The sequence below is a fragment of the Azospirillum sp. TSH20 genome, from assembly GCF_003115935.1.
In the GTDB taxonomy this organism is placed as follows: Bacteria; Pseudomonadota; Alphaproteobacteria; order Azospirillales; family Azospirillaceae; genus Azospirillum.
Genome location: NZ_LGQU01000042.1, coordinates 110,251 through 165,308, shown reverse-complemented (window position 1 = coordinate 165,308; position 55,058 = coordinate 110,251). Strand labels below are relative to the sequence as shown.

Here is a 55,058-nt window from a genome sequence, read left to right as displayed (position 1 = left end):
TCGCCATGGCGAAGGGGTCGTAGCCGGTCCGCCGCAGGGTCTCGACGCCGAGCTGGTCGGCCTCCAGCTCCTGCTCGCGGGAATAGCTGGCGACCACGGCGGTGCCGCCCAGCCCGGCCAGTTGCGCCAGCGTGTCGTTGCCGAACACCATCCCGACCCCGGCGGCGAGAATGCCGGCGATGGTCTGCCGGGTCTGGCGCTGGGCCGAATGATGGGCGGTGACATGACCGATTTCGTGCGACAGCACCCCGGCCACCTCCGCCTCGTCCTCCGCCAGCGCCAGCAGGCCGCGGGTGACGTAGACATAGCCGCCGGGCAGGGCGAAGGCGTTGGCCACGTCGCTGTCCAGCACGGTGAAGGTCCAGGGCTCGCGCGCCAGCGCGGTGGTGGCGGCAAGCTTGCGGCCGAGCTGGTCGATATAGCCCTGCAGCTTCGCATCCTTCACCGCCCCGCCGAACTGGGCCAGGATCTTCGGATGCTCCTGCGCGCCGAGCGCCGCCTCGTCGCCGCCGGACAGGACGTTGTCGAGCAGCCCGGCCCGGGCCGGTGTGTCCAGGACGGGGATGGCGGCCAGCCAGAGCGCGGCCAGCGCTGGCGCCAGCTTGCGGAACGGCTTGCGGAAGGAGACGTGGGTCGGCATACCGGTCAGAACCCCGCCCGACGGTGGATGTTCCGCAACGACGGAATTCCCGATGCGACGTGTCCCGCTTCCGCTTGTGCCCTTGGCCCTCCTGCTGCTGTGCGGACTGCTTCTGGCCGGTGTCGCTTCTGCGGAGCCGCTGCGGGTCACCGCCGTACTGGACGGCGACACGCTGGAGCTGGAGGACGGCCGGCAGGTCCGGCTGGCGGGGATCGAGGCGGCCAAGCCGCCACGCAACGCCGGCTCCGCGGCCAACCCGGCCGACGGGCGCATCTGGCCGCTGGCGGAGGCGGCGACCAGGGCGCTGAGCGATCTGGCGCTGGACCGCCGCGTCCTGCTGCATGGGCCGGCGCCGGTCGACCGCCATGGCCGGCTGCTCGCCCATCTGGTGCGGGAGGATGGCCTGTGGCTGCAATCGGCGCTGCTGGTCCGCGGGATGGCGCGGGTCCACACCCGGCCCGACGTCCGCGCCTATGCCGCCGAGATGCTGGCCGGCGAGGATGCCGCGCGCAATGCCGGGCGCGGGCTGTGGCGCAGCCGGGTCTATGCCGTGCGCGAGGCCGCCGACGCGGACGAGCTTACCCGCGACCGCGACAGCTATCAGCTGGTGGAGGGGGTGGTGCTGGCGGTGTCCAAGGGCGGCGGCGAGACCTGGCTGGATTTCGGCGCCGACTGGCGCAACGATGTCACCGTCCATATCGGCCGCGCCGCGATGCGCGAGGTCACCCGCGCCGGCATCGATCCACTGTCCTACGAGGGGCGCCGCGTGCGCGTGCGCGGCTGGATCACGCTGCGCAATGGGCCGATGATCGAGATCACCCACCCCGAGCAGATCGAACGGCTGGAGCGGGAACCGGCCTCCGCCGCCTTGCTAAGCGCCAAGCCGGACGGTGAAGACCCTTGGGATGAGGACGAAGCGGAGGACGACCCGGAATGATGAAGCCGTCGATTGCGCGTATGGGCGGGCGCCTGCTCGCCGCCTTGATTCTTCTGCTTGCCGCCTTGCCTGCGCATAGGGCGCTGGCCGGCGGGCCGACATTGACGATCGCCGTCGCCGGGGCCGAGCGGGTGTTCGACCGCGACGCCCTGCTGGCCCGGCCCGACGCGGTGACCGTCGACATTCCCGCCGACATCTCCTATGGCCGGCCGACGCGCTATCGCGCCGTGCCGCTCGCCAGCCTGATCGGCATTGGCGATTTTCCGCCCGACACCGTGCTGGAGGGGGTGGCGTCGGACGGCTTCACCGCGCAGCTGCCGCCGGAGCTGTGCCTGCGCACCGGTGCTGACGGCGCCGTCGCTTTCCTGGCGGTGGAGCCGGCCGACCGGCCCTGGCCCAACCTGCCGGGCAAGGAGGTCTCCGCCGGTCCCTTCTATCTGGTGTGGGTGCGGCCGGAGGCGTCGGGGGTGCGCAGCGAACAATGGCCCTACCAACTGGCCCGCATCGTCGCCTCGGACGATCCGTTGCGGCGCTGGCCGCAGCTGGCGGTCGAGCCGGGGCTGGCCGCCGACTCGCCGATCCGCGCCGGTCAGGCGGTGTTCATCACCCAATGCATGGCCTGCCACACCCTGAACGGCGCCGGCAGCGCCACGATGGGGCCGGACCTGAACCGGCCGATGAACCCGACCGAATATCTCACCCCCGCCGGACTGAAGAGGCTGGTCCGCGATCCCCGCTCCGTCCGGACATGGCCCAACCAGCAGATGCCGGGCTTCGATCCGGCGATGCTGAGCGATGCCGATCTGGACCGCGTCGTCGCCTATCTGGGCCACATGGCGGGACGCAAGGCACCCTGAGAAAAGGTGCCCTGAGAAAAGATGCCCTGAGAGGCGGCGTCACAGGATCGCGTTGAAGTCGTCCAGCAGCGTGGCGATGCGGCCGCTGTCGCTCTGGTCCATGATGACGCGGGCGCGGCGGCTCGCCTCCATCAGGTCGAGCGAGCGGATGCGCTTCTTCACCGCCGGCACCGACAGCGGCGCCATCGACAGCTCGCGCACGCCCAGCCCCAGCAGCAGCGCGCAATAGCGCGGGTCGCCGGCGATCTCGCCGCAGACCGACACCGGGATGCGGGCGCGCAGGGCGGCCTCCACCGTGAACTGGATCAGCCGCAGCACGGCCGGATGCAATGGGTCGTAGAGGGTGGCGACCTGTTCGTCGGCGCGGTCGATGGCCAGCGTGTACTGCGTCAGGTCGTTGGTGCCGATGGAGAAGAAGTCGGCGGCATAGGCCAGCGCGTCGGCCGCCAGCGCCGCGCCCGGCACCTCCACCATCACCCCGACCGGCGGCAGCGGATCGGCGATGGCGACGCCGCGGCGGCGCAGACGGCGGGCGACCTGCCCCATCATCTCCCGCACCTTCTGCACCTCGGCGACCGAGGCGATCATCGGCAGCAGGATGCGCAGCGGCCCATGGGCGCCGGCCCGCAGCATGGCGGCGAGCTGGGTCTCCAGCAGCTTCGGTTCGCGCAAGCCCAGCCGGATGGCGCGCAGGCCCAGCGCCGGGTTGGCCGGCTCGCCATAGCGCCCCGCCATCCAGCCGGCCAGCTTCTCGCCGCCCAGATCCATGGTGCGGGCGGTGACGGTGCGGCCGCCCATCCCCTCGATCATGGTGCGCAGCACGGTGTACTGCTCATCCTCGTCGGGCAGATGGTCGCGGTTCATGAACATGAACTCGGTCCGCAGCAGGCCGATCCCCTGGGCGCCATGTTCCAGCGCCTGATCCAGGTCGCGGGGCAGCTCCAGGTTCGCCATCAGCGTCACGGCGGTGCCGTCGCGGGTGACGGCGGGCAGCTTGCGCAAGCTCTTCAATCCCTGGCGCTCGCGTTCGCGGGCGGCCCGGCGTTCGCCGTAGTCGTCCAGCACGTCGGCCGGCGGGTCGATCAGCACGCGGCCCTGCATCCCGTCGACGATCACCGTCACGCCGTTTCGCACGCCGGCGAGCAGGCCGGGCGCGCCCAGCACCGCCGGCAGGCCGAGCGAGCGGGCGAGGATCGCCGTGTGCCCCTCCGCCCCGCCCAGCACGGTGGCAAAGCCGCCGACGACGGCGGGGTCGAGCAGGGCGGTGTCGGCCGGGGTCAGCTCCTCCGCCAGGATGATGCTGCCGGGGGCCAGGGTGCTGAAGGCCCGGTATTCCTGCTTCATGAGGTTGCGGGTCAGCCGCCGCCCGACCTCGCGGATGTCGTCGATTCGGCCGGCCAGATAGGCGTCGTCCATGCCGGCGAAGGTGGCGGCGATGGCGGCGATTTCAGCCTGGATGGCGGCCTCGGCGTTGACGCGGTCCTGCTTGATGCGATGTTCCACTCCGCGGGTCAGGCGCGAGTTGGTGACCATCGACAGGTGCGCGTCCAGCAGGAAGCCGATCTCCTCCGACGCCGAGTCGGGCAGGACCAGCGCCTTGCTCTTCAGCTTCTTGATCTGGCGGCGCGCCTTGGTCGCCGCCTCGTTGAAGCGGGCGACCTCCGCCTCGACCGCGTCGGGCTCGATCACATATTCGGGAATGGCGACGGCGCCGCTTTCCACCACATGGGCCGGGCCGATGGCGATGCCGGGCGACACGCCGAGGCCGCGCAGGGCGCGCCCGGAACCGCCGGCAGACGTGCTCCAGGACTCGAGCGAGGGCGTTCCGCCGGAACCGCCGCGGTCGGGGCTGGCCACCGGGCCACCGGCGGGGATGGCGGCCGGAACGGTGGAGGGCAGGTCACTCTTCATCGAACTTGCGGTTGATCAGGTCCAGGAGGGCGTCCATCGCCGCGTCGGCCTGGGCGCCGCTGGCGCGCAGTTCCACGCAGGTCCCCGGACCGGCGGCCAGCATCATCAGCCCCATGATCGATTCGCCGGACACCACGGAATCGCCGCGGCGCACCGAGATCTCGGCATCGAAGGTGGCGACCAGCTTGACGAACTTGGCCGAGGCGCGCGCGTGCAGGCCGCGCTGATTGGTGATGGTGGCGGTGCGGCGGATCTCGCCGTCGGTCGGCGCCATGTCGTCGGGGTGGCTCATCGCGGGCGGTTCAGTCCGACAGGAGGGTGGAGGCGACGTTGATGTATTTCTGCCCGGCGTCGCGGGCGGCGATCACCGACTTGTCGAGCGGCTCGGTCTTGCGCACGCTGGCGAGCTTGATCAGCATCGGCAGGTTGACGCCGGCGATCACCTCCACCTTCGCCTTGTCCATGATGGAGATGGCGAGGTTGGAGGGCGTGCCGCCGAACATGTCGGTCAGCACCACGACACCCGATCCGTCATCGACCTCCGCCACCGAATTCAGAATGTCCTGGCGGCGCTGTTCCATGTCGTCGTCCGGCCCGATGCACACGGCGCGCACCTGCTGCTGTTCGCCCACGACGTGGAACAGCGCGGCGATGAACTCCTCGGCCAGCCGCCCGTGGGTGACAAGAACCATACCGATCATGGGACATCCTTCAAGGTTGGGTCCTCCCCGGAGACCTGCGCGAGGGCCGGTGCCGCAAGGCGCCTGCCCTCATCGCATCTGGATCGTTGGTTGGACGTATGGTCGTCAAGGCGCAATTTGCATCATCCCTGATGAGGGGCCGAGTGGGGGGCCTGATTGCCGCCCTGGGCGTTGGCGGCCCCGGCCGCGGCCCCGGTGCGCAGGCCCTGCCGGTCCAGTTCGCGATGGCTCAGGTTGACCCGCAGCCCCTGCTCCTTCAGCCATGCCGCCAGCCGTTCGGCGACGAAGACCGAGCGATGCTTGCCGCCGGTGCAGCCGATGGCGATGGTCAGGTAGCTCTTGCCTTCCTGGTTGTAGCGCGGCAGCAGCGGGCGCAGCAGTTCGGTCAGGTTCCGGAAGAAGGCCGGGTAGTCGGCGTCGCCCTCCACCCGCGCGGCGACGGCCGGATGCAGGCCGGTCAGCGGCCGAAGCTCCGGATCGTAATGCGGATTGGTCAGGAACCGCACGTCGAAGACCAGATCGGCTTCGCGCGGAAGTCCCTGGCGGAACGAGAAGGAGGTCACGAACACCTGCAGGGCTGCCTGGGCGTCACGCCGGAAATGTCCGGACAGGATGCGCCGCAAATCGTGAATGGACAGTTGCGTGGTGTCGATGGTGACGTCGGCCTCCTCCTTCAGCGGGAACAGCAGGGCGCGTTCGCGCTGGATGCCGTCGGGCACCGTGCGGTCCTCCGCCAACGGGTGGCGGCGGCGGGTTTCGGTGAAGCGGCGCTGCAGCACCTCGTCGCCGCAATCCAGGAAGACCAGACTGACGTCGAGGTCGTCGTCGCCCCGCAACTCCTCCAGCTCGTCCAGGAAGTTCTGCGCGGAAAAGTCGCGGGTGCGGCTGTCGATCACCAGGGCCAGCGGCCGGCGTTTCGGGTCGGCCTGCCGGATCAGGGCGGGGACCAGCGACAGACGTAGATTGTCCACCGCCTCGTAGCCCAGATCCTCCAGCGCCTTCAGCGCCACCGACATGCCGGCGCCCGACAGGCCGGTGACCAGCACGACGCGCCCGCGGGACGCAATGGTGGTGGCGGAATCGCCCAGCCCTTCGGAAGACGGCACGTCGGGAGATGTCATGATGTGACCGGGCTCGGCTGGGCGGACAGGCTGGCGGGCACCCGGTCCAGCCGGCCGCCGCACAGGCTGGCGGCGGCAAGGCGGATCTTGGCGGGGGTCGAGGCGTCGAAGGCGCAGAGCCCGAGGCGGGGCAGGGCGACACCCAGCAGCGTCTCTGTCTCCGCCTCCGGCAGGCGCTCCACCTCCGGACGGGAAACCAGATCGACGACGAGACCGACGGGAGCGGACGGGGTCGAGGGAACGGGCAGGATGCCGACGCCCCGCACCTCCAGCAGCCCGGCCAGCGTGGGCGGGGAAGAGGCGGTCAGGCGGCCGGGCTCGCTCTGCAGCACCACCCGGTCATCCGCGACCAGCAAGGCGCCGCCATCGATCAGTCGCAAGGCCAAATCCGATTTTCCCCGTCCGGACTCTCCACGCAGCAGCACGCCGATTCCGGAGAGCAAGACGCAGGTGCCGTGAATCGTCACCATAGTCTGGCGAAGGTGAGACGTGGCGCCGATTCTGTCAATGGAAACGGAACGGTGGCTCATGATGTCAGGCGGGGAAACCTGTCCGGGCTCCCCCATCCGCTTCCGACCGTTCTTTCGGTCTGATTGATAAGGCGGTCTGATTGATAAGGCGGCGTGATGGATCGGGCGGTGGGGTTCCTCAGGCGCCGGCTGCGCCGCGGGGGGTGCGGCGGATCGCCTCCAGTTCCATGGCCAGCGCGTCGCGGCGCCGGATCATCTCGTCCAGATCGTCCAGCTCGGCCGCCTCCTGGCAGGCGTCGCGGAAGTCCTTTTCCCGCTTCAGCCGCACCAGCAGGACCTTGTAGTTGTCGGCGATGCTGGCGAGGTGGCGTTGCGCACCCTGCAGCGCTTCCGCCAGCTGCGTCCGCTCCTGCGCGGAATCCCGCATCAGCTTCGCCAGCTCGCCCTGCTGCCGGCCGGCATCGCGGATCAGGCGGGCCAGACGGTAACGGCGCAGATCGACGACCTCCGCCGAAGCGGCGTCGATGCCGAAGGAGCGGCGGCCGGGGCTGCGCGGAAACTGCACGGGGGAATCGGGTGGAGCGGACTCAGGCATGGCAACCCCACATCCTTGTTCCGGGCTGTGGCCACCCTCTTCCGGGCGTAGGAGGCAAAGGCAAACAACCGAACCGATATGGTCCGAGCGCCTCGGCAGCCGGCAGGAGAGAACGACCCAAGCCATGATCGGTGCTTACAGGCGGCTTGTCTAGCCGAGAGTGCAAAGGATGTATGAAATTCCGCAGAGCTTCTTACAGCAGAGGCAGGGTCACGACGAAGTCGGCACCATCGATGCTCCCATCCGATATCTTCCTATTTTGCGCAAATACTGAACCGTTGTGCGCACCGACTATCTGCTTCACGATCGATAGTCCGAGACCGGAGTGGGTGCCGAACTTTTCGCCCGCCGGCCTTTCTGTATAGAAGCGGTCGAAGATCGCCTCCTCCTTCCCCTCCGGGATGCCCGGTCCCTGGTCCGACACCACCACCGTGACGCTGCGGCCGCTGCGCCGGGCGGTCAGCCGCACCAGACCGCCGGGTGGCGAGAAGGACAGGGCGTTGTCGATCAGGTTCTGGAACAGCTGGGTCAGCCGGCCCTCCAGCCCCGGCACCACCAGCCGCTCGCCCGCCGGCACGTCCACGACGACGCGCGGCGGCGCGGCGGCGGCCTCTCCCGTCCCGCCGGACGACACAGGCTCATCGACGGTTTCGGCAACCGTCTGGCGCAGTTCGGCCAGCATGGTCAGCAGCATGCCGATGTCCACCGGCTCCGGTTCCGCCCGCGACAGTTCGGCATCCAGGCGGGAGGCGTTGGAGATGTCGCTGATCAGCCGGTCCAGCCGCTGCACGTCGTCGGCGATGATCGCCATCAGCCGGTCGCGGTGGCGCGGATCGCTGACGCGGCCCGCCGTCTCCACCGCGCTGCGCAGCGAGGTCAGCGGGTTCTTGATCTCGTGGGCGACGTCGGCGGCGAAGCGTTCGATGGCGTCCATCCGCGTCCACAGCGCGTCGGTCATCTCGCGCAGCACGCCGGACAGCTCGCCGATCTCGTCGCCGCGGCGGGTCAGGTCGGGAATCTCGGCATGGCGTCCGTGGCTGGTGCGCAGCCGGTCGGCGGCCTGGGCCAGCCGGCGGATCGGCCGGGCGATGGTGCCGGCCAGATAGAAGGACAGCCCCACCGTCACCAGCAGCGCCACCGCGAACACCCGCAGGATGTCGAAGCGGACGGAGCGGATGGCGCGGTCGATCTCACCGCCGCCGCGGGTCAGCAGCACCGCGCCCAGCACCTCGCGGTAGCGCTGGACCGGCACCGCCACGGTCAGCAGCAATTCGGGATCGCCGCCGGCCCCATCGACGCGCCAGACGGTGGCCGCCGCCTCGCCGCCCAGCGCGCGTTCCACATCGGGGTTGGGCTCGCCCGGCTGCTCGCGGTAGACCGGCAGCCCCTCGCGGCTCGGCACCACGTCGATCAGGCGGGTGTAGAGGTCGTTGATGGCGCGCGACAGCGGGTCGCCGGCCGGCGGGGAGGGCAGCTCGCGGATTTCGATGCGGCCCTGCGACCCCACCAGCACCCGGCTGTCGGACAGCATGCGCCCGTCGATGTCGTACAGGCGGGTGCGCGTCGCCGTCGCCTCCGCCAGGCGGCGGATCATCGGCCGGGCCAGTTCCGGCGCCAGTTCGAACCGCTCGCCCCCCTCGTCGCCGGTGGGGGAGGGGGCGGTCAGGATGCGGTTCACCGCCCCTTCGCCGAGCGCCGAGGCGAAGATGCGCGCCTCCGTCTCCAGCGCCTCGGTCTCCGCCTGGATCAGCCGGTCCTGATAGCGGCCGAGATAGAGCAGGCCGGCCATCAGCAGGACCAGCGCCAGCACGTTCACCGCAAGGATGCGCAGGGTCAGCGGCGACACGCGCCGTCTGGTCCTGCCCCGGCCCAGCGTGGACACCGCGCTATTCCTTGTACCGGTAGCCGACGCCATAGAGCGTTTCGATCTGGGAGAAGTCGGGGTCGACCGCCTTGAACTTCTTGCGCAGCCGCTTGATGTGGCTGTCGATGGTGCGGTCGTCGACATAGACGTGCTCGCCATAGGCCGCGTCCATCAGCTGGTCGCGGTTCTTCACATGGCCCGGCCGCTGGGCCAGCGCGCGCACCAGCAGGAATTCGGTCACGGTCAGGTCGATCGGCTGGCCCTTCCAGCTGCAGGCATGGCGGGCGCCGTCCAGCAGCAGCGGGCCGCGGGTGATGAGCTGGCCCGGATCGGCCTCCACGGTCTCGCCGCGCAGCGCCTCGCGCCGCAGCAGCGCCCGGATGCGCTCGATCAGCAGGCGTTGCGAGAAGGGCTTCTTGATGTAGTCGTCGGCCCCCATGCGCAGGCCCATCAGCTCGTCCAGCTCGTCGTCCTTGCTGGTCAGGAAGATGACGGGTATCTGGCTGGTCTGACGCAGGCGTTGCAGCAACTCCATGCCGTCCATGCGCGGCATCTTGATGTCGAGCACGGCGAGGTCGGGCGGGCGCTGGCTCAATCCGCGCAGCGCCTCGGCGCCGTCGGTGTAGGTGCGCACGTCGAAACCTTCGGCCTCCAGGGCGATGGAGATCGAAGCCAGGATGTTGCGGTCGTCATCCACCAGGGCGACGGTGTGGGCCATGGTCGTAACAGATCCTATTGAAACGGGTCAGGTCAGGTCGGGGTGGTCGAAGTGCCGGTTCTCAGAAATGTTAGCGGAAACATCAGGCATAGGAGGAGTGGTCATTCCAATACTTTATGCCAGAGTCCAGGTACCAGAGGCAGTTTTCCCTTTTCCCGCAGCATTTGTATGGTCCAATATGGCGGCAATGCGGCGCCGAACAACGGTGCCGCGCGGGAGAACGCACTCGTTTTGGAATGAGTTTTTCGAACGCCCTTCCCGCGTCCTCTCCGGCCGGCGCCACGCCGGACGGCAAGGAGGGCGCGACGCCGCCGGGCACCGGCCGGAGCGGCCCGGAGTCCGCCATACAGGATCCGGCAGCCATGGCTCCGGCAACCGTGGCTGCGGCCTTGCGCGCCCGGCGCCTGATGCGTGCCTGCGACCGCGCCGCGCTGGCGACCGCCCAACGGCCGGCCGATGACGGTGCGGTGGCGGAAGCCGCCGGCTGGCCCTATCCCTCGCTGGTGCTGGTGGCGTTCGATCATGACGGCAGTCCGCTGCTTCTGCTCTCCACGCTGGCCGACCACACGCGCAACCTGCTGGCCGACGGCCGGGTCGGGTTGCTGTTCGACGGCACCGCCGGACTGGCGCAGCCGCTGACCGGCGCCCGCCTGTCGGTCCTGGGCCGGGCGGAGCGGTCGGACGATCCGATCCACCGCGAGCGCTATCTGCGCCGCCACCCCGACGCCGCCTTCTATGCCGGCTTCGCCGATTTCGCGATCTACCGCGTGTCGGTGGAGCGCGCCCATCTGGTCGCCGGCTTCGGCCGCATCCACTGGCTCTCCGCCGCGGAGCTGGACCTGCCCGCCGCAGCCCCCGCCCTGGCGGCGGGCGAGGCGGCGCTGCTCGACCGCCTGAACGGCGCGGGGTACGGCCCCCGACTGGCGCCCGCCGCCGATGGTGAGGGCGACAGCTGGAGCCTGACCGGCGTGGACCCGGAGGGATGCGATCTGCGACGCGGGGGGTACGTCGCCCGCGTCGATTTTGAGCAGAGAATCCATGACCCCGAATCGGCTAAACTGATGCTGGACACGCTGATCCGGCCGCAGGACGGGTCCGGACAACCCGGAGGATCGACATCCGGGACCGAAAAGGCTGGAACCGAAACAGCCGGCGACGAGGGTGCCTGACGGACCCCAGCGCCGGGAAGAACAACAAGAAGATAAAAAGAAGAACAAGAAGAACGGTCAGCAAAAAAGATAACAACGAGAGAGACGAGAAGCCAACCGTCAGCCTGAACGACCAGCCGAGAGGTCGCTTCGACACCACCGGGCGCCGCACCAAAAACAAGAACGCGGCGCGCGGGCACGCGCAACCAGGAGAACACTTCAGTGGACCATAACGGATCGACCCGTTTCCCGTCCGGGCCATTGGCCCCCAGACCTGTCGCCTCAGGACCACCTTTTGCACCGTATCGTCGCCGCACCCTGCCGGTGCAGCGCATCGCGGCGGGTTTCCAACCCGGCCGCCTCTTCGGACCGGCGCCCCGCTGATGCGGCGGCCGCCTTCCATCTGACGACACGACAACGGACGAAAGAACGGCCGGACCGGCCGCGGGACCCCCGGCGAGGGGCATGCCCGGGCGCAAGGGGACCGGCCCAGCCTTCGAGAGGGACGATATGACTGGACATACGCGGACGCGGAACAAGAAGCTCCTGGCCTGGGTCGAGGAGATCGCGCTGAAATGCAAGCCGGAGCGCGTTCACTGGTGCGACGGGTCGCAGGAAGAATATGACCGTCTCTGCAACGAGATGGTGGAAGCGGGCACCTTCATCCGCCTGAACGAGGCCAAGCGCCAGAACTCCTTCCTCTGCCGCTCCGATCCGGGCGACGTCGCCCGTGTCGAGGACAGCACCTACATCTGCTCGCGCACCCGCGAGGAAGCCGGTCCGACCAACAACTGGATGGACCCGGTGGAGATGAAGGCCAAGCTGGACGGCCTGTTCGAAGGCTGCATGCGTGGCCGCACCATGTATGTGGTGCCGTTCAGCATGGGGCCGCTGGGCTCCGACATCGCGCACATCGGCGTGCAGATCTCCGACAGCCCCTATGTCGCGGTCAACATGCGCCTGATGACCCGCATGGGCCAGAAGGTGCTGGACATCCTGGGCGACGGCGACTTCGTCCCCTGCCTGCATTCCATCGGCGCCCCGCTGGAGCCCGGCCAGCAGGACGTGGCCTGGCCCTGCAACGCCGACAACAAGTACATCGTCCACTTCCCGGAAGAGCACCGCATCGTCTCCTACGGCTCCGGCTATGGCGGCAACGCTCTGCTCGGCAAGAAGTGCTTCGCGCTGCGCATCGCGTCCTCCATGGGCCGCGAGCAGGGCTGGCTGGCCGAGCACATGCTGATCCTGGGCGTGGAAAGCCCGACCGGCGAGAAGACCTATGTCGGCGCCGCCTTCCCGTCGGCCTGCGGCAAGACCAACTTCGCCATGCTGGTCCCGCCGAAGGAGTTCGAGGGCTGGAAGGTCCGCACCATCGGTGACGACATCGCCTGGATCAAGCCGCAGCCCGACGGCACGCTGCGCGCCATCAACCCGGAGGCCGGCTTCTTCGGCGTCGCCCCCGGCACCAGCGTGAAGTCGAACCCGAACGCGCTGAAGACGCTGGACCACAACGTCATCTTCACCAACGTCGCGCTGACCGACGATGGCGACGTGTGGTGGGAAGGCCTGACCGACGAGGCGCCGGCCCACCTGATCGATTGGCAGGGCAAGGACTGGACGCCGGGCTGCGGCCGCGTCGCCGCCCACCCGAACAGCCGCTTCACCGCCCCGGCGGCGCAGTGCCCGTCGATCGACCCGGCCTGGGAGGATCCGGCCGGCGTTCCGATCAGCGCCTTCATCTTCGGCGGCCGTCTGTCGAAGACCTTCCCGCTGGTGTTCGAAGCCTACAACTGGCGCGAAGGCGTCTATTGGGCCGCGACCATGGGCTCGGAGGCCACCGCCGCCGCCGTCGGCCAGGCCGCCATCCGCCGCGATCCGTTCGCCATGCTGCCCTTCTGCGGCTACAACATGGCCGACTACTGGAACCACTGGCTGTCGATGGAAGGCAAGATCGAAAGCCTGCCGCGCATCTACCGCGTCAACTGGTTCCGCAAGGACGAGAACGGCAAGTTCGTCTGGCCGGGCTTCGGCGACAACATGCGCGTGCTGAAGTGGATCGTGGACCGCGTCCGCGGCCGTGCCACCGACGTGGCGGAATCGCCCTTCGGCTATTCCCCGCGCTACCAGGATCTGAACTGGTCCGGCCTGAACTTCCCGGCCGACAAGTTCGCCAAGATCATGGACATCGACCGCAAGGAGGCCGAGGCCGAGGCGCGGGACCAGGAAGAACTGTTCAACCGCTTCGGCGACCGCCTGCCGGAGGAGATCGAGCAGCAGCGCCTCGCCCTCCTGAAGCGGCTGGAGAACAGCCCGGACGTCTGGCGCATCGGCTGACCGGCCGAAGCCGTCAGTACGTAAGGCCTGTCAGCAGGTAAGGATAGGGGCTGCCGCAAGGCGGCCCCTTTTCCGTTGCGGCGGTGAAGATGAACGGGAATTCATCCGAAACCGCCTCGCCGGCGCTGGGGTCGGGGGGCGGGATCGCCGAGGTTCAGCCTTTGCAAGGCGATGCCATCCTTACCTGCCGCATTTGCCTGTCGGTGATTTAACCGGCGTGTCAAAAAGATCGGGCATAAAGTCGCCCGCGCCGGTTCGCGCATGCCAGGGAGGGCGAGTCATGTCCGATCATCAGATTCCACCGCAGGATGGCCCACCGCAGGATGGTGACGACTCCGCGGAACCGACCTTCCAATCGGCCGAGCATGAGGACGCCAGCGGCCTGCTGTCGTCCAAGCGCCAGCCCTGCGCCATCAGCGGCAAGCGCCGGCCGAAGCGCGACCTGATCGCGCTGGACGCGCTGCGCCCCAGCCTCGCCGACCGCATCCGCCACGACCACCCGCATCTGGAACCGGACGCGCAGATCAGCCGGCAGGAGCTGGCACGCTACCGCTCGCTCTATGTCGCCGAGTTGCTGAAGGAGGAGCATGGCGAACTCAGCGAACTGGACCGCGAGGTCGCCGAAAGCCTCGCCCGGCACGAGACGCTGGCCGAGAACCCGGAGGAGGAGTACGACGACCACCGCACGCTGGGCGAACGGCTGTCGGACGGTCTCGCCAGCTTCGGCGGCAGCTGGGCCTTCCTGATCTCCTTCGCCGTTGTCCTGTGCGTGTGGATGCTCATCAACATCCTCGAAGGCGAAGCGCGGGCCTTCGATCCTTACCCCTTCATCCTGCTGAATCTGCTGCTGTCCTGTCTGGCCGCCATCCAGGCGCCCGTCATCATGATGAGCCAGAAGCGGCAGGAGGCGAAGGACCGGCTGCGCTCCGAAAACGACTATCGCGTCAACCTGAAGGCCGAGCTGGAAATCCGGCATCTGCACGAGAAGATGGACTATCTGATCCAGCGCCAATGGCAGCGGCTGACCGAAATTCAGCAGTTGCAGCTGGAAATCATGCAGGAAAAACGGCTGCGCAAGTGAACCGGATACCGCCCGACAAGAGCATCGCCGGGCGGCGCATCAGCGCTTGCGGCGGCCGTCCAGTTCCAGCATGCCGCGCAGCGCGGCGATGGTCTTGCTGAGCGGTGTCGGTTCGCCGGCGGGCTTGGTTTCCGGATTGGCGGGCTTTGCCGTCTCCGGCTGAACATCCGGCAGCTTGGCATTGGGCGGCGGCCCTGCCTCCGGCGCGGCCGATCCGCTGCGGGCCGGCGGGCGCGGTTTGGCGGCGCGGGGTTTCGGCTGGGAAGCGGGCGGCGGCGAATCCGGCTGTATCTCGTCCTCGATCAGCCCGCGCAGGGCCTTCATCGCCTCCTCGATCTCGCGCTCCTGGGCGGAGCGGCGGCCGGCGGGTGCCGGGTCCTTTTCCTGTTCCGGTTCCTGTTCCGGGGCAGCAGCCTCCGGCACCGGATCGGGGTCACCCCAGCCAGCGGGCACCGACCAGTCATCCTCGCCCCGGTCAGGTGCCGGATCATCCGGCTCCTCGCGACGGGCGGGCTTTTCGACCATCCTGCCGGCGTTGCGGGGTCCCTTGGCCGGCGGCGGCGCAGCGTCCTCCTCTTCCTCCGCCGGCTCGTTCGCCGCGTCCTCGATCATGGAGCGCAGGGCGGCGAGAGTCCGATCGAAGCCTTCCTCATCCTCCGGCGGCGGAGGCGGGCGCTGGGCCCGGCGTTCGGCGCGATGCTGGTCGAAGTCCAACGGTTCGGCAGGCGGCGGCGCGGGCTTCGCCGGACGGGAGGCGAGAGCCGGGGCGGGCTTCTCCGGGTCGCGGATGGCGAAGGACAGGATCTCCTCCTCCGACGGTTCCTCGCCATCCGGACCGCCGTCTTCGGGATCATCCTCCTGGCCGTCGTCCCCGGACTCCAGGTGCCAGGGATCGGCCCCCGCGTCCGCGCCGTCGTCCTCGAAATCCCTGCGCACCAGGACCTTGTGCGAGAAGACCGGCGGCTCGTCCCCGCCCCGGTCTTCCCCGCCCAGGTCGTCCTCACCCTGATCGCCGCCATGCAGGTCCGGCCCCTCACCGGCGGGACCATCAGCAGGCGGGTGCTCGGCAAAGCTTGCAGCGCGGGCGGTCTGGGGAGCAGGCGCCGGGTCGTCCTCATCGTCGTCGGAGCCGTAGGCCTGCGCCAGCAACCGGCGCATCGCCATCAGCGTCTCGTCACCATCATCTTCTTCGGGATCGCCAACTTCGAAGTCGGCACCGTCCGGGGCACCGGCGTCGGCGACCTCCTCGCGGGCTGGCTCCGGCCGCTCGTCGTTGGCGGCAGTCCTGGAATCGCCCGTCGCCGGCTTATCGTCCCAATCGTCATCCCAATCGTCGGGCGGCGACGGGCGGCCCAGGCGCGCCGCCATGTCGGCGAGCGAAACGGGTTCCCACAGCGGAGCGGCGCCATCCTCCGCCGGACCGTCGGCCACGAGATCGGACAGCGGACGTTCCAACACCGGCTTGCCGCGAACGGGCGCCGGTGAAGGGGGAGGGGGGGCGGGCGGCTCCTCCGCATCGGCCGTCCTGTCCCGGCCGCCGTCACTACCGCGCAGCGAGGCGAGCAGCCCGTTCAGCGCCGCCAGCGGCGCATCGAAGGACGGCTCGTCATTGCTGGCGGCGGGGAGGCCGGCGGCCAGGGGTTCGGCCAGGATCGGCCGGCTTTCGATGTCGCGGGAGTCGCAGCGCGAGCAGCGGTAATGCGGCGCGATCGACAGAACCGGGTAATTGGGGCCGAAGCGCCGTTCCAGCATGGCACGGGGCAGCACGCCGCCATGTCCGCAGGTGCGGCAGCGCAGTTGCACGTCGGCGTCGATGTCGCGGAGGAACAGCATACGGGCCATGCCGCGCAGTATAGCGGCGGCCCCGCGGCTTTCCCATTCGTTTCAGTGCTGCCCCGGCCCCATAGGTCCCGGTTCTGCGGGACGGGTCAGACCGCGTGGGTGACGGTGAGGCCCTGTTCGGACAGGCTGTCGGAGATGTCCTTGAACTTCCGCAGATAGCGGGTGCGGTAGGCGTCGAAATCGGCGGCGATGGCCGCCTCGGCGTTCTTGGACTTCTTGAACTCGGATACGCGGTGGGCGTTCTCTGCGCGGTACAGGGCGAAAGCGCCCTTCGTCACCAGATCGTTGCCGACCGGGTCTGCATTTTTCGATTTGTCGCTGTTCATCAATCCATGTCCAGATGGAGTGGACATCCGGCCACCGGGGTTCGATGAGCGGGGCCGGATGATCGGAGCCGGTAATCGGCGGGGGCTGCGATACGACCCTACAGCCGTATCAATGCGTTGCAGCCACCGGTAAAAGCCTACGCCCGCTTTCCCACACCCGCAATGCTGCGACGCACTATCATGCCACCACCCCGCGCAGGGCGGCCATGCGGTCACGGTCGACGCGGATGCGGTCGAGATGCTGGGCGATCACCGCGGTGATGGGCAGGGGAAGCTCTTTTGCCATCGCTTCTTCGTAACGGCGCAGGCATTCGCTTTCACCGCGCTCGACCTCCTGGATGATGGTGACGCGGTCATGGCCGAGCACGGCGGATTTCAGTTCCAGGAAGAAGCGGTGTGCACCGCCCAGCATGGTGCCGCCCATGTCCGGCGCACCGCCCTGTTCGGCGACCAGCCGCTGAGTCTCGCGCACGATGGCACCGCGCTGGGCCGCGAGATCGTTGAACAGAGCCTTCAGATCCTCGTCCTCGGCGGATTCCGCCGCCTGCCGGTAGCCTTCGTGGCTATCCTCGACGATGCGGATCAGGTCATTGAGCGTATCGACGATCTCGTCTTTTTCCATGGCGGCAGGCCCTCCCATGCGTCCCCTACGCTGCCACAACCCGGCGGCGGGCCCGAATGTTCCAACCTGCCGCCGGGGGCAATACCAGTGCGACGGGCCTGACGCCGGTGGCCGTACCCTTACGCCGACGCTTCGGACAGACCGCGGGTGGTGGGCGGTTGGCGGCGGATCGGGCTGCGGAGCATCCCGGCCCGCCACAGGCCGACGCAATGCCCGCAGAGCCCCATCGCGTCCGACACCAAGCCGAAGGCCGATCCTGCCAGCAGGTTGTGCCCAGCCCCGACCATCGTCGCCATGACGAAGAACACCCGCATCCGTCCGACCGCGGTCTGCCAGCGGCCGAGCGTCGCCAGCAGGAAGCCGGTGGCCGACAGCGCCGACATCGGCCCTTGCCAGCTCAGCACCGCCACGGCGAGCGCCGCCGGCACCGTCAGCCCATAAAGCAGACCGAGCGTCCGGGATGGCTGCCGTTGGACGCGCACCGCCATCTGGATCAGCCCCAGCCCGCACATCAGCATGGCTGTCCAGGCGCCCAGCAGCAGGAAATGGAGCAGGAACAGCGAGGAGGCCGCCGCCTGCGCCGTCAGGATCGCCCGCCGGCCGCCGAGAAGCGTCGACAGGGTGGCGGCCGACAACCCGGCAATGCCGGTCATGACAACCGGCGAGATCGTTGCGGGAAGGGCCGAGAGGGTTGGAAGATAATCGAGCAGAAATACCGTCATGAAGCGCCTTCGCATGAAAAACATGCCGCAGTGCAGCGAAGGCGGCGGACGCTAGTCCCGGACGGTTAACCAGATATGAACATCGATGTGACCGGAAACAGACCAAAAGATGGTCGCGGCGATGTCCCCGACAGTTTGGAAACGCAATCATGTGGAGCTTGCGGATAACTCCGGTGATTATTGTATGTCCTCTGCCTCGTTGCCCCTCCGTTGAAGGGGTTGTGAAGGGTTTGTCAGGAGGCGGCCCGACGATTTCGGAGAGGATCCCGACCATCCTTGCCGTTGGCTTTGAAGGCGTGCGGCGGCATTCTCGCACCGTCACGGCAGAATCGTTATCGACTGTGTCATTATCGACGCTGCCGGACCGGGATCGGGGGATCATCCGGTAAGTGGCGCAATCCGGACGAACTGGGGGAATCATCATGGCGCTGTACGGCCGCCATCCTGCCTCGCTTGGCTGGGAACCGAAGCCGAAATCGGGCAAGACCGGCGAAGCGCGGGGCCACAGTGGCCGTGCCGGTCGCAACGGGCATCTGTGCTGTGGCTGCGGCCGGCCGATCCGCGCCGGCGACCCGCATTGGGCCGGACATGGCCATCAGAACCCCTGGCACTATGCCTGTGCCGAGCGGGCCGGTCTTACATGGTCATGGGCGGGCCGCCCGGCCGAACCGCCGCTTCCGGCCGCGGAGATGGACTGACCACGCCGCCATTCGCCCCGGCCTGCGCCTCTTCGCGCCCACGGCGGTAGGCGTCGCGTTCAGCCTCCAGGATGGCGTCGGCCAACCGCCGTTCGAACTCGCGCTCCACGAGGGCGGAGAACAGGTCGATGCGGAAGCGGGCCTGCAGGGACCGGCTCAGCCGGCGGGCTCTTTCGATCGGCGGCATCGGCGTTCTCCTTTCGGCTGAGGGACAATGGCGCCCAGCTTCAGGGATTGCGGGCGATCCCGGCAACCGCGCCATCGGCGAACCGCCAACGCAAAGGAGAGCGCCCATCCGCACCCCTTGGTGCAAACCGCTCGTCAGAAAAATCGGATTTTGGAAGGGAGCGGCTCAAGGCCGGTTGCCATGCAGGCGGCACGGCGTTTGGAGCGGGTGAAGGGAATCGAACCCTCGTCGTAAGCTTGGGAAGCTTCTGCTCTACCATTGAGCTACACCCGCGCGCCCGCTGTTTATAGGCGACTGCAGCGGCGGATACAAGAGCGGAATCAAGCACTCCCGGGAGCGGGATCGGCGACCGGCGGCGCGGGCGTGGCGGTACTCGTGGCGGTACCGGCGGCGGCCGGGACGGCGGCGTGCTTCGCCGGGGACGGCCCGTCGGGGCGGCCGGAGATGGCGCGGGCGACACCGTCGGCGATCACGCGCTGGCAATGCTCGGCCAGCGCCTTGCGGCTGCTGAAGCCGTCGATGGTCACCGGCGGGTGGAACTCCACCTCCACCGTCATGCCGCCCAGGCGGAAGGCCTGCCACAGGTGCGGCGCCAGATCCATGTCGCCGTACCACGCATAGAAGGGGCGGAAGGCGAAGCCCATCGGGATGCCGTCCAGCCGGGTGGCGGCGATGCTGACCGGCTGGACGATGAGCGGACGGCCGTCGATGCGGCGGGCGGCAACGGCGAACAGGGCGGTCTTGAAGGGCAGCGTGCGGTTGCCGTCGCTGGAGGTGCCCTCCGGGAACAGGATCAGGCTGTCGCCGGCATCCAGACGGCTGCCGATGTCGTCACGCTGCTTGTCGACCGAATTGCGTGCCTTGCGTTCGACGAACACCGTGCGCTGAAGCCGGGCCAGCAGGCCGAAGAAGGGCCAGCTCCCGACCTCCGACTTGGCGACGAAGGACCCGGGGATTTGCGAGCCCAGGACCGTAATGTCCAGGTAGGAGGAGTGGTTGGACACGAACAGCACCGGCCCGTCGGCCACCCGCTGGCCGCGCACCACCACGTCCAGCCCCATCAGCCGGGCGCAGACCCGGTGGTAGAAGGGCGGCAGGGTGCGGCACAGCCGCCAGCCGCGCGCCACCGCCAATGCCTGCAGCGGGATCAGCAGAAGCGTCCACAGCAGGTACAGCGTCAGGCGCAGGGCGCCGCGGCCGGACGACCCCAGGGCGCGCGCGGTGCGGGTCATGATCGCCTCAGCCGGTTTGGCTGTCGCGGCTGCGACGTTCGTAATGCTTGAAATACTTGTCGGTGATCAGATCGGTCTTCACCACGATGCAGACGTCGGTGGTGTTGAACTGGTGATCGATGACCGCGCCGTCGCCGATGAAGCCGCCGAGCCGCAGATAGCCCTTGATCAGCGGCGGCAGGATATTCAGCGCCCGCCGCGGGTCGATGTGCTCCTTCGCCATCCGGTCCAGCGACACGAAGCGTTCCGGCAAGGCCGTCGCCCGCAGATCCGCCGGGGCCAGATGATGGTGGTAGAGGTAGGACAGCGGCTCCGCCATGGCATCCGGATCGGTGCCGGGCAGGCTGGCGCAGCCGAACATCAGGGCGATGTCATGCTGGAACACATAGGCCGCGATGCCCTGCCAAAGCAGCTGCATGCTGCCGCGCGTGCGATAGCCGGCGTCGACGCAGGACCGGCCAAGCTCCAGCACCTCGCCGGGATAGCTGGCAAGGCGGCCGATGTCGTATTCGTCGCTGGAATAGAAGCGGCCGACCTTCTCGGCGGCGGGACGGCGGATCAGGCGGTAGGTGCCGACCACCATGTCGGGGCCGTTGCCGCGGGAATGGTCGATGACCAGCAGATGGTCGGCGACGCCGTCGTAATCGTCGAAATCGCGCCCCCGGGCCTGCATCTCCGGGGAGGGGATCGCCGCCATCTCTTCGTAGAAGACGCGGTAGCGCAAGGCCTGCGCCCAGTCGATCTCCTCCGCGGAGCGGGCCAGCCGCACTTCAAGCGTGCCGAGGCGGATGCCGTCGGTCAGCTTTTCGCCGGCGGTCGCTTTTTCGATGGTGGCGTCCTCGGGTGCGGACGCGTCGCTCCGCTCCGGGCTAGTCCGGGTCATTCCCGGCTGGTCCAAGCTTGCATCAGCCATGTCGACGGTCCGCTGCGATGGTTCTCGACTGTGCGCCGCGCCGGCTTGCCGCCGCCAGGCCACGGCGGCCAGGGTCGGGACGGACAGCGTCGCACGCACCACAAGGCATAACACGATCCGCCGGTTGCCGGTCAACCGACATCGTCGCGTGCCGTCAGCCGAAACCTGCTACGACCTTCAGGGATCGTCCGCCTCGGGGATGTGGCCCCTTGGGACCCTCGATATCCCGGCAGCCAATGCGGAAAGAAGAAGCGGGAGAGGGCAGGCACGGGCGGCGGCGCCGTCATGACGCCGGTCCGCCCTGCGGAAGCCCCAGCCCTCAGGCGCCGCGGCGGGCGCGGGTGCCGAGACCGATCTGCTTGGCCAGCGAGCTGCGCTGACGGGCATAGTTCGGCGCGACCATCGGATAGTCGGTCGGCAGGCCCCAGCGGTCCCGGTATTCTTCTGGCGTCATATTGTACGCCGTCTTGAGATGGCGCTTCAGCATCTTCAGCTTCTTGCCGTCTTCCAGGCACACAATGTAGTCCGGCGTCACCGACTTCTTGATCGGCACGGCAGGCTGCGGCCGCTCCTCCGCCACCACCGGTTCGGTGCCGACGTTGGCCAGCGACTTGTAGACCTGTTCGATCAGAGTCGGAAGATCGGTCAGCGAGACTGTATTGTTGGAGACATGCGCCGCCACGATCTCCGTGGTCAGAGACAACAGCGCGTTGGAAGGGGACCCGTTGCTCATGTAAGCTTGCTCCGCGGCATTCGTACCTCACCATATAAAGAGGTTTTCTGCGTCGTGCAATATCCATCCTTTGGAGCAAAGAGGAATCGGTGACCGAAAAAATCTCCGCAGACTTGTTTCTCGACATCACCTCGCAGGTTTGTCCGTTAACCTTCGTCAAGACCAAGTTGATGGTAGAACGGATGGACGCGGGGCAGACACTCGAAGTCCGGCTGAATGCCGGTGAACCCTTGGAAAACGTTCCACGATCCTTGATCGAGTTGGGGCACAGCATTCTGTCTGTCCAGCCCGAACGATTGGATGATCCTGACGGAGTCCACCGCCTGATCGTGCGGAAAAATTAACCCCTATGCCCCATCGAGATTGCGGCGCAGGACAAGCGCGGCGACCCGGCCGTCGACACGCCTGTAGTATCCGGGGCGGCGCCCGACGGAAAAAAAGCCGCTGGCCTTGTATAGACTCGATGCTGCCGGATTATCCTCGGCGACTTCAAGAAACAGCGCAGTCGCACCCAGGTTCTGCGATCCGGTGACGGCAGCCTCGACCAGCAGGCGGCCGATGCCGCCGCGGCGCGCCTGGGGCAGCACGCCGATCGCCAGGATCTCGGCATCCTCCACCGCGACGCGGGCCATGACGAAGCCGACCGGCTGGTCCTGCGCATCGAGCGCGATGACGGCGAAGCCGGCCGGCGGCGTGGTCAGGGTGGCGACCGACGCCTCGTCCCACGGATCGTCGGGAAAGCAGGCCTGCTGCAGGGCCGCGACCACCCCGGCCTCCAGCGGGCCGGCGGGGTGGAGGCGAACGGAGGACGCGGTCATGCCGCCGCTCCCGGTTCCGGCTTGGGGGCGGGCTTGGAGGCCGCAGCCTTCGGCAAGGTGACGTCGGGCGGGCGGAGATAGAAGGGCTCGACCGGCAGTCCGGTGGGGCGGGCCGCCCCCAGCGCCGCAACCACGGCGGCGTCCGGCAGCCCGTCGCCGGACGCCGCGACGACGTCGGTCCGGCCGCCCAGCAGCGGGAGCACCGCCGCCGCCGCGTCGCCGGCCAGCAGCAGCGGACCGGACGGGCACAGTGCGTCGAGCCAGCCGGCGATCGCCGAGGGGTCGGGCATCGCCGGCTCGCCCACGGGGGTCAACGCCACGTCGTACAGTTGCAGGAAGGGCTCGGCACGCCGGCTGTCGACGGCGACCAGCAGCGAACGGCCGGCGCGTTCGGCCGCCGGCACGCCATGCGCGATGGCGTCGAAACTGGTGATCCCGACCACCGGCAGCCCCTGGGCGACGGCGATGCCGCGCGCGGCGGCCAGGGCGATGCGCAGCCCGGTGAAGGCGCCCGGCCCGACGGTGACGGCGATGCGGTCGAGGTCGGCAAAGCCGACGCCGGCCTCGGCCATCACCTCCTGCGCCAGCGGCACCAGCACTTCGGCCTGACCGCGCGACATCGGCGGGCTGCGCCGTACGGTCACGCACGCGCCGCCGGCCTGACCGGCCGTTCCCTCCCACACTGCCGCCGAACAGCCGGACGTGGCCGTATCCAGACCCAGAACCTTCATCGCTCCGCCTTCCTGGCCGCCGCGTCATGCGGACGGCCGAATTCTAATACGCAGGCACGCCTTCCCCGGATTGCCATGCGGGGGCCGTTCCATTGGAAAAGTCCACCTCGGGCATGGCAGACCCGTGACCATGGCAGATGGCGCCGCGGCCATGCTAGAGGACGATCGTTTTCCTCATACGCCGACGGTTGTCCATTCCATGCTGACCGAGATCGCGCCTCCGGCCTTCGACATCGACCTGGAGCTTCTCTACGCCACCGCCGACAACCTGTCCGGCGTGCCGATCTACCGCTCGGCGGTGTGCCTGCTGCATCCCGACGCGGCCCGCCGGCTCGGCGACGCCATCCGGCTGGCCCGCGGCATCGGCTGCCGCCTGCGGATTTACGATGCCTTCCGCCCGGCGGAGGCGCAATGGAAGCTGTGGCACGCCTTTCCCGACCCCGTCTACATCGCCGACCCGCGTCTGGGCTCCAACCACACCCGCGGCGTCGCGGTCGACCTGACGCTGGTGGATGGCGCCGGCTCGGCCCTGGACATGGGCACCGGCTTCGATGCGATGACCGAGCGGTCGCACCATGGCCGCAGCGACCTGACCGCCGAACAGCAGCGCAACCGCACCCTGCTGCTGGGCGTGATGGTCGGCGCCGGGTGGGAGCATTACCCGTCGGAATGGTGGCACTATCAGCTTCCGGAAGCCGAGCGCTACCCGCTGCTGACCGACGCGGCGGCCGGCGGCCGGCTGATGTAAGGACGGGCGGTGCAAGAATGGTGATGGCCGCAGACGGATAGCCGGAGACGCCGGGTTCTCCATCCCGGCTTGTACCGGGGCGGAGGTCTTCCATTGTTGCACGCGCGCACCGCATCGCTGCCCTCCGTGGAAAAGCGGCGGACGGAGCTTGTTCGTATGGCGGAGACTGTGGCACATCCTTTGCGTCTGGGCGAAGGTCGCCCCGATCAGCCTTTTCCGCAGGCCGCCATGCCGTTCCGTCGTGCCGTCAGGGTACTCGCCGCCGCCGCGCTGTCCGTCTGGACCGCGTTCGTGCCGGTGTCCCGGCCCGCCGCCGCCGAATCCGTTTCACCGCAGAGCGCCAGCGCGGTGGTCTTCGCCTATGATCGTTTCGGCGAGGACCAGAACCCCTCGATCAGCATCCGCATCGACCAGTTCGAAGCTCATCTCGACGAGTTGACCGACGGCGATTACCACGTCCTGCCGCTGCCGAAGATCCTGGACGCCCTGCGCAGCGGCAAGCCGCTGCCCGACCGCACGGTGGCGATCACCATCGACGAGGCCAGCCGCTCCGCCTTCACCGAGGCCTGGCCGCGGCTGAAGGCGGCAGGCCTGCCCTTCACCCTGTTCGTCGCCACCGACGCGGTGGACCGCGGCTCCCCCACCCACATGAGCTGGACCGAGATCCGCCAGCTGGCGGCGGCGGGGGTCACCATCGGGGCGCTCGGCACCTCGACCCAGTCGATGCTGTCGCGCAGCCCGGATCAGCTGGCGGCCGACCTGCGCCGGATGTCCGACCGCTTCCAGACCGAATTGGGCAAGCGCCCGGCGGTCTTCGCCTATCCACAAGGGGAATATTCGCTGGCCGTGCGGCAACTGGTGGTCGACCAGGGCTTCGCGGCCGCCTTCGGCCAGCAATCGGGTGTCCTGCACCCGCAGGCCGATCCCTGGAGCCTGCCGCGCTTCGTCATGAACGAGACCTACGGCAGCGCCGACCGCTTCGAGCTGGCCGCCAACGCGCTGCCGCTGCCGGTGTCGGACCTGACGCCCGACGACCCGCTGGTCACCGTCAACCCGCCGCCGCTGGGCTTCACCATCGCCGACGGGGTGGGTGACAGCTCCAAGCTGGCCTGCTTCGCCGCCGGCCAGGGCCGCACCGCGCTGGAGCGCATCGCCGAGGATCGGGTGGAGGTCCGCATCAAGGATCCCTTCCCGCCGGGCCGCGCCCGCGTCAACTGCACCCTGCCGGCCGCCGACGGCCGCTGGCGCTGGCTCGGCGTTCAGTTCCTGATCCCGGAATAATCCAGGGACGGGAGATCGCGGCGGCAATCCCGACCGGTTCGATCGGGCATTGGCGGGAAGACGGGCGCCGCCTATGGTGCCGGTCCCGGCGTGCCGTTGCGAGGCCCGCGAGTTTTTTTCAGAGTGGCGATTTTCGGGAGCGGGCAATGGCCGACGAGACATATTCGGCGAGCGGGCAGGGGAACGGGCCAGGGGATGTGCAGGCGTCCGACATCGGCTGGTCCGATACGGTGCGGTTCCGGCTGCCGGCCGGCTGGGCGGTCGATGTGGAAGAACATGAAGGGCAGCCGGTGGGCACCTTCCGGCCGCCGCCGCCGGCCGGCGGGGTGCTTCGGCTGGTGACGGATCGGGTGGTGCCTCGGCCGGAGTCCGGCGGAACGGCAGCCACCCTGCAGGAGATGGCGCTGCGCTTCGTCCGGCCGCAAGACCCACGGGCGGGCGACCGGACCGTGGAGAGCCGTGCCGACGGAGCCGTGATCGCCCAGGCGATGATGCGGACGGAAGAGGAAGGCCGCGCCGAGACCCATTACCTGTGGCTGGTCGGCGCGGAACGCCCGGATACGGCGGGGAGTGTGGCCGCGGTCGCGATGTTCAGCTTCGCGCTTCCCGACCTGATGGATGGCGACGAGTCCTGCGCCGAAATGCTGGGCCGGATCGACGACGCCATCCGCAACGCTGAGATATTGTAAAGCAGAAGGGCGTCCGCCCCTGCACGTCAAGGAAGACCGGGGGTGCCGGTCAGCAGTGGCCGGCCCCGGTCACCATCAGCGCCTTCAGACGGACGGCCTGGGGGTCGTGGGCGACGGCCGCCTCTTCCGCGGCGAGAGCGGCGAGGCTGATGAAGCGCGCGAGGTCATCAAGGTCGCAACGCGTCGCGTCGCTCATCAGGCTGTCCAGGCAGGACTTGATGGCCAGGGCCACATCGCGTCGTTCGTCCATCATCGCGCTTCCCTTTCACACCTGTATGACCAGCGTTGCATAGAACCGCATGCTCTGGTGGCGGCGACAGGGTGTCGCTGGCCCAATCCCTTGCGGTCGTCCCTTATGACACAAAGGAGATAGCATATTCCTTTCGGATTTTCACTATTAGATTCTCCGGGACATGAATAATCGCAGCAACCGCGAATTGATTGGAAGAGCCTCTGCACGCCATTGCTTGTTAATGAAAGGTTAACTGCATTGACTGGTTCACAATCGAAGCATTAATCACTTGTAACATCTGTGACGATTTGAATCAGAGAGGGTGATTATCGGGATACTCGTCTTCGCTTGATTGAATACGCTGGTATTCTATTGCGAAGAGCAGCGGGGCGGCGGCGGCGTGGCGGAGGATGTCGCGGCAGCGTTTTTTCGCCGCATTTGCGGGTCGAAAGGCGCGCCACCCTGTTGCAGCCAGAAACGGCTCCGCCTATATCTCCGCCAGCACGGGCCGGACCCGGAGGCGTCGCTCTCAAGCATCGCTCCCCGGGGACCAGACCCCCACGCGCTCCACCGACGTTTCACCGACCCTATGGGGATCGCGGCGGTGCCGGACCAGACGGGCCGCCACGCATCTGCCGAACGAAAGAGGCTGAACATGAGCAAAGTGATTGGTATCGACCTCGGCACCACGAACTCGTGCGTCGCCGTTATGGAAGGCGGCAGCGCCAAGGTGATCGAGAACGCCGAGGGCGCGCGGACGACGCCGTCCATGGTCGCCTTCAGCCAGGGCGGCGAGCGGCTGATCGGCCAGCCCGCCAAGCGCCAGGCGGTCACCAATCCGGAAAACACCCTCTTCGCCATCAAGCGTCTGATCGGCCGCCGTTTCGACGATCCGCTGACGAAGAAGGACCAGGGCCTGGTTCCCTACCGCATCATCTCCGGCGACAACGGCGACGCCTGGGTCGAGGCGCACGGCAAGAAGTACAGCCCCAGCCAGATCAGCGCCTTCATCCTCACCAAGATGAAGGAAACCGCCGAGAACTATCTGGGCGAGAAGGTCACGCAGGCGGTCATCACCGTCCCGGCCTACTTCAACGACAGCCAGCGCCAGGCCACCAAGGACGCCGGCAAGATCGCCGGCCTGGACGTGCTGCGCATCATCAACGAGCCGACGGCCGCCGCGCTCGCCTACGGCATGGAGAAGAAGGGCACCGGCACCGTCGCGGTCTATGACCTGGGCGGCGGCACCTTCGACATCTCCGTGCTGGAGATCGGCGACGGCGTGTTCGAGGTGAAGTCGACCAACGGCGACACCTTCCTGGGCGGCGAGGACTTCGACAGCCGGGTCATCGAGTATCTGGCCGACGAGTTCAACAAGGAGCAGGGCATCGACCTGCGCAAGGACAAGCTCGCGCTGCAGCGCCTGAAGGAAGCTGCGGAGAAGGCGAAGATCGAGCTGTCGTCCACCACGCAGACCGAAGTCAACCTGCCCTTCATCACCGCCGACCAGACCGGTCCGAAGCACCTGAACATCAAGCTGACCCGCGCCAAGCTGGAAGCCCTGGTGGACGATCTGGTGCAGCGCACGATCGAGCCCTGCAAGGCGGCCCTGAAGGACGCCGGCCTGAAGGCCAGCGAGATCGACGAGGTGATCCTGGTCGGCGGCATGACCCGCATGCCCAAGGTCATCGACGCGGTGAAGCAGTTCTTCGGCCGTGAGCCGCACCGCGGCGTCAACCCGGACGAGGTGGTCGCCATCGGCGCCGCCATCCAGGGCGGCGTGCTGAAGGGCGAGGTCAAGGACGTCCTGCTGCTCGACGTCACCCCGCTGTCGCTGGGCATCGAGACGCTGGGCGGTGTCTTCACCCGCCTGATCGACCGCAACACCACGGTCCCGACGAAGAAGAGCCAGACCTTCTCGACCGCCGAGGACAACCAGAACGCCGTCACCATCCGCGTCTTCCAGGGCGAGCGCGAGATGGCGGCCGACAACAAGATGCTGGGCCAGTTCGATCTGGTCGGCATCCCGCCGGCCCCGCGCGGTGTGCCGCAGATCGAGGTGACCTTCGACATCGACGCCAACGGCATCGTCAGCGTCACGGCGAAGGACAAGGCGACCGGCAAGGAGCAGCAGATCCGCATCCAGGCCTCGGGCGGCCTGTCGGACGCCGACATCCAGAAGATGGTGAAGGACGCGGAGGCCCATGCCGACGCCGACAAGAAGCGCCGTGAACTGGTCGACGCCCGCAACCATGCCGACGCCCTGATCCACACCACCGAGCGGACCATCAAGGAGAACGGCGACAAGATCCCGGCCTCCGACAAGTCCGCCGCGGAAGCTGCCGTCACCGAGCTGAAGTCGGTGCTGGACAGCGAGGATCTGGAAGGCATCAAGGCGAAGACCGAGGCTTTGGCCCAGGTGTCGATGAAGCTGGGCGAGGCGATGTACAAGGCCGGCCAGGGCGAGGCCCCGGGTGCGGGCGGCGAGGCGCCGGGCGCCCAGCCGAACGAGCCGGGCGTCGTCGACGCCGACTTCGAAGAGGTCCAGGACGACAAGAAGAAGTCGGCCTAAGGTTCGGCAAACTTCTTTTTGATACGGACCTGACGCGAGCATCGATGGCCCGCCGCCTTTTCCCGGCGGCGGGCCTTCGGTATGCTGGGGTCAGGCTCCGACGCGACGCGGACAGTTTGGACCAGAACGACTCAAAGGCGGTCGGCCCCCATGGCGAAACAGGATTATTACGAGCTGCTCGGTGTGGCGAAGAACGCCAGCGCGGATGAGCTGAAAAAGGCTTATCGCAAGATGGCGATGCAGTACCACCCGGACCGCAACCAGGGTGACAAGGACGCCGAGCAGAAGTTCAAGGAAATCAGCGAAGCGTATGACGTCCTGAAGGACGATCAGAAGCGCGCGGCCTACGACCGGTTCGGCCACGCCGCCTTCGAGGGTGGCCGTGGTCCGGGGGCGGGCGCCGGGGCCGGCGGCTTCAACTTCGACTTCGGCGGCGGCGGCGGCTTCGCCGACATCTTCGACGAGATGTTCGGCGAGTTCATGGGCGGGCGCCGCGGCGGCGGCGGTGCGTCCGGCCGCGGCCAGGATCTGCGCTACAATCTGGAGATCGGGCTGGAGGAGGCCTTCAAGGGCACCCAGACCACCATCCGTGTCCCCACCACCGTGCAGTGCGACAGCTGCAACGGCTCGGGTGCCGCGGCGGGAACCCAGCCGATCACCTGCCCGACCTGCCAGGGGCACGGCAAGGTGCGGGCGCAGCAGGGCTTCTTCACCATTGAGCGGACCTGCCCCGGCTGCCACGGCGCCGGCAAGGTCATCAAGGACGCCTGCAAGAACTGCGGCGGCTCCGGCCGGCTGCGCAAGGAAAAGACCCTGCAGGTCAACATCCCCGCCGGTGTCGAGGACGGCACCCGCATCCGTCTGGCGGGCGAGGGCGAGGCGGGGCTGCGCGGGGCGCCGGCCGGCGACCTCTATATCTTCCTGGCGCTGGCGCCGCACCCGATCTTCCAGCGCGACGGCGCCAACATCCACTGCCGGGTGCCGATCCCGATGACCACGGCGGCGCTCGGCGGTTCGGTGGAGGTGCCGACCATCGACGGCAGCCGCACCAAGGTGACGGTGCCGCCGGGCACCCAGTCCGGCCACCAGTTCCGCATCAAGGGCAAGGGCATGTCGGTTCTGCGCAGTGCCCAGCGCGGCGACATGTACATCCAGGCGGTGGTCGAGACCCCGGTGAACCTGACGAAGCGCCAGCAGGAACTGCTGCGCGAGTTCGAGGGCGCCGCCAAGGAAGGGTCGAATCCGCAGTCGGAGGGCTTCTTCGCCAAGGTGAAGGAGCTTTGGGAAGACCTGAAGGACTGATCCTTCACCGCAGCGGATATTATTCAACGGGCGGCGTGTCGGTGACTCGCCGCCCGTTACTTTTTGTCGCATGCCGGGATGTTTCCGTGTTTTCCAGCGGCTGATCAGCCATTTCGGCGCGAAACCCGTTGAAGGGGAGGTCATGCCCGTGTAATCACCCAGCATGGCTAATCCATTGGCGACATGTCCGGCCGATGCCGGGGGCAGGCTGTCTGATGCGGGTTGACAGGCTTCTTGCCGCCCTCTTCGGCGCCTTCGTCCGCAGCGACGAACTGCCCGATCTGATCTGGCCGGCCGGTCACACGCCGATCCTGCAGCGGCGGCGCGCCGCGATGATCCAGTCGCGCGTGCGCATGGTGGCGCTGATCTTCGGCGTCCTAACCCCGCTGTGGATCGCCATCGACGTCACCGTCTTCGAATGGAAGCTGGCCGTCTGGCTGATCGTGCTGCGCCTCAGCGCCAGCGCCGCCTTCCTGGCGCTCGCCTTCGACCGCCGGTCCTGCGAGGACATGACCTGCGCCTGGTGGCGGCTGACCGCCCTGCTGGCGATCCCGACGCTGTTCTTCGCCATCTCGCACCCACTGCTCTACAACCAGGGTGTCGACGACCTGCGCATCGCCGTCAGTGCCGGCTATGGCTATCTGCCCTTCGTGATGGTCGCGGGGCTCAGCGTCTTTCCGCTGACCGCGGTGGAGGGGGCGCTGTTCGCCGCCCCGATGCTGGGCGCCCATCTGGCCGCAGGCTTCTACGGTTCGCTGGTGATGCCGTTCCCGTCCTACATCAGCGCGCTGTGGCTGCTGGCATTGATCGCGGTGGTGGCGACGCTGGCGGCGATCAGCCAGCTGCATTTCATGATTGCGCTGCTGGAACAGGCGGCGCACGACGCGCTGACCGGCGCCTTCTCCCGCCGCATCGGCGAGGAGTTGCTGAAACTCCAGGTCGCCCATGCGGAACGCGCGGCACAGCCGCTGTCGGCGATCTTCGTCGACCTGGACGATTTCAAGGCGGTCAACGACCGCTATGGCCATGAGGAGGGCGACCGCGTCCTGCGCCATGCCGCCAACACCATCCGCAGCCTGCTGCGCCAGTCCGACGCGCTGGTGCGCTGGGGCGGGGAGGAGTTCCTGGTGGTCATGCCGGACACCCCGCTGGATGGCGCGATGATCGCGGTGGAGAGGATGCGCCGGGCCGGTTTCGGCAAGCGGCCGGACGGCAGCCTGCAGACCGCCAGCATCGGCATCGCCGAACAGACGACCGACCGCCCGGCCGACTGGGAATCGTTGGTGGAATTGGCCGACCAGCGCATGTACCGCGCCAAGCAGGACGGCAAGAATCGGGTGGTCGGCGGCGGCGTCAAAGCGGATGCCGAAGCCCAGCCCTGGGACAGCATCACCGCCTAGACAGAGTCCAGGGGATACTCCCGCAACGCCTCATACACCGCCCCGCCATTGCCGAGATGGCTGCGGTAGAGCGTGACATGCTCGACCGGCATCGGGCCAGCGCGGAACAGGCCGCGGTCGGACAGGAAGCGGCCGATGCGGTCGGCCGGCGCGTCCTTCAGCCGGGCGAGCGTGATGTGGGGGGAGAATTTTCGCTCCTCCGCCGGCAGGCCGCAGCGAACCAGGGCGGATTCGATCTTGGCCTGCAGATGGGCCAGCGCCTCGTTGCGCTCCACCCCCGCCCATAGAACCCGCGCCCGGCGCGCGCTGCCGTACATGCCGACACCGTCGAAGGTGAGCGTGAAGGCCGGCGCCCGGATCTCCGCCAGCGCGGCGTCGATGTCCATCGCCTGATCCTCCGGCACCTCGCCGATGAAGCGCAGGGTCAGGTGCATGCTTTCAGGCTCGGTCCAGCGCGCGCCGGGCACCCCGCCGGCCAGACCGGCCAGCCGCTGGCGGACCTCCTCCGTCAGGTCGAGGGCGACGAACAGGCGGAGCATGGGGCACCTCCGGGTTTGCTGAACTGATCCGCCCCTCCTTCGGATGAGGGGCGGACCATACGACAGCTTACGGACACGGATCCGGCATGCGGTTGTGCACGGCGTCGATTTCCGCCATCACCTCCGGCGACAGGGTCACGTCGATGGAGTCGATGTTGGAGACCAGCGTTTCCATCGTCGTCGCCCCGATCAGCGACGAGGTGACGAAGGGTTGCTGCAACGTGAAGGCGATGGCCATCTGGTTGGGGGCCAGACCGTGGCGGCGGGCGATGTCCAGATAGGCCTCCGTCGCCGCGTCGGCATTGACGGTGGCATAGCGCGACGGCCGGTGGTCGAGCGCGCGGCGGCTGCCCGGCGGGATGGCGCCGTTCAGATATTTGCCCGTCAACGTGCCGGCGCCCAGCGGCGAATAGGCGAGCAGCCCGACATCCTCGCGCAGGGCCACCTCCGACAGGCCGTTCTCGAAGGTCCGGTTCAGCAGGTTGTAGGCGTTCTGGATCGAGGCGACGCGCGGAAGCCCAGCCACCTCCCCTGCCACCTCGGCGGCGCGCAGCCAGCGCATCACGCCCCAGGGGCTCTCGTTCGACAGGCCGACATGGCGGATCTTGCCGGCCTGCACCAGTTCGGCCAGTGCCGCCAGCGTCTCCTCGATCGGCACGCCGTCCTGCTCCGGCTTATGCTTATAGGTGCGGACGCCGAAGCGGTTGGTGACGCGGTCGGGCCAATGGATCTGGTAGAGGTCGATGTAGTCGGTCTTCAGCCGCGACAGGCTGGCCTCCACCGCGGCGAAGAGGTTGGCGCGGTCGAGCCGCGACTTGCCTTCGCGCACCCAGCCGAAGCCGCCGGCCGGCGCGCCGATGATCTTGCTGGCGAGGATCACCTTGTCACGCTTGCCGCGCGACTGGAACCAGCTGCCGATCACCGCCTCCGTCTTGCCATAGGTGTCGGCGGTGGGCGGGATGGCGTACATCTCCGCCGTGTCCCAGAAATTGATGCCGCGGTCGAGCGCGGCGTCCATCTGGGCATGGCCTTCGGCCTCGGTGTTCTGGCGGCCCCAGGTCATGGTGCCCAGGCCGATGGCGCTGACCGACAGGCCGGTGCGGCCGAGCGGACGATACTGCATCCGGAACGTTCCTTATTCGAAATGATCTTTACAGAAAGAGCGTCAGCACGCCGGTGTAGCCATAGAGCCGGTTGTGCGACACCTCGCCCGAGGCGAAGAAGCCGGTCAGCGGAATGTCGCCGAAGGTGTCGCGGATCATCGACAGCTCGGCATTGGCGGCGCCGAACAGGCCGGGACCACGGGCGATGCAACTGACATACACCGCTCCCTTCGGCGTCGCCTTCACCCGTTTCTTGAGGCTGTCCAGCATCCGGCGCATGTCGGCGGCGGCGGTTTCGGGATCACGGCGGGTGAACATCACCGGCTGGCCGGTGGTCACCCGCTCGGCGATGGAGATCCAGCCGGCACGCGGGTCGATGGCGATCAGGTCGCGGACCAGATAGTCCTGGGTGTCCGACCCGGCGATGGGCAGCCCGGCGCAGATCACCCCGGCGACCTGCCGCAGGTCGGCGGCAAGCTCCGGCCCGATGTCCTCCTTGAAGACGTCGAGCGCCGGGCGGTTGTCGATCTCCAGAATCACGTTGTCGTCGCTGGCGGTGACGGTGCGCGTCGGCCCGATCGGGCGGCAGCCCTGGGTCAGGGCGGTGGCGACCGGCAGATTTGGCGCGAAGAGCACGCCCGACACGCCGCCCTCGGTGACCGGATCGCCGTCCTCGGCCCCGGCGGCAATCTGCGGGAACTCCCCGCGCGAGGCGGTCAGGCCGCCGACCAGGAAGACGCCGGCCTCCTCCGACAGACGGGCGACCAGTCCGGCCATGTCGGCGTGGTGCGGGTCGACATGGACCAGCGCCAGCGCCGCGCCATGCTTGTCCAGCCAGCCGCCGGCACTGCCGCGCAGCGGCTCCAACCCGTCGGTCAGGGTGGGGAACAGGCGGAAGCTGTCCTCCGGCAGGCGGGCGGCCATGATCGCCATTCCCGGCTCGTCGAACAGGACCTCGCCATTGGCCATCACGCCGATGCCGGCGGTGCCGACCCAGTGACGGATCCCGGTGACGCCGCGCAGCAGGGTGACGATGCTGGTCGCATGTTCCGCCAGACCGTCGGTCAGGTAGAGGAAGCCCAGGTTGCAGCCGGCGACCGGACCCAACCGGTCGAGGCAGGCCTTGACCGTCGGTCCCCATTCCGCCCCGGCGGCGCAGGCGGCGTGAAAGCGGGTGTCGCTGTCCAGGGTCACGGTCATGGGTCAGCCTCCGGTTTTGACGGTAGTCTTGCCGATATTGGGGAGGCCGTCGAGCAGCGCGGTGACGGAGGGCAGGATGCGCTCCACGATCACCGCCACGCCCTGGGCATTGGGATGCATCCCGTCCGGCTGGATCAGCGACCGGTCCAGCGCCACCCCGTCGAGGAAGAAGGGATAGAGCGGCAGGTCGTAGGCTTTCGCCAGATCCGGGTAGATGGCGTTGAACGTGTCGGTGTAGGGCTTGCCCAGGCTTGGCGAGGCGAGCATGCCGGCCAGCAGGGTGGGAATCTTCCGCTCCGTCAGCGTCTTGAGGATGGTGTCGAGGTTCGCCTTGGCCTGACCGGGGTCGAGCCCGCGCAGCATGTCGTTGGCGCCCAGCTCGACGATGGCGGCGTCCGGCTTGTCGGCCAGCGCCCAGTCCAGCCGCGCCCGGCCGCCGGCGGTGGTGTCGCCCGACACGCCCGCATTGATGACGGTGACGCTGTAGCCCTTGGCGGCCAGCGCCTTTTCCAACTGGCGGGTGAAGCCCTGCTGTTCCGGCAACCCGTAGCCCGCGGTCAGGCTGTCGCCCAACGCCAGCAGCTTCACCGGCTGCGCGGCATCCGCGCGGGTCGGAACGGTCATCGATACCCCTGCGGCAAAGACGAAGGCCAGCGCCGCAGCGAAGGCGCCCGTGTTGAAAGCCCGGCGGGTCGTTCCATATGGCGATGGTCCGTTCCGCTTGTGCGAGAGTCGCATGTCCAAGGCTCAGTCCCCTGCAACGTCGTCAAATTCCATCGCCCGGTCTTCCAACGACTTCATCGTTGAACTCGACGACGTCCACCTGAAATTGGACAGCGGTGCCGGACCCGTCAACATCCTGCGCGGCGTGAATCTTCAGGTGGCGGCCGGGGAACGGGTCGGCGTGGTCGGCCCCAGCGGTTCCGGCAAGTCGACCATGATGATGGTGATGGCCGGTCTGGAACGCCCCAGCGGCGGCACCGTCCGCGTCGCCGGCCAGGATCTCGGGCACCTGGACGAGGATGGCTTGGCGCGCTTCCGCCGGCAGCATGTCGGCATCGTCTTCCAGGCCTTCCATCTGGTGCCGACCATGACGGCGTTGGAGAATGTCGCCATCCCGCTGGAATTCGCCGGCGTCGCCGACGCCTTCGACCGCGCCCGCATCGGGCTGGAGCAGGTCGGGCTGGGGCACCGCATCCATCATTATCCCGGCCAGCTGTCCGGCGGCGAGCAGCAGCGCACCGCATTGGCCCGCGCCTTCGTGACCGAGCCGTCGCTTCTGCTGGCGGACGAGCCGACCGGCAATCTCGACATCGACACCGGCGCCACCATCGTCAAGCTTCTGTTCGACCTTGCCGAGCGGCGGGGGACGACGCTGGTGCTGATCACCCACGACCAGACGCTGGCGGCACGCTGCGACCGGACGGTGCGTCTGGCGGACGGCCGCATCGCCGACGACGGGCAGGCGGCCCGGCGCGCGAAGCTGCAGGCGGCGGGGGAGTGAGGGGGATGGTAATTACGATGGCGGTGGACTCTCCCTCTCCCCCCCGCTCACGCGCAAACTTCGTTTGCGCTGACGCGACAGGCGGACCTCCGGTCCGCCGAAAGCGGGGAGAGGGTCGGGGTGAGGGGGATGCGCGGCGTGGCGCTACTCGGCGCGCAAACCCCTCGTCATCAACTGACTCCTCGCCATGCGCCCCCCTCACCCTAACCCTCTCCCCGGGGGGGAGAGGGGATAAGTGCGGGCGCGTGGGGAGGGCGACACGATGACCAACCTCAGCCTCGCGCTCCGGCTTGCCCGGCGGGAGCTGCGCACCGGTCTGAAGGGCTTCTGGGTCTTCCTCGCCTGCCTCGCCCTTGGTGTCGCGGCCATCGCCTCGGTGCAGTCGGTGTCGAGCGGGCTGCTCGACGGGCTGGCGAGCGACGGGCGGTCGATCCTGGGCGGTGACGTCGCGTTGCGGCAACTCTACAGCCCGCCGACCGACGAGCAGATGGCGGCGCTGAAGGCCGATGGCCGGGTATCGACTTCCGCCGAGATGCGGGCGATGGCCCGTGCCGCGGACGAGACGCGCTCCTCCCTGGTCGAGTTGAAGGCGGTCGACGGCCTCTATCCGCTCTACGGCGCCGTGACGCTGGAAGGCGGCGGCGACCTGCGGGACGCGCTGGCGCAGAAGGACGGCCGCTGGGGCGCGGTGATCGAGGCCGGTCTGGTCGACCGGCTGGGGGTCAAGCCCGGCGACAGCATCCGCATCGGCGAAGGCGCCTACCGCGTCGCCGCCGTGCTGGACCGCGAGCCCGACCGCGCCTCCTCCAACGCCTTCTCGCTGGGCCCTAGGGTGCTGGTGGCGCTGCCGTCGCTGCAGGGCACCGGGTTGCTGCAACCCGGCAGCCTCACCTGGTGGAGCGCCAAGGTGGCGCTGCCGTCGCAAACCGACCTGAAGGCGTGGCAGGAGGGGTTGCGTGCCCGCTTCCCCGATGCGCCCTGGCGGATGCGCGACTACACCAACGCTTCGCCGCAGATCGAACGCTTCATCGACCGCATGACGCTGTTCCTGACCCTGGTTGGGCTGACCGCGCTGCTGGTCGGCGGCGTCGGGGTCGGCAATGCGGTGCGCAGCCATCTGGACTCCCGCGCCCGCACCATTGCCATGATGAAGTGCATCGGCGCGCCGGGGGCGTTGGTCTTCGAGCTCTATCTGGCCCAGATCCTGGCGCTGGCATTGCTGGGCATCGTCATCGGGCTGGCGCTGGGCGCGGTTGCGCCGCTGGCGCTGGGCCGGCTGCTCGACGGCGTGCTGCCGGTGTCGGCGCATATCGGCGTTTATCCCGGAGCTTTGGCTCTCGCCGCGCTCTATGGCGTGCTGACGGCGCTGACCTTTTCGCTGTGGCCGCTGGGCCGGGCGCGCGAGGTGCCGGCGGGCGCCCTGTTCCGCGACGTGATCGCCCCGGCGGGTGGGCGGCCGCGCACGCCCTACACCGTTGCGATGATCGTGTCGGCCCTTGCGCTCGCCGGGCTGGCGGTGCTGACCGCGCATAACAAGCTGTTCGCCCTGTGGTTCGTCGGCGGGTCCATCGCCACTTTCATCGCCTTCCGTGCCGCGGCTGCGCTGGTGACCTGGGGGGCGAAGCGGGTGGGGCGCGTCAGGCGGCCGGGGCTGCGGCTGGCGCTCGCCAACCTGCACCGGCCGGGCAACCCGACGGCGGCGGTGGTGCTGTCGCTGGGGCTCGGCCTGACGGTGCTGGTCGCCATCGCGCTGATCCAGGGCAACTTCTCCCGCCGGGTGTCGGAGACGATCCCGCAGGACGCCCCCGCCTTCTTTTTCGTCGACATCCAGCGCGACCAGTTCGATCCCTTGCGGGACCTTGTGACCGCCGTCCCCGGCACCAGCGCCTTCGAAGCGGTGCCGAGCCTGCGCGGCCGGATCGAGCGGGTGAACGGGCAGGAGGCGGAAAAGGCGCTGATCAATCCGGAGCAGGCCTGGATCCTGGCCGGCGACCGCGGCATCACCTATTCCGCGACGATCCCGAAGCATTCGACCGTCACCGCCGGCAGTTGGTGGCCGCAGGATTATGCCGGACCGCCGCTGATCTCCATCCACCAGAGCGTCGCCGAGGCCTTCGGCATCGGTCCCGGCGCCACCATGACCATCAACATCCTGGGCCGCAGCATCGAGGCGAAGGTCGCCAACGTGCGCTCCGCCGATTTCAGCAGCATGGCGATCAACTTCACCATGGTCTTCGCCCCCGGCACGCTGGAAGGCGCGCCGCAGACCTGGGTCGCCACCGTCCGCGCCACGCCGGATGCCGAAACCCAGGTGCAGCGCGCCGTGCTGCAACGCTTCCCCAACATCACGATGGTGCGGGTCAAGGACGCGCTCGACACGGTGGCGGAGATGCTGGGCCATATCGGCACCGCGGTGCGCATCGTCGCCGGCATCACGCTGGCCGCCGGAACGCTGGTTCTGGCCGGCGCGGTCGCCGCCGGGCACCGCCGCCGGGTCTATGATGCAGTGGTGCTGAAGGTGCTGGGGGCGACGCGCGGCGACGTGCTGCGCGCCTTCCTATTGGAATATGGGCTGCTCGGCCTGCTGACCGCGGTGATCGCCGGCGTCATCGGCACGCTGACCGCCTGGGCGGTGCTGAAGTTCCTGATGCATTGGGAATGGAGCTTCCTGCCGTCGGCGGTCGTGACCACCGCATTGCTGAGCACGGCGATCACGCTCGCTTTCGGGTTCTATGGTACTTGGCGGGCTCTGGGCCAGCCTTCGGCGCCATTGCTTCGGAACGAGTGACTCCTGTGTCATGAAGCCGCAGGAAAAACGAATCGTGAAAGCTTTTTCATCTGGAAAAAGCGCTGCCGATTCCTATTGAACCGCCTGACGGACTCGCCAATATGTCCTGCGACGGGATCACCCAATTCCACCGAGGAAACCAAACCATGGCAGACCCGACCTATAACCGCTTCGCGACCGCAGGCCGCGCGACAGATCGGGGATACTTCGACGAAGGCCTGCGGCAGCACATGCTGCGCGTGTACAACTACATGGGTGCCGGCCTGATCCTGACGGGTCTGGTCGCCGCGCTCGTGTCGTCCAGCCCGGCCATGCTCCAGGCCATCTTCGGCACGCCGCTGAAGTGGGTGGTGATGCTGGCCCCGCTGGCCTTCGTCATGGTGCTGTCCTTCGGCATCCAGCGCCTGTCCTTCGCATCGGCACAGATGATCTTCTGGGCCTATTGCGGTGCCATGGGCCTGTCGATGTCGGCCATCTTCCTGGTCTTCACCGGGGCGTCGATCGCGCTGACCTTCTTCGTCACCGCCGCCACCTTCCTGGCGATGAGCCTGTACGGCTACACCACGAAGGCCGACCTGTCGAAGATGGGCTCGTTCCTCATCATGGGCGTCATCGGCCTGGTGATCGCCGGCTTGGCGAACATCTTCTTCCAGTCGCCGGCCCTGCACTTCGCGATCTCCGCCATCGGCGTGCTGATCTTCACCGGTCTGACCGCCTATGACACCCAGGCGATCAAGGAAAGCTACGCCGAGGGCTATGACCACGAGAGCACCGGCAAGCTGGCTCTGATGGGCGCCCTGACGCTGTACCTGGACTTCATCAACCTGTTCCAGTTCCTGCTGCAGTTCATGGGCCAGCGCAACAACGACTGACCCCGAGACGCCTGATCGGACAAGCATCGGATCAAGCAGCAGCCGCCCGGAAGCCCCCCGCTTCCGGGCGGCTTTCTTTTGGGGCGGTTCAGGACTCCACGGTCACTGGATCGCCGACCGCCAGCCCCAGCACCCGGTCGGCCCGCCCGCGATTGACGGCGATCTCCGCCAGCCCGTTGGAGTTCTCGTACCACAGCGGCTGTCCCGGCCCGACGGCGCCGAAGGTGCGGGCACGGGCGATGCGGCTGCCGGCAGTGGACAGCACCGCGTCGACGGGCAGGGCAGCGGCGCGCATGCCGGTCATGGCGTTGCCGTAGACATCGACATAGACGATACGGGCCAACTCGTCCGGCCAGTCGGGACGATTGATGGCGGCTGGGGCGAGCAGGCTGCGCTCGATGCTGCGGCCGGTGGCGAGACCGGCGGCGACGGGGGCGAACAGGTCGCGGCCATGGAAGCTGGCGGACAGCCGGTCCGGGATCCAGTCGATGGTCCAGGCGTTTAGCGACGTTGCACGGCGGGTCAGCAGGGCGAACAGGCCGTTGTCCGGACCGACGAACCAGCGCCCGTCGGCCTCCACGATCACCGGCCGGCGGTCGGTGCCGACGCCGGGATCGACGACGCAGAGGAAGACGCTGCCGGCGGGAAAGGCCGGAGCGTAGGCGGCCAGGAGGTAGGCGGACAGCTGCGGGTCGAAGGCGGGGGCGTCGGCGAACAGGTCGATGACGGGGACGCCGGGCGCCTGTTGCGCCAACACCGCCTTCATCTGGCCGGTGTAGGGGCCGGAGAGGCCGAAGTCGGTGAAGAGCAGGATCATGGGAGCAATCTCACCAGTGCCGCTGCTGACTTGCCCCCACCCTAACCCTCCCCCGCTGGGCGGGGGAGGGGACAAGTGCTTAGGCAGGAGAGTACTTGTTCGGGAGAGCGGCGGCAGTCCCTCCCCCGCCCAGCGGGGGAGGTTAGGTGGGGGCAATCGAAGCCAGCAATCCTCACACCGACTTCGTATCCAGCGCATACCCCGCCGACCGCACGGTGCGGATCAGGTCCAACTCGTCCTCTTCGTTCATCGCCTTGCGCAGGCGGCGGATGTGTACGTCGACCGTACGCGGCTCGACGTACACGTCGTGGCCCCACACCAGATCGAGCAGCTGTTCGCGGGAAAAGACGCGGCCGGGATGCTGCATGAAGTGGCGCAGCAGGCGGAATTCGGTCGGTCCCAGATGTACGTCCCGGCCGTTGCGGCGTACGCGGTGGGCGGCCAGATCCATCGTCACGTCGGCGAAGGTCAGAACCTCGTCGGTCATGCCGGGAGAGGCGCGGCGCAGCACGGCGCGCATGCGGGCCACCAGCTCGGTCGGGGAGAAGGGTTTGGTGATGTAGTCGTCGGCGCCGGAATTCAGGCCGCGCACCCGGTCGCCTTCCTCGCCGCGGGCGGTCAGCATGATGATCGGGATGTCGCGGGTCTTGGCGTTGCGGCGCAGCTGGCGGCAGACCTCCAGCCCGCTCATCAGCGGCAGCATCCAGTCGAGCAGCACGATGTGCGGCGTCTGTTCGCCGGCGGCCAGCAGGGCCTCCTCGCCGTCGCTGGCGGTGGCGACGCGGAAGCCTTCCTTTTCCAGGTTGTACTTCAGCAGCGTCAGGATGTCGGCCTCGTCCTCGACGATCAGGACGAGCGGCTTGAGGGCCGCGTTCATGGTGGCTCCGTTCACAGCGCGCGTCTCGACGTTAACCGGCATGGGACAGCCTTTTCAACAAAGGAGGGAAGGGGGGCGCAGGCGTAAGGCAGGACTCAGCCGTAGCGGCCGGTGATGTAGCCCTGGGTGCGCTCGTCGCGCGGGTTGGTGAAGATTTCCTCGGTGTCGTCGCACTCCACCATCTCGCCCAGATGGAAGAAGGCGGTGCGTTGCGACACGCGGGCGGCCTGCTGCATGTTGTGGGTGACGATGACGATGGTGTAGTTGGCCCGCAGCTCGTCGATCAGCTCCTCGATATGGGCGGTCGCGATGGGGTCGAGCGCAGAACAGGGCTCGTCCATCAGGATCACCTCGGGGCTGACGGCGATGGCGCGGGCGATGCACAGCCGCTGCTGCTGGCCGCCGGACAGGCTGGTGCCGGGTTCGCGCAAGCGGTCCTTCACCTCGGCCCACAGGCCGGCGCGCTTCAGCGAAGTCTGCACCACCTCGTCCAGCTCGTCGCGTCCGGAAGCGAGGCCGTGGATGCGCGGGCCGTAGGAGACGTTGTCGTAGATCGACTTCGGGAAGGGGTTCGGCTTCTGGAACACCATGCCGACACGGGCGCGCAGCTGCACCGCATCGACGGCCTTGCCATAGACGTCCTCGCCGTCCAGCGCGATCCGCCCCTCGACCCGGCAGCCCTCGATGGTGTCGTTCATCCGGTTCAGGCAACGCAGGAAGGTCGATTTGCCGCAGCCGGACGGGCCGATCAGCGCCAGCACCCGGTTTTCCTGGATGTCGAGATCGATGCCCTTCAACGCCTGCTTGGCGCCATAGAACACCTTCACCCCGCGGGCGGTCATCTTGGCAGGCAGCGCCGCAGCGGCTGCCCGGTTCGGTTGCCGGTCGCCACGGGGCCGCAGCTTCAGCGGGCTCGGGATGCTCATGGGGCGCTCACCACCGTCTCTCGAAAATCTTGCGCAGGATCACGGCCGCCCCGTTCAGCAGGATCAGGACGCCGAGCAGGATCAGGATCGCCGCGGAGGTGCGCTCGGTGAAGGCACGTTCCGGGCTGTCGGCCCACATGTAGATCTGGACCGGAAGCACCGTGGCGCTGTCGGTCAGCCCATGGGGGATGTCGACGATGAAGGCGACCATGCCGATCATCAGCAGCGGCGCCGTCTCGCCCAGGGCTCGGGCCATGCCGATGATGGTGCCGGTCAGGATGCCGGGCATCGCCAGCGGCAGCACATGGTGCAGCACCGTCTGCAGCGGTGAGGCGCCGATGCCCAGCGCCGCCTGACGGATCGACGGCGGCACCGCCTTCAGCGCGACGCGGGAGGCGATGATGATGACCGGCAGCGTCATCAGCGCCATCACCAGCCCGCCGACCAGCGGCGCCGAGCGCGGCATGCCGAAGAATCCCAGAAACACCGCCAGACCCAGCAGGCCGAAGATGATCGACGGCACCGCGGCGAGGTTGTTGATGTTCACCTCGATCAGGTCGGTCCAGCGGTTCTTCGGCGCGAACTCTTCCAGATAGACCGCGGCGGCGATGCCGACCGGCACCGACAGAGCCATGGTCACCAGCAGGGTCAGCAGCGAGCCGACGATGGCGCCGCCGATGCCGGCCTGTTCCGGTTCGCGGCTGTCGCCGGCGGTGAACAGGGTGGTGTTGAAGCCCTGCGCCAGCGCGCCGGAGGCCAGCAGCGCGTCGGCCGCGGCGACCTTGGCGTCGCTGAGCCCGCGCTCGCTTTCCGGCAGGTCGCGGCGGTAGCCGCCCTTCACCAGCTGGTCGATCTGGTCGTCGGCGCGGACCCAGACGGTCTGGGTCGTTCCGACCAGCGCCGGGTCCTTGGCGACCATCGCCTCCAGCTCATACGGCGCGCCCGACGACAGCAGATCGTTCAGCACGCGCTTGCCAGCGCGGTCGGTGATCTGCGGGAACTGGGCGTAGAGCGCCCGGCGCAACGGGGCGGTGTAATTGCGGTCGGCGACCTCCGCCGGGTCCAGCGTCACCTCCAGCCGGATGCGCGCTTCCCAAAAGGCACTGGCGCCCTTGGCGACGATGGAGCCCAGCAGCAGCACCAGGATCAGCGCCGCCAACGCCACCGCGGCGGCACCGGCCAGCCGGAAGCGGCGCTCCGCGGCATGGCGGGCGCGCAGACGGTGGGCGAAGGCTTCGCTGCGCAGCCGCGATTTCACGGGGGTTGTGGTTGGCGTCACGGCCGCCACGTCCTGCTCGACGAGGTCAGTCATATTTTTCCCGATAGGTCCGGACCACCCGCAGGGCGACCATGTTGAGGCAGAGCGTGACGAGGAACAGCACAAGGCCGAGGCCGAAGGCCGACAGCGTCTTCGGGCTGTCGAACTCCTGGTCGCCGACCAGCAGCGTGGCGATCTGGGTGGTGACGGTGGTGACCGCCTGCAGCGGGTTGGCGGTCAGGTTGGCGGTCAGGCCGGACGCCATGGTGACGATCATCGTCTCGCCGATGGCGCGGCTGACCGCCAGCATCACCGCGGCGACGATGCCCGGCAGCGCCGCCGGCAGCACCACCTGCCTGATCGTCTCCGACTTGGTGGCGCCGAGGCCATAGGAGCCGTCCCGCAGGCTCTGCGGCACCGAGTTGATGACGTCGTCCGACAGCGAGCTGACGAAGGGGATGATCATCACCCCCATCACGATGCCGGCCGCCAAGGCCGATTCCGAGCTGACGTCGAGCCCCAGCGCCTCGCCGACCGAACGCACGAAGGGCGCCATGGTCAGCGCGGCGAAGAAGCCGTAGACCACCGTCGGGATGCCGGCCAGGATCTCCAGCGCCGGCTTCAGCCAGGTGCGAACGCCGCGCCCGGCATATTCGGACATGTAGATCGCCGCCATCAGCCCGACCGGCACCGCCACCAGCATCGCGATGACGGTGATGAGAAGCGTGCCGGCGAACAGCGGGATCGCACCGAAGGAGCCGCTGGACCCGACCTGATCGGCCCGCATCGCCATCTGCGGGCTCCAATGGGTGCCGAACAGGAAATCAAGCGGCGAGACGACGGTGAAGAAGCGCAGTGCCTCGAACAGCAGTGACAGCACGATGCCGACCGTGGTCAGGATGGCGACCAGCGAGCAGACCACCAGCGCCACCCGCACAACCCGCTCCACCGCCGGACGGGCACGCAGGTCGGGGCCGATGCGGAGACGACCCCAGGCGAGCCCTGCGACGGCGAGGCTGGCGCCGAAGGCCAGCAGGCTCCAGTCGGCAAGGTCGCGGAGGGCGGAGTAGCGGCGGGCCGCCTCCGTCACCAGCGGATCGGCCTCACGCCCGGTGGCGATGCCGTGGGCGAGATTGAGGATATCGGCCTTCAGCAGGGCGACCGACTGGCCATCGCCGGTGGTCAGCCGGTCGGGCAATGATGACAGCACCAGTTGCATCGCCAGCCAGCCTTCCGACGCCGTCCAGGCGACGAACAGCAGCAGCGCCGGCAGACCGGCCCACAGCGCGACATAGACGCCATGGTAGGAGGGGACCGAATGCAGCTCCGCCACCCGTCCGCCGACCGACGACGCCGCGCGCGACCGGCCGATCAGGAAGCCGATCACGGTGAGCAGGGCCAGGATCAGGGCGAGGAGGGTCAGCTGCATGCGGGTCGCTTCGGGGGAAGAGGGGCAGGCGGAAAAGAGGCGGGCGGAGAAGGGCTGGTCAGAACTGGAGCGGGGTCAGGTTCACCGCCTCGATGCGGGCGGTATCGCGCAGCGCCTTCGGTTCCGGGATCAGGCCCTTGTCGACCAGATAGCCGTCGTCGCCCAGCGCGAGTTCCGAGGTGTATTCGCCGATGAACTCGCGGATGCCCGGAATGACGCCTGCATGGGCGTTCTTGACATAGATGTAGAGCGGGCGCGCCAGCTCGTACTTTCCGGCGGCCACCGTCTCCGCCGTCAGGTCGACCCCGTCCATCTTCGCCGCCTGCAGCGTGTCGCGGTTCTGGTCGAGATAGCTGTAGCCGAAGACGCCGAACGCGGTGGGGTTGGCGGTCAGCTTCTGGACGATCAGGTTGTCGTTCTCGCCGGCCTCGACATAGGCGCCGTCCTCGCGGATGGTCATGCAGGCGCGCTCACGGGCCTTTTCGTCGGGAACCGCCTTGGCGACTTCGGCCACCTTCCTGCAGCCTTCCAGCATCGCCAACTCGTTGAAGGTGTCGCGCGTACCGGAGGTGGGCGGCGGACCCAGCACCTCGATCGCCGCCTTGGGCAGCGACGGGTCGATGTCGGACCACAGCTTGTAAGGATTGGCGACCAGCGCGCCGTTCACCGGCACCTCCTTCGCCAGCGCCTTCCACAGCACGACGGTCGACAGCGACACCGGAGCGGCCTTCTTGGACGAGGCCAGGGCGATGCCGTCATAGCCGATCTTCAGTTCGGTGATCGTGGTGACGCCGTTGGCGGCGCACTGGTCGACCTCCGACTTCTTGATCCGGCGCGAGGCGTTGGCGATGTCGGGATGGGCCGGGCCGACGCCGGCGCAGAACAGCTTCAGCCCGCCGCCGGTGCCGGTCGATTCGATCACCGGGGTCTTGAACTTGCCGGTCTTGCCGAAGGCCTCCGCCACCGCGGTGGTGAAGGGGAAGACGGTGGAGGAGCCCACCGCGCGGATCTGGTCGCGCGATTGCGCCGACGCGGGGGCGGCGGCAAGGCCGAGCGCCAAGGCCAGGGCGGTCGCGGCGAAGACATGCGTCCGGGTGGTCACGGGTGCCCCTCCTTGAGGAAACGGAGACTGGTCCATCGGAATGGCGCGGACCATAGACCGGGAGGGCGACCGAATGATTGCGTTTTTATGACACTTTCATGACGGCGTCACAGAATGATGGGTTTCTCTCACACCCCACCCAATCCCCTCTCTCCCCTAGGGTGAGGGGGGAGCGCGGCGGTAGCTTTGGAAACGATACGCAGTGTGTCCCCCTCAGCCCGGCCCTCTCCCCGGGGGGGAGAAGGAGATGCGGCCTCTCCCACCGCCGGCAGATAAACCGTGAAGGCGCTGCCCACCCCGACCTCGCTTTCGATGGTCAGGCGGCCGCGGTGACGGTTCAGGATATGCTTGACGATGGCCAGCCCCAGCCCGGTGCCGCCCATGGCGCGGGATCGCGCGGCATCGACGCGGTAGAAGCGTTCGGTCAGGCGGGGCAGATGGGTGCGGGCGATGCCGTCGCCCCGGTCGCGCACCGACACCGACACCATCGCGGTACCGCCACGCAATGCGCGCTTGTCCTTCACCGCACCGCCGGACGCGGGCAGGCCGGTGAAGCCCACCGCCGCCCCGTCGGCCAGTGCGACGGTGACGATCACGTCGGTGTCTTCGCGCGTGTATTTGATCGCGTTGCTGACGAGGTTCTGGAAGACCTGGGTCAGCTGGTCCTCGTCGCCGACAACGGGCGGTAGTTCCTCCGGCGCTTCCAGACGCAGGCGGATGCGGCGCTCCGCCGCCTTCAGCTGCAGCGCGGCGATGACGTTCTCCAGCTCCTCCACCACGTCGACCCGGCCACTGGGCGGCATATGCTCGTCCAGTTCGATGCGGGACAGCGACAGCAGGTCGTTGACCAGCCGGGTCATACGGCTGGCCTGATCGTGCATGATCGCCAGGAAGCGGTCCTGCGCCTCCGGATCGTCACGGGCGGGGCCGCGCAGCGTCTCGATGAAGCCCAGCAACGAGGACAGCGGCGTGCGCAGCTCGTGGCTGGCGTTGGCGATGAAGTCGGCGCGCATCTGCTCCGACCGGCGGGCGGCGGTGACGTCGTGCAGGGTCAGGATCGCCATGCGGGCGACGGTGGGCGGGCGCGGCGCCGGCTCCTCCTCGATATCGCCATCAAGCAGGGACGGATCGGGTTCGGGCACCAGCCGCTGGAACGGCTTCACCTGCGCTTCGAAACTGCGCTCCACCGGAACCGGCAGCGTGAACTCGATGATGCGCGACGCACCGCCGCGCAGCACGGAGTCCACCGCCTCCAGCACCGCCGGCGTGCGCAAGGACGAAGCGAGGTCGCGGTCGACGACCTTGTCGCCGAACAGCTCCCGCGCGGTCCGGTTGGCGCGCACCACCTGCCGTTCGGCATCCATCAGCAGCAGCGGGGCGGGCAGGGCGTCGATCACCGCCTCGTCGGCATCGAGCTGCATCCGCACGCTCTCGGCCCGGCGCAGGCCGACCCGGTGCAGACGGCCGATGGTCGCGGCCAGCGCCTTCAAGGCGGGCGGCGTGCCGGCCGGGGCCAGCGGCTCGTCGGTCTCGGCCAGCCGGCCGGCGTAGTCGGTCATCGCGTCGGCATCGCCGCGGTAGGTGCGCAGGACCAGGACCGCGCCCACCAGCGCCGCCGCAGCCGCGGCCAGCGCAAGCCCGCCATGCAGCGCCCCGGCATGGACCGCCCAGGCCAGCACGCCGGCCATCGGCACCAGCATCAGCAGGATCGCAGTCAACAGCGGGGCGGGCGGCAACGCCTTCGGGCGCATGGGGTCGGCACCGGGTTCGAGTATGGGCAGGGGCGGACAGCGTGACGTTCAGTCCTTTTGCATGGCCCTTCTACACCATCGTCGCGCACACCGCGCGACGGTCATAAAAGATTCATGGGCATGACAATGCGGTGGATCGTTGACTCCACTATCTTGGAGCAGCATTCTATCTTCATGGAAAGTGCTGGAAACGATATCGACAGCCGTCTCGCCACCCGGTTGCGCGCCCTGCGGGCGGATCGGGGCCTGACGCTGGATGGTTTGGCCGAGCGCTCGGGCGTAAGCCGCTCGATGATCTCGCTGGTGGAACGGGGGGAGAGCAGTCCGACGGCCTCCGTGCTCGACCGGCTGGCCGCCGGATTGGGGGTGACGTTGGCGGCATTGTTCGCGGAAGCCGAGCGCGAGGATGCCAGCCCGGTCGCACGCCGCGCCGACCAGATCGCCTGGGCCGACCCCGCCACCGGCTATCGTCGGCGCAATCTGTCACCGCCGGGCTATCCGTCGCCCATCGAACTGGTGGAGGTGGAGCTGCCGCCGGGCGCTCGCGTCTCCTACGACAGCGGCAACCGCGCCGCCGTGGTGGAGCAGCAGGTCTATCTGCTGGACGGCACCATCGAACTGACGGTGGGGGAGGTGACGCACCGGCTGTCCGTCGGCGACTGCCTTGCCATGCGGCTCGACCGGCCGACCGGCTTCCACAATCCGACCGACCGGACCGCCCGCTACATCGTGGCGCTGACCACCGACGGGCGCCCAGCTTTAAACGCGGTTAAACGCTGATGGAGCATGCCATGGACAGCGCCTGCGCAGATGCCAGACAGCTGAATGGAGAAGTCGTGACGGTGCGCGTGCTGTCTTCTGTGGAGGCTCACGCAGCCGTGCCGGGGCTGACCGACGTACTGCTGGATTGCGTGGCGGGCGGTGCGTCGGTCAGCTTCATGGCGCCGCTTGACCGCCCCACCGCCGAAGGCTTCTGGCGGCAGGTGGTTGCCGGGGTGGAGCAGGGGGAGCGCATCCTGCTGGTGGCGGAGGACGGGGAGGGCGTGCTGGGCACCGTCCAGCTTGTCGTCGGCCAGCCGCCGAACCAGCCGCATCGTGCCGACCTGTCCAAGATGCTGGTTCACCGCCGCGCCCGCCGCCGGGGCGTCGGCGCCGCCCTGATGCAGGCGGCTGAGGACGCGGCTCGTGCCGCCGGCAAGACCCTGCTGGTGCTGGACACCGCATCGCCCGAGGCCGAACGGCTGTATGAACGGGCCGGCTGGGTGAAGGTCGGCGTCATCCCGAACTACGCTTTGTGGCCGAAAGGCGGGTTCTGCGATACGACGTACTTTTACAAGGCGTTGGGGTGAGCGGCAGTTTAGATAGAGCTAGGACGCAAGGAATTCCTCGAGAGCCGATGCGTTAGCCGGGGAGAACGGGTTCATAAAGCGAACCCCTTCAAGCTCCCGGCCATCCTGCAAATCCTCGCTGAATAGGACACGAGCACCCACACGCTTGACCACCGACCAAATCATGCCGTCCCAGAATTGGACGCCATGGTCGCGGTGCACGCGCATGGCATCAGCGACATCCGCGAAGACAGCCTCGCGGACGGAGAAAACGCCGCTCCACACATCGACGTATCGTGAGGCCTGTTCCGGAGGAGCACGGTATTTCCTGACCGCGACTGAATAGAACTCGGTCAGCGTCTGAAGCGGCAACACCCCTCGCCCGCTGGCACCCAGCCGATCGAGAAGGGTGATGGCGATGTGATGCTTTACAGGGTCACCGGCGCTGTCAGCGGCATAGAGAAGAATGTTGGTATCGATGCCAGTCAACATCATCGGGCATGCACATCGTCACGGTCGACTCCGCCACGGAAATCGAGCGGCAGTCCTTGCGCAAGCAAATCCATCATCCGCCGATGTGCGTGGCTGCGATCGACGTCCATGGATGCGGCGGCCGGCGAGAGGATGGCCACCGGTTTGCCATCCTTGGTAATGGTGATGCGTGCGCCGCCTTCGACTTCGCGCAACATCTTTGTAAAGTCGCGGTTCGCTTCCGCCGCACTGACGAGACTGTCCGGCATGGGCAGCCCTCACTCGCAAGATATCCTTTACGGACTATAGGCCACCCCAGCCGGAAAGACCATGCTCCCTCCTTCACCGGAATGGAGGAGGGAGCACCTCACCTCACCAGGGCAGCGAGTCGTGCGCCGCCAGCGCTGCGGCGGTGACGATGTCGTTGACCGAGGCGCCCATGGTGACGATCTGCGCCGGCTTGTCCAGGCCGATCAGCAGCGGGCCGATCATCTGGCCGCCGGCCATCTTGTTCAGCAGCTTGGCCGAGATGTTGGCGGAATGCAGGCCGGGCATGATCAGCACGTTCGCCGGACCGGACAGCCGCGAGAACGGGTAGACCCGCTTCATCAGCTGGTAATCCAGCGCCACGTCGGCCGACATCTCGCCGTCATACTCGAAATCGACCCGGCGGCTGTCGAGGATCGACAAGGCTTCCCGCAGCGGATCGGTGTTCGGGTGCGGCGTCTGGCCGAAGTTGGAGAAGGACAACATCGCGATCCGCGGCTCGTGCCCCATCTGCCGGGCCTTGGCCGCGGCACCGACGGCGATGTCGGCCAAGGTCTTGCCGTCGGGACGGACATGGACGGTGGTGTCGGCGATGAAGACGGTGCGGCTGCGGGTGATGAACAGGTGCAGGCCGAACACCGGCTCGCTCGCCTTCGAGTCGATGACGCGGCGGATTTCCTCGTACGCGACGCCGAAGCTGCGGGTCAGGCCGGTCACCATGGCGTGGGCGTCGCCCTGCGCCACCATGCAGGCGGCGAAGACGTTGCGGTCCTGGTTGACCATCCGCTGGCAGTCGCGCAGCAGGGCACCCTTGCGCTGCAAACGGCGGTAGAGGTGGTCGGCATAGCGGCGGTTGGCGTCTGACAGGCGGGCGTTGTGGATTTCGAACTGGATGTGCGGCTGGCCCATCGCCGCCAGCTGTTCCTTGATGACCTCCTCGCGGCCGATCAGAACCGGGATGCCATAGCCGTGGGCGCGGAAGGCCATGGCGGCGCGGATCGTCCGCTCCTCCTCGCCCTCGGCGAAGACGACGCGGCGCGGGTTGGTCCGCACCTTCTCCAGGATCAGCTCCAGACTGTCGGCGGTCGGATCCAGACGGGTGCGCAGGCTGTGCTTGTAGCTGGTCAGATCGAGGATCGGCTTGCGCGCCACGCCACTTTCCATCGCCGCCTGGGCGACGGCGGCCGGGACGGTGACGATCAGGCGCGGGTCGAAGGGCACCGGAATGATGTAGTCCGGGCCATAGCGCAGCCGGCGCCCGGAATAGGCGGCGTCGACCTCGTCCGGCACATCCTCGCGCGCCAGCGCCGCCAGCGCCTTGGCGGCGGCGACCTTCATCGCCTCGTTGATGGTGGTGGCGCGGACGTCCAGCGCGCCGCGGAACAGGTAGGGGAAGCCCAGGACGTTGTTGACCTGGTTGGGATAGTCGGAGCGGCCGGTCGCCACGATGGCATCGGCGCGCACCGCCTTCACATCCTCCGGCGTGATCTCCGGATCGGGGTTGGCGAGCGCGAAGATGATCGGCTTGGCCGCCATCGACTTCACCATCTCCTGGGTCATCGCCCCCTTGGCCGACAGGCCGACGAACACGTCGGAGCCGGCCACCGCCTCTTCCAGCGTGCGCTTGTCGGTGTCGACGGCGAAGGACGACTTCCACTGGTTCATGCCGTTGGTGCGGCCGCGATAGACCACGCCCTTGGTGTCGCACAGGATGATGTTTTCACGTGAAACACCCATCGTGCAGAACAGCTCGGCGCAGGCGATGCCCGCCGCGCCGGCGCCGTTCACCACCATCTTCACGTCTTCGATTCGGCGGCCGGTGATGTCGCAGGCATTGATCAGGCCGGCGGCGGCGATGATCGCGGTGCCGTGCTGGTCGTCGTGGAAGACCGGGATGTCCAGCAGCTCGCGCAGCCGCTCCTCGATGATGAAGCAGTCGGGCGCCTTGATGTCTTCCAGATTGATGCCGCCGAAGCTGGGGCCGAGGAAGCGCACGCAGTTGACGAACTCGTCCACGTCGCGGGTGTCGACCTCCAGGTCGATGCCGTCGACATCGGCGAAGCGCTTGAACAGCACCGCCTTGCCTTCCATCACCGGCTTGCCGGCGAGCGCGCCCAGGTCGCCCAGACCCAGCACGGCCGTGCCGTTGGAGATGATGGCGACGATGTTTCCCTTGGCCGTGTAGTCATAGGCAAGGGACGGATCCTCGGCGATGCGCAGGCAGGGCGCGGCGACGCCGGGCGAATAGGCCAGCGCCAGATCACGCTGGGTGGTCAGCGGCTTGGTCGGAGTGATTTCCAGCTTGCCGGGCCGGCCGCTGGAATGCAGCAGCAGGGCCTCTTCGTCGGTGACGCGCTTGGTGTCGGACATGGATGTCGTGTTCCTCAACGGAGTGCTGATGCCCGTCGGTCTTCGTTGGTGCCTTTTGTGCGGTGCGCTGCCGACGGTGGGGCCGCGATGGTATACGCCGCACGCGCAACTCGCCAAGCCTCCATCGCCTGCTTTTTGTACGAATCATGCATTTTTTTGACGATTGGCGACACATCCAGTTTGCTTCACGTCCTATCTGATCCGCTTTCCGTGCATGACCATGCCGGTTGGGACGGCTGGGAGACGGCTGGTATAATGCGGTGCGGAACACAACCGACGCGCTTATTCCCTCCCGGAGCCGCCATCTTGTCCCTGGCCCCCAAATCTGCGGCTCCCATCGCGCTGACGCCGGACGAACGCCGCATCACGCTGGTGATCGCGGCGGTACAGTTCATCAACATCCTCGATTTCATGATGGTGATGCCGCTCGGTCCCGACTTCGCCCGGGCGCTGAACATCCCGGCGGCGCACATCGGCTATATCGGCGGCAGCTATACCGCCGCTGCGGCCTTGGCCGGGCTGATCGGCTCGATGCTGCTCGACCGCTTCGACCGGCGCCGGGCGCTTGCCGTCGCCATGGCCGGACTGATCGTCTCCACGGCATTGGGCGGGCTGGCCTGGGACTTTCCATCGCTGCTGGCGGCGCGCGTGCTTGCCGGACTGTTCGGCGGCCCGGCCGTCGCGGTCGCCATCGCCACGGTGACCGATCAGGTGGCGCCGCAGCGGCGGGGGCAGGCGATGGGTGCGGTCATGTCCGCCTTCTCGCTGTCGGCCATCGCCGGGGTGCCGGTGGGGCTGGAGCTGACGCTCTATGGCGGCTGGCGGCTGCCCTTCTTCGCAGTGGCCTTCGCCGGCCTGATCGTCGCCGTGGCCGCCATCGCCATCCTGCCGCCGCAGCGCGCGCATCTCGCCGGGACAGGGGTGAAGACGGGGGCCTGGGTGCGGATGACGGCGCTGCTGTCGCGCCGCAAGGTCTGGCTGGCCTATGCCACCGTGGCGCTGGTGCAGGTCCAGCAGTTCATGATCGTCCCCAACATCGCCGCCTATGTGCAGGGCAATCTGGGCTTCCCGCGCGACCATCTGAGCCTGGTCTATATGACCGGCGGCACGCTGAGCTTCTTCGCCGCGCGCTGGGCCGGGCGGCTGGTCGACCGCCATGGCTCCAGCGCCGTCACCTTCGCCGCGACGGTGGGGCTGAGCCTGGTGATCTTCTTCGCCTTCATCGGCTACCGGCCCTGGATGCCGGTGCTTGGGCTGTTCCCCTTCTTCATGACCTTCGTCGGCATCCGCATGGTCGCCAACGGCGCCGCCTTCTCCCGCGTGCCGGACCCGCAGGAGCGCGCTGGATTCATGGCGCTGGTGTCGGCGGTGCAGCATCTCAGCTCCGCCTTCGGCGCCTTCCTGTCGGCGGAGATCCTGACCAACGGCGCCGACGGCCAGCTGGAGCATGTGACGACCATGGCGACCATCTCCATCACCATTGGGCTTGCCGTGCCGCTGCTGACCCTGTGGCTGGAGCGGGCGACGCGCCCGGCACCGCCACCAATGATCGCCGACGCCGTGCTGGACGGGGGCGGGCAGAGCCGTTAGCTTGCCGCCGAACCGCAAACGATCTTCGGAATGATGCCCATGCGCCCCTCCGGCCGCGCCTTCGACCAACTGCGCACCGTCTCCCTCGAGCCCGGCTTCAGCCGCTATGCCGAGGGCTCCTGCATGGTGCGCTTCGGCAACACGCATGTGCTGTGCACCGCCAGCGTCGACGAGACGGTGCCGCGTTTCCTGAAGAACACCGGGCTCGGCTGGGTCACCGCCGAATACGGCATGCTGCCGCGCTCCACCCACAGCCGCACCGACCGCGAAGCGGCGAAGGGCAAGCAGTCCGGCCGCACCCAGGAAATCCAGCGCCTGATCGGCCGTGCGCTGCGCGCCGTCACCGACCGGTCTGCCATGGGCGAGAAGCAGATCAAGATCGACTGCGACGTCATCCAGGCCGACGGCGGCACCCGCACCGCCGCCATCACCGGCAGCTATGTCGCCCTGCATCTCGCCTTCCAGCACCTGATGCAGATCGGCGCGCTGAAGACCATGCCGCTGACCGATCAGGTCGCCGCCGTGTCTTGCGGCCTCTATCAGGGCAATGCCGTGCTCGACCTCGACTATGACGAGGACTCCAAGGCTCAGGCCGACGCCAACTTCGTCCTGACCGGCAAGGCCGGCATCGTTGAAATCCAGGGCACCGCCGAGGAAACCCCCTTCTCCGAGCCGCAGTTCATGGAGCTGCTGGCGCTCGCCCGCAAGGGCGTCAACGAGCTGGTGGCGTTGCAGAAGCAGGTCCTCGGCATCAAGTAAGCCGGCATCTGCCAGAGGTCCATCATCCAGAGGTCCGTTACCATGTCCGCTCCCCGCCGCTTCACCGGCGACACGCTCGTCATCGCCAGCCACAACAAAGGCAAGGTGCGCGAGATCGCCGATTTGCTCGGCCCCTATGTCGCCACCTTCACCTCGGCCGGGGAACTGGGCCTGCCCGAACCGGAAGAGACCGGGACCACCTTCATCGCCAATGCGGAACTGAAGGCGAAGGCCGCCGCCGCCGCCGGCCATGTCGCGCTCGCCGACGACAGCGGGCTGGTGGTGCCGGCGCTGAACGGCGATCCCGGCATCTATTCCGCCCGCTGGGCCGGCCCGACCAAGGACTTCGCCATGGCGATGCGGAAGGTCGAGGACGGGCTGACAGGGAAGGCGGACCGCAGCGCCTATTTCGTCTGCGCCCTGTCGCTCGCCTGGCCGGACGGCCATGTCGAGACGGTGGAGGGTCGCTGCTACGGCACGCTGGTGTGGCCGCCGCGCGGGCCGCATGGCTTCGGCTATGACCCGATGTTCCTGCCGGACGGCCACGAGCTGTCTTTCGGCGAGATGGATCCGGCCAAGAAGCACGAGATGAGCCACCGCGCCGACGCCTTCCGCCAACTGGTGGAGCGGTGCTTCCGGTGAGCGTGTCTGATCCTGGTTTTGCCCTCTACGTCCATTGGCC

Annotated in this window: 55 protein-coding genes and 1 tRNA gene (2 of these 56 only partly in view); 21 read left to right on the top strand and 35 right to left on the bottom strand. The window is 68.1% G+C overall.

The window, feature by feature from the left end:
* A protein-coding gene (locus tag TSH20_RS12275) for a M48 family metalloprotease (RefSeq protein ID WP_247871317.1) crosses the window boundary here: on the bottom strand, positions 1-640 show its beginning. It extends 836 nt beyond the left edge of the window; 640 of the gene's 1,476 nt are visible here — the first part of the coding sequence; the start codon lies at positions 638-640; the stop codon falls past the left edge of the window.
* 52 nt (positions 641-692) lie between these two features.
* On the opposite strand from TSH20_RS12275, the gene TSH20_RS12270 reads away from it, so the two are divergent.
* Entirely contained in the window at positions 693-1,577 is an 885-nt protein-coding gene (locus tag TSH20_RS12270) for a thermonuclease family protein (RefSeq protein ID WP_247871316.1), read from the top strand.
* Positions 1,574-2,434 carry a cytochrome c gene (locus TSH20_RS12265; protein ID WP_199231965.1) on the top strand — a complete coding sequence of 287 codons (861 nt, stop codon included), beginning with the start codon at positions 1,574-1,576 and terminating at the stop codon, positions 2,432-2,434. Before TSH20_RS12270 ends, TSH20_RS12265 begins: the two co-directional genes overlap by 4 nt.
* 39 nt (positions 2,435-2,473) lie before the next feature.
* Here TSH20_RS12265 and ptsP read toward each other — a convergent pair whose 3' ends face one another.
* The 8 genes from ptsP to TSH20_RS12225 all read right to left on the bottom strand — a co-directional run bounded on the left by ptsP (position 2,474) and on the right by TSH20_RS12225 (position 9,814).
* Positions 2,474-4,345: a phosphoenolpyruvate--protein phosphotransferase gene (gene ptsP / locus TSH20_RS12260; RefSeq protein ID WP_109074984.1), complete on the bottom strand. Its 1,872-nt coding sequence runs from the start codon at positions 4,343-4,345 to the stop codon at positions 2,474-2,476.
* On the bottom strand, positions 4,335-4,637 hold the full coding sequence (locus TSH20_RS12255; RefSeq protein ID WP_109074983.1) for an HPr family phosphocarrier protein: 303 nt from the start codon (positions 4,635-4,637) through the stop codon (positions 4,335-4,337). The genes ptsP and TSH20_RS12255 overlap by 11 nt, the downstream gene beginning before the upstream one ends.
* 10 nt (positions 4,638-4,647) lie before the next feature.
* Positions 4,648-5,046 (bottom strand): PTS sugar transporter subunit IIA, encoded by a 399-nt coding sequence (locus TSH20_RS12250; protein WP_042690507.1) that lies wholly within the window; start codon positions 5,044-5,046, stop codon positions 4,648-4,650.
* 122 nt (positions 5,047-5,168) lie between these two features.
* Positions 5,169-6,167 carry an RNase adapter RapZ gene (rapZ, locus tag TSH20_RS12245; protein ID WP_247871315.1) on the bottom strand — a complete coding sequence of 333 codons (999 nt, stop codon included), beginning with the start codon at positions 6,165-6,167 and terminating at the stop codon, positions 5,169-5,171.
* Positions 6,164-6,637, bottom strand: coding sequence for an HPr kinase/phosphatase C-terminal domain-containing protein (locus tag TSH20_RS12240; RefSeq protein WP_109074982.1), 474 nt, complete (start codon positions 6,635-6,637; stop codon positions 6,164-6,166). The genes rapZ and TSH20_RS12240 overlap by 4 nt, the downstream gene beginning before the upstream one ends.
* Before the next feature lie 178 nt (positions 6,638-6,815).
* On the bottom strand, positions 6,816-7,232 hold the full coding sequence (locus tag TSH20_RS12235; RefSeq protein WP_109074981.1) for a hypothetical protein: 417 nt from the start codon (positions 7,230-7,232) through the stop codon (positions 6,816-6,818).
* A gap of 193 nt (positions 7,233-7,425) precedes the next feature.
* Positions 7,426-9,147, bottom strand: a complete 1,722-nt coding sequence (locus TSH20_RS12230) for a stimulus-sensing domain-containing protein (RefSeq protein ID WP_109074980.1) — start codon at positions 9,145-9,147, stop codon at positions 7,426-7,428.
* Positions 9,119-9,814: a response regulator transcription factor gene (locus TSH20_RS12225; protein WP_109074979.1), complete on the bottom strand. Its 696-nt coding sequence runs from the start codon at positions 9,812-9,814 to the stop codon at positions 9,119-9,121. The genes TSH20_RS12230 and TSH20_RS12225 overlap by 29 nt, the downstream gene beginning before the upstream one ends.
* A gap of 362 nt (positions 9,815-10,176) precedes the next feature.
* Between TSH20_RS12225 and TSH20_RS12220 the strand changes: the two genes are divergently transcribed.
* The 3 genes from TSH20_RS12220 (at position 10,177) to TSH20_RS12210 (ending at position 14,377) form a co-directional block, all read left to right on the top strand.
* Positions 10,177-10,983 carry a CREG family protein gene (locus tag TSH20_RS12220; protein WP_247871314.1) on the top strand — a complete coding sequence of 269 codons (807 nt, stop codon included), beginning with the start codon at positions 10,177-10,179 and terminating at the stop codon, positions 10,981-10,983.
* A 489-nt stretch (positions 10,984-11,472) separates the two neighbouring features.
* Entirely contained in the window at positions 11,473-13,296 is a 1,824-nt protein-coding gene (locus TSH20_RS12215; protein ID WP_109074977.1) for a phosphoenolpyruvate carboxykinase (GTP), read from the top strand.
* A gap of 280 nt (positions 13,297-13,576) precedes the next feature.
* Complete coding sequence (locus tag TSH20_RS12210; RefSeq protein ID WP_109074976.1) at positions 13,577-14,377, top strand: DUF1003 domain-containing protein; 801 nt, start codon at positions 13,577-13,579, stop codon at positions 14,375-14,377.
* A 39-nt stretch (positions 14,378-14,416) separates the two neighbouring features.
* Here the strand turns inward: TSH20_RS12210 and TSH20_RS12205 are convergent, their stop codons facing one another.
* The 9 genes from TSH20_RS12205 to TSH20_RS12165 all read right to left on the bottom strand — a co-directional run bounded on the left by TSH20_RS12205 (position 14,417) and on the right by TSH20_RS12165 (position 21,652).
* Positions 14,417-16,210: a hypothetical protein gene (locus TSH20_RS12205; RefSeq protein WP_146205378.1), complete on the bottom strand. Its 1,794-nt coding sequence runs from the start codon at positions 16,208-16,210 to the stop codon at positions 14,417-14,419.
* A gap of 95 nt (positions 16,211-16,305) precedes the next feature.
* Complete coding sequence (locus tag TSH20_RS12200) at positions 16,306-16,545, bottom strand: hypothetical protein (RefSeq protein WP_109074974.1); 240 nt, start codon at positions 16,543-16,545, stop codon at positions 16,306-16,308.
* Positions 16,546-16,723: 178 nt separating this feature from the next.
* Entirely contained in the window at positions 16,724-17,167 is a 444-nt protein-coding gene (locus tag TSH20_RS12195; RefSeq protein WP_109074973.1) for a PA2169 family four-helix-bundle protein, read from the bottom strand.
* 119 nt (positions 17,168-17,286) lie between these two features.
* A complete protein-coding gene (locus TSH20_RS12190) occupies positions 17,287-17,889 on the bottom strand; it encodes a YgjV family protein (protein WP_158281988.1) in 603 nt (200 codons plus the stop codon).
* 636 nt (positions 17,890-18,525) lie between these two features.
* On the bottom strand, positions 18,526-18,774 hold the full coding sequence (locus TSH20_RS12185; protein WP_109074971.1) for a hypothetical protein: 249 nt from the start codon (positions 18,772-18,774) through the stop codon (positions 18,526-18,528).
* 199 nt (positions 18,775-18,973) lie between these two features.
* Positions 18,974-19,047, bottom strand: a tRNA-Gly gene (locus TSH20_RS12180).
* A 47-nt stretch (positions 19,048-19,094) separates the two neighbouring features.
* Entirely contained in the window at positions 19,095-20,006 is a 912-nt protein-coding gene (locus TSH20_RS12175) for a lysophospholipid acyltransferase family protein (protein WP_109074970.1), read from the bottom strand.
* A 7-nt stretch (positions 20,007-20,013) separates the two neighbouring features.
* Entirely contained in the window at positions 20,014-20,919 is a 906-nt protein-coding gene (locus TSH20_RS12170; protein ID WP_109074969.1) for a GNAT family N-acyltransferase, read from the bottom strand.
* Positions 20,920-21,238: 319 nt separating this feature from the next.
* The gene (locus TSH20_RS12165) at positions 21,239-21,652 is read right to left on the bottom strand and encodes a MucR family transcriptional regulator (RefSeq protein WP_085087004.1); all 414 of its coding nucleotides are present in this window, start codon (positions 21,650-21,652) and stop codon (positions 21,239-21,241) included.
* Between the two features lie 89 nt (positions 21,653-21,741).
* Here TSH20_RS12165 and TSH20_RS12160 point away from each other — a divergent pair, with 89 nt between their 5' ends.
* The gene (locus TSH20_RS12160) at positions 21,742-21,996 is read left to right on the top strand and encodes a sulfurtransferase TusA family protein (protein ID WP_109074968.1); all 255 of its coding nucleotides are present in this window, start codon (positions 21,742-21,744) and stop codon (positions 21,994-21,996) included.
* Between the two features lie 3 nt (positions 21,997-21,999).
* Here TSH20_RS12160 and TSH20_RS12155 read toward each other — a convergent pair whose 3' ends face one another.
* Together TSH20_RS12155 and tsaB are read right to left on the bottom strand one after the other, a co-directional pair.
* Positions 22,000-22,470 carry a GNAT family N-acetyltransferase gene (locus tag TSH20_RS12155; protein ID WP_109074967.1) on the bottom strand — a complete coding sequence of 157 codons (471 nt, stop codon included), beginning with the start codon at positions 22,468-22,470 and terminating at the stop codon, positions 22,000-22,002.
* Positions 22,467-23,201 (bottom strand): tRNA (adenosine(37)-N6)-threonylcarbamoyltransferase complex dimerization subunit type 1 TsaB, encoded by a 735-nt coding sequence (tsaB, locus tag TSH20_RS12150; protein ID WP_109074966.1) that lies wholly within the window; start codon positions 23,199-23,201, stop codon positions 22,467-22,469. The genes TSH20_RS12155 and tsaB overlap by 4 nt, the downstream gene beginning before the upstream one ends.
* Before the next feature lie 199 nt (positions 23,202-23,400).
* On the opposite strand from tsaB, the gene ddpX reads away from it, so the two are divergent.
* From ddpX to TSH20_RS12135, 3 genes are all read left to right on the top strand, one after another.
* Entirely contained in the window at positions 23,401-23,949 is a 549-nt protein-coding gene (gene ddpX / locus TSH20_RS12145; RefSeq protein ID WP_109074965.1) for a D-alanyl-D-alanine dipeptidase, read from the top strand.
* 228 nt (positions 23,950-24,177) lie between these two features.
* Positions 24,178-25,230, top strand: coding sequence for a polysaccharide deacetylase family protein (locus TSH20_RS12140; protein ID WP_109075010.1), 1,053 nt, complete (start codon positions 24,178-24,180; stop codon positions 25,228-25,230).
* A gap of 146 nt (positions 25,231-25,376) precedes the next feature.
* Entirely contained in the window at positions 25,377-25,919 is a 543-nt protein-coding gene (locus TSH20_RS12135; protein WP_109074964.1) for a hypothetical protein, read from the top strand.
* Positions 25,920-25,968: 49 nt separating this feature from the next.
* Here TSH20_RS12135 and TSH20_RS12130 read toward each other — a convergent pair whose 3' ends face one another.
* Positions 25,969-26,172, bottom strand: a complete 204-nt coding sequence (locus TSH20_RS12130) for a hypothetical protein (RefSeq protein ID WP_109074963.1) — start codon at positions 26,170-26,172, stop codon at positions 25,969-25,971.
* Positions 26,173-26,806: 634 nt separating this feature from the next.
* Between TSH20_RS12130 and dnaK the strand changes: the two genes are divergently transcribed.
* From dnaK to TSH20_RS12115, 3 genes are all read left to right on the top strand, one after another.
* Positions 26,807-28,723, top strand: coding sequence for a molecular chaperone DnaK (gene dnaK / locus TSH20_RS12125; RefSeq protein ID WP_109074962.1), 1,917 nt, complete (start codon positions 26,807-26,809; stop codon positions 28,721-28,723).
* A gap of 150 nt (positions 28,724-28,873) precedes the next feature.
* The gene (gene dnaJ, locus TSH20_RS12120) at positions 28,874-30,025 is read left to right on the top strand and encodes a molecular chaperone DnaJ (RefSeq protein WP_109074961.1); all 1,152 of its coding nucleotides are present in this window, start codon (positions 28,874-28,876) and stop codon (positions 30,023-30,025) included.
* Between the two features lie 215 nt (positions 30,026-30,240).
* Complete coding sequence (locus TSH20_RS12115; protein ID WP_109074960.1) at positions 30,241-31,425, top strand: GGDEF domain-containing protein; 1,185 nt, start codon at positions 30,241-30,243, stop codon at positions 31,423-31,425.
* Here the strand turns inward: TSH20_RS12115 and thpR are convergent.
* From thpR to TSH20_RS12095, 4 genes are all read right to left on the bottom strand, one after another.
* A complete protein-coding gene (thpR, locus tag TSH20_RS12110) occupies positions 31,422-31,964 on the bottom strand; it encodes an RNA 2',3'-cyclic phosphodiesterase (RefSeq protein ID WP_109074959.1) in 543 nt (180 codons plus the stop codon). The two genes, TSH20_RS12115 and thpR, sit on opposite strands and share 4 nt — an antisense overlap.
* A gap of 67 nt (positions 31,965-32,031) precedes the next feature.
* Positions 32,032-33,087, bottom strand: coding sequence for an NADP(H)-dependent aldo-keto reductase (locus tag TSH20_RS12105; protein WP_109074958.1), 1,056 nt, complete (start codon positions 33,085-33,087; stop codon positions 32,032-32,034).
* A 28-nt stretch (positions 33,088-33,115) separates the two neighbouring features.
* A complete protein-coding gene (locus TSH20_RS12100) occupies positions 33,116-34,267 on the bottom strand; it encodes an FIST N-terminal domain-containing protein (protein ID WP_109074957.1) in 1,152 nt (383 codons plus the stop codon).
* 3 nt (positions 34,268-34,270) lie between these two features.
* Entirely contained in the window at positions 34,271-34,891 is a 621-nt protein-coding gene (locus tag TSH20_RS12095; protein ID WP_109074956.1) for an arylesterase, read from the bottom strand.
* Positions 34,892-35,003: 112 nt separating this feature from the next.
* Between TSH20_RS12095 and TSH20_RS12090 the strand changes: the two genes are divergently transcribed.
* The 3 genes from TSH20_RS12090 to TSH20_RS12080 all read left to right on the top strand — a co-directional run bounded on the left by TSH20_RS12090 (position 35,004) and on the right by TSH20_RS12080 (position 39,431).
* Positions 35,004-35,771, top strand: coding sequence for an ABC transporter ATP-binding protein (locus TSH20_RS12090; protein ID WP_109074955.1), 768 nt, complete (start codon positions 35,004-35,006; stop codon positions 35,769-35,771).
* Between the two features lie 262 nt (positions 35,772-36,033).
* Positions 36,034-38,559 carry an FtsX-like permease family protein gene (locus tag TSH20_RS12085; protein ID WP_109074954.1) on the top strand — a complete coding sequence of 842 codons (2,526 nt, stop codon included), beginning with the start codon at positions 36,034-36,036 and terminating at the stop codon, positions 38,557-38,559.
* A 146-nt stretch (positions 38,560-38,705) separates the two neighbouring features.
* The gene (locus tag TSH20_RS12080; RefSeq protein WP_109074953.1) at positions 38,706-39,431 is read left to right on the top strand and encodes a Bax inhibitor-1/YccA family protein; all 726 of its coding nucleotides are present in this window, start codon (positions 38,706-38,708) and stop codon (positions 39,429-39,431) included.
* An 88-nt stretch (positions 39,432-39,519) separates the two neighbouring features.
* Here the strand turns inward: TSH20_RS12080 and TSH20_RS12075 are convergent, their stop codons facing one another.
* The 7 genes from TSH20_RS12075 to TSH20_RS12045 form a co-directional block, all read right to left on the bottom strand.
* Positions 39,520-40,248, bottom strand: a complete 729-nt coding sequence (locus TSH20_RS12075) for an SAM-dependent chlorinase/fluorinase (RefSeq protein WP_109074952.1) — start codon at positions 40,246-40,248, stop codon at positions 39,520-39,522.
* A 172-nt stretch (positions 40,249-40,420) separates the two neighbouring features.
* Positions 40,421-41,125 (bottom strand): phosphate regulon transcriptional regulator PhoB, encoded by a 705-nt coding sequence (gene phoB / locus TSH20_RS12070; protein WP_083896944.1) that lies wholly within the window; start codon positions 41,123-41,125, stop codon positions 40,421-40,423.
* A 95-nt stretch (positions 41,126-41,220) separates the two neighbouring features.
* On the bottom strand, positions 41,221-41,967 hold the full coding sequence (gene pstB / locus TSH20_RS12065) for a phosphate ABC transporter ATP-binding protein PstB (protein WP_247871319.1): 747 nt from the start codon (positions 41,965-41,967) through the stop codon (positions 41,221-41,223).
* A gap of 91 nt (positions 41,968-42,058) precedes the next feature.
* Positions 42,059-43,363, bottom strand: coding sequence for a phosphate ABC transporter permease PstA (gene pstA, locus TSH20_RS12060; protein WP_109074950.1), 1,305 nt, complete (start codon positions 43,361-43,363; stop codon positions 42,059-42,061).
* A complete protein-coding gene (gene pstC / locus TSH20_RS12055) occupies positions 43,356-44,738 on the bottom strand; it encodes a phosphate ABC transporter permease subunit PstC (protein ID WP_109074949.1) in 1,383 nt (460 codons plus the stop codon). Before pstC ends, pstA begins: the two co-directional genes overlap by 8 nt.
* A 58-nt stretch (positions 44,739-44,796) precedes the next feature.
* The gene (locus tag TSH20_RS12050) at positions 44,797-45,840 is read right to left on the bottom strand and encodes a PstS family phosphate ABC transporter substrate-binding protein (RefSeq protein ID WP_109074948.1); all 1,044 of its coding nucleotides are present in this window, start codon (positions 45,838-45,840) and stop codon (positions 44,797-44,799) included.
* A 128-nt stretch (positions 45,841-45,968) separates the two neighbouring features.
* Complete coding sequence (locus TSH20_RS12045) at positions 45,969-47,591, bottom strand: ATP-binding protein (RefSeq protein ID WP_109074947.1); 1,623 nt, start codon at positions 47,589-47,591, stop codon at positions 45,969-45,971.
* A gap of 174 nt (positions 47,592-47,765) precedes the next feature.
* Here TSH20_RS12045 and TSH20_RS12040 point away from each other — a divergent pair, with 174 nt between their 5' ends.
* Together TSH20_RS12040 and TSH20_RS12035 are read left to right on the top strand one after the other, a co-directional pair.
* Positions 47,766-48,371, top strand: coding sequence for an XRE family transcriptional regulator (locus TSH20_RS12040; protein WP_109074946.1), 606 nt, complete (start codon positions 47,766-47,768; stop codon positions 48,369-48,371).
* 11 nt (positions 48,372-48,382) lie between these two features.
* Positions 48,383-48,940 carry a GNAT family N-acetyltransferase gene (locus TSH20_RS12035; RefSeq protein ID WP_109075009.1) on the top strand — a complete coding sequence of 186 codons (558 nt, stop codon included), beginning with the start codon at positions 48,383-48,385 and terminating at the stop codon, positions 48,938-48,940.
* Positions 48,941-48,958: 18 nt separating this feature from the next.
* On the opposite strand, the gene TSH20_RS12030 is transcribed toward TSH20_RS12035, so the two are convergent.
* The 3 genes from TSH20_RS12030 to TSH20_RS12020 all read right to left on the bottom strand — a co-directional run bounded on the left by TSH20_RS12030 (position 48,959) and on the right by TSH20_RS12020 (position 52,027).
* On the bottom strand, positions 48,959-49,414 hold the full coding sequence (locus TSH20_RS12030; protein WP_109074945.1) for a PIN domain-containing protein: 456 nt from the start codon (positions 49,412-49,414) through the stop codon (positions 48,959-48,961).
* The gene (locus TSH20_RS12025; RefSeq protein WP_109074944.1) at positions 49,411-49,659 is read right to left on the bottom strand and encodes a type II toxin-antitoxin system prevent-host-death family antitoxin; all 249 of its coding nucleotides are present in this window, start codon (positions 49,657-49,659) and stop codon (positions 49,411-49,413) included. The genes TSH20_RS12030 and TSH20_RS12025 overlap by 4 nt, the downstream gene beginning before the upstream one ends.
* 103 nt (positions 49,660-49,762) lie before the next feature.
* Complete coding sequence (locus TSH20_RS12020) at positions 49,763-52,027, bottom strand: NADP-dependent malic enzyme (protein ID WP_109074943.1); 2,265 nt, start codon at positions 52,025-52,027, stop codon at positions 49,763-49,765.
* Between the two features lie 306 nt (positions 52,028-52,333).
* On the opposite strand from TSH20_RS12020, the gene TSH20_RS12015 reads away from it, so the two are divergent.
* The 4 genes in view from TSH20_RS12015 to hemW are tightly spaced (at most 42 nt apart) and all read left to right on the top strand, a layout consistent with a single transcriptional unit that may run on beyond the window.
* On the top strand, positions 52,334-53,617 hold the full coding sequence (locus TSH20_RS12015) for an MFS transporter (RefSeq protein WP_199231964.1): 1,284 nt from the start codon (positions 52,334-52,336) through the stop codon (positions 53,615-53,617).
* A 39-nt stretch (positions 53,618-53,656) separates the two neighbouring features.
* On the top strand, positions 53,657-54,376 hold the full coding sequence (rph, locus tag TSH20_RS12010; protein ID WP_109074941.1) for a ribonuclease PH: 720 nt from the start codon (positions 53,657-53,659) through the stop codon (positions 54,374-54,376).
* A gap of 42 nt (positions 54,377-54,418) precedes the next feature.
* Entirely contained in the window at positions 54,419-55,018 is a 600-nt protein-coding gene (rdgB, locus tag TSH20_RS12005) for an RdgB/HAM1 family non-canonical purine NTP pyrophosphatase (RefSeq protein ID WP_109074940.1), read from the top strand.
* Positions 55,006-55,058, top strand: the 5' end (the start) of a protein-coding gene (hemW, locus tag TSH20_RS12000) for a radical SAM family heme chaperone HemW (RefSeq protein ID WP_109074939.1). The gene runs 1,117 nt beyond the window's last position; only the first 53 of its 1,170 coding nucleotides appear in the window; the start codon lies at positions 55,006-55,008; the stop codon falls past the right edge of the window. Before rdgB ends, hemW begins: the two co-directional genes overlap by 13 nt.

Excerpts from the sequence above, each read along its gene's own strand:
- TSH20_RS12270 (WP_247871316.1), top strand. The coding sequence starts at position 693 with ATGCGACGTGTCCCGCTTCCGCTTGTGCCCTTGGCCCTCCTGCTGCTG.
- TSH20_RS12265 (WP_199231965.1), top strand. The coding sequence starts at position 1,574 with ATGATGAAGCCGTCGATTGCGCGTATGGGCGGGCGCCTGCTCGCCGCC.
- ptsP (WP_109074984.1), bottom strand. The coding sequence starts at position 4,345 with ATGAAGAGTGACCTGCCCTCCACCGTTCCGGCCGCCATCCCCGCCGGT.
- TSH20_RS12255 (WP_109074983.1), bottom strand. The coding sequence starts at position 4,637 with ATGAGCCACCCCGACGACATGGCGCCGACCGACGGCGAGATCCGCCGC.
- TSH20_RS12250 (WP_042690507.1), bottom strand. The coding sequence starts at position 5,046 with ATGATCGGTATGGTTCTTGTCACCCACGGGCGGCTGGCCGAGGAGTTC.
- rapZ (WP_247871315.1), bottom strand. The coding sequence starts at position 6,167 with ATGACATCTCCCGACGTGCCGTCTTCCGAAGGGCTGGGCGATTCCGCC.
- TSH20_RS12240 (WP_109074982.1), bottom strand. The coding sequence starts at position 6,637 with ATGGTGACGATTCACGGCACCTGCGTCTTGCTCTCCGGAATCGGCGTG.
- TSH20_RS12235 (WP_109074981.1), bottom strand. The coding sequence starts at position 7,232 with ATGCCTGAGTCCGCTCCACCCGATTCCCCCGTGCAGTTTCCGCGCAGC.
- TSH20_RS12230 (WP_109074980.1), bottom strand. The coding sequence starts at position 9,147 with ATGGCGTCGGCTACCGGTACAAGGAATAGCGCGGTGTCCACGCTGGGC.
- TSH20_RS12225 (WP_109074979.1), bottom strand. The coding sequence starts at position 9,814 with ATGGCCCACACCGTCGCCCTGGTGGATGACGACCGCAACATCCTGGCT.
- TSH20_RS12220 (WP_247871314.1), top strand. The coding sequence starts at position 10,177 with ATGGCTCCGGCAACCGTGGCTGCGGCCTTGCGCGCCCGGCGCCTGATG.
- TSH20_RS12215 (WP_109074977.1), top strand. The coding sequence starts at position 11,473 with ATGACTGGACATACGCGGACGCGGAACAAGAAGCTCCTGGCCTGGGTC.
- TSH20_RS12210 (WP_109074976.1), top strand. The coding sequence starts at position 13,577 with ATGTCCGATCATCAGATTCCACCGCAGGATGGCCCACCGCAGGATGGT.
- TSH20_RS12205 (WP_146205378.1), bottom strand. The coding sequence starts at position 16,210 with ATGCTGTTCCTCCGCGACATCGACGCCGACGTGCAACTGCGCTGCCGC.
- TSH20_RS12200 (WP_109074974.1), bottom strand. The coding sequence starts at position 16,545 with ATGAACAGCGACAAATCGAAAAATGCAGACCCGGTCGGCAACGATCTG.
- TSH20_RS12195 (WP_109074973.1), bottom strand. The coding sequence starts at position 17,167 with ATGGAAAAAGACGAGATCGTCGATACGCTCAATGACCTGATCCGCATC.
- TSH20_RS12190 (WP_158281988.1), bottom strand. The coding sequence starts at position 17,889 with ATGACGGTATTTCTGCTCGATTATCTTCCAACCCTCTCGGCCCTTCCC.
- TSH20_RS12185 (WP_109074971.1), bottom strand. The coding sequence starts at position 18,774 with ATGCCGCCGATCGAAAGAGCCCGCCGGCTGAGCCGGTCCCTGCAGGCC.
- TSH20_RS12175 (WP_109074970.1), bottom strand. The coding sequence starts at position 20,006 with ATGACCCGCACCGCGCGCGCCCTGGGGTCGTCCGGCCGCGGCGCCCTG.
- TSH20_RS12170 (WP_109074969.1), bottom strand. The coding sequence starts at position 20,919 with ATGGCTGATGCAAGCTTGGACCAGCCGGGAATGACCCGGACTAGCCCG.
- TSH20_RS12165 (WP_085087004.1), bottom strand. The coding sequence starts at position 21,652 with ATGAGCAACGGGTCCCCTTCCAACGCGCTGTTGTCTCTGACCACGGAG.
- TSH20_RS12155 (WP_109074967.1), bottom strand. The coding sequence starts at position 22,470 with ATGACCGCGTCCTCCGTTCGCCTCCACCCCGCCGGCCCGCTGGAGGCC.
- tsaB (WP_109074966.1), bottom strand. The coding sequence starts at position 23,201 with ATGAAGGTTCTGGGTCTGGATACGGCCACGTCCGGCTGTTCGGCGGCA.
- ddpX (WP_109074965.1), top strand. The coding sequence starts at position 23,401 with ATGCTGACCGAGATCGCGCCTCCGGCCTTCGACATCGACCTGGAGCTT.
- TSH20_RS12140 (WP_109075010.1), top strand. The coding sequence starts at position 24,178 with ATGCCGTTCCGTCGTGCCGTCAGGGTACTCGCCGCCGCCGCGCTGTCC.
- TSH20_RS12135 (WP_109074964.1), top strand. The coding sequence starts at position 25,377 with ATGGCCGACGAGACATATTCGGCGAGCGGGCAGGGGAACGGGCCAGGG.
- TSH20_RS12130 (WP_109074963.1), bottom strand. The coding sequence starts at position 26,172 with ATGATGGACGAACGACGCGATGTGGCCCTGGCCATCAAGTCCTGCCTG.
- dnaK (WP_109074962.1), top strand. The coding sequence starts at position 26,807 with ATGAGCAAAGTGATTGGTATCGACCTCGGCACCACGAACTCGTGCGTC.
- dnaJ (WP_109074961.1), top strand. The coding sequence starts at position 28,874 with ATGGCGAAACAGGATTATTACGAGCTGCTCGGTGTGGCGAAGAACGCC.
- TSH20_RS12115 (WP_109074960.1), top strand. The coding sequence starts at position 30,241 with ATGCGGGTTGACAGGCTTCTTGCCGCCCTCTTCGGCGCCTTCGTCCGC.
- thpR (WP_109074959.1), bottom strand. The coding sequence starts at position 31,964 with ATGCTCCGCCTGTTCGTCGCCCTCGACCTGACGGAGGAGGTCCGCCAG.
- TSH20_RS12105 (WP_109074958.1), bottom strand. The coding sequence starts at position 33,087 with ATGCAGTATCGTCCGCTCGGCCGCACCGGCCTGTCGGTCAGCGCCATC.
- TSH20_RS12100 (WP_109074957.1), bottom strand. The coding sequence starts at position 34,267 with ATGACCGTGACCCTGGACAGCGACACCCGCTTTCACGCCGCCTGCGCC.
- TSH20_RS12095 (WP_109074956.1), bottom strand. The coding sequence starts at position 34,891 with ATGACCGTTCCGACCCGCGCGGATGCCGCGCAGCCGGTGAAGCTGCTG.
- TSH20_RS12090 (WP_109074955.1), top strand. The coding sequence starts at position 35,004 with ATGTCCAAGGCTCAGTCCCCTGCAACGTCGTCAAATTCCATCGCCCGG.
- TSH20_RS12085 (WP_109074954.1), top strand. The coding sequence starts at position 36,034 with ATGACCAACCTCAGCCTCGCGCTCCGGCTTGCCCGGCGGGAGCTGCGC.
- TSH20_RS12080 (WP_109074953.1), top strand. The coding sequence starts at position 38,706 with ATGGCAGACCCGACCTATAACCGCTTCGCGACCGCAGGCCGCGCGACA.
- TSH20_RS12075 (WP_109074952.1), bottom strand. The coding sequence starts at position 40,248 with ATGATCCTGCTCTTCACCGACTTCGGCCTCTCCGGCCCCTACACCGGC.
- phoB (WP_083896944.1), bottom strand. The coding sequence starts at position 41,125 with ATGAACGCGGCCCTCAAGCCGCTCGTCCTGATCGTCGAGGACGAGGCC.
- pstB (WP_247871319.1), bottom strand. The coding sequence starts at position 41,967 with ATGACCGCCCGCGGGGTGAAGGTGTTCTATGGCGCCAAGCAGGCGTTG.
- pstA (WP_109074950.1), bottom strand. The coding sequence starts at position 43,363 with ATGACTGACCTCGTCGAGCAGGACGTGGCGGCCGTGACGCCAACCACA.
- pstC (WP_109074949.1), bottom strand. The coding sequence starts at position 44,738 with ATGCAGCTGACCCTCCTCGCCCTGATCCTGGCCCTGCTCACCGTGATC.
- TSH20_RS12045 (WP_109074947.1), bottom strand. The coding sequence starts at position 47,591 with ATGCGCCCGAAGGCGTTGCCGCCCGCCCCGCTGTTGACTGCGATCCTG.
- TSH20_RS12040 (WP_109074946.1), top strand. The coding sequence starts at position 47,766 with ATGGAAAGTGCTGGAAACGATATCGACAGCCGTCTCGCCACCCGGTTG.
- TSH20_RS12035 (WP_109075009.1), top strand. The coding sequence starts at position 48,383 with ATGGACAGCGCCTGCGCAGATGCCAGACAGCTGAATGGAGAAGTCGTG.
- TSH20_RS12030 (WP_109074945.1), bottom strand. The coding sequence starts at position 49,414 with ATGATGTTGACTGGCATCGATACCAACATTCTTCTCTATGCCGCTGAC.
- TSH20_RS12025 (WP_109074944.1), bottom strand. The coding sequence starts at position 49,659 with ATGCCGGACAGTCTCGTCAGTGCGGCGGAAGCGAACCGCGACTTTACA.
- TSH20_RS12020 (WP_109074943.1), bottom strand. The coding sequence starts at position 52,027 with ATGTCCGACACCAAGCGCGTCACCGACGAAGAGGCCCTGCTGCTGCAT.
- rph (WP_109074941.1), top strand. The coding sequence starts at position 53,657 with ATGCGCCCCTCCGGCCGCGCCTTCGACCAACTGCGCACCGTCTCCCTC.
- rdgB (WP_109074940.1), top strand. The coding sequence starts at position 54,419 with ATGTCCGCTCCCCGCCGCTTCACCGGCGACACGCTCGTCATCGCCAGC.